The organism is Bacillus sp. NPDC094064, from assembly GCF_050279585.1.
Classification (GTDB): Bacteria; Bacillota; Bacilli; order Bacillales; family Bacillaceae_G; genus Bacillus_A.
The window spans coordinates 381,626-439,296 of record NZ_JBNNUI010000002.1; the positions used below are offsets into that span (position 1 = coordinate 381,626).

Here is a 57,671-nt window from a genome sequence, read left to right on the forward strand (position 1 = left end):
TCGTAACGTCTTTAATGACTGGCACTTTATTTGGTTGCACGCAAGATCTTCCCCCAAAACCGAATGATAATAGTTGTTCAGATTGGGATTGGGATGATGAACTTGGGGTATGGCAGTGTGATGATAGTAGTTCAGGTTATCGTGGGCATTACTTTTATGGTGGAACATACTATAAAAATAAATCCACTTTCAAAAGTTCATCAGCGTTTAAATCGTATCAATCGTCTGCGGAATTTAAAGGGGGAATTGGAAGCGGTTCAAAGGGAGGATTTGGAGGCTAAAATATGTCGCAATACATAAGGAAGCGAAAAGAGTTTTATTCGAAATATCCGAATTTTTGGTCGGATTTATATGAAAGTGAGTATAGTTTGTTTCATGTTTTTTCAATAAAAGAGAAAGCTGTGCAACAAATACAATTAGCAACGGAAAGAATGGGGAAAATATTTTTTAAGACTGCTAGAATTCTGCGGAGTTTATCTGACGAGCAGCTTCTAGAATTTGGTTTTCCACCTGCAAGCCTACCGTTTATTAGAATAAAAGGACTGTATCCTGAATCTGTTATTTCGCGATTTGATTTTGTCTTAACAGGTGATAACCAAATTAAAATGCTGGAGTTTAATAGTGATACACCAACTTTTATTATGGAATGTTTTCGAATGAATGGAAAAGTTTGTGAAAAACTAGGCTATGCTGATCCAAACTTAGGTCAAGAACGATTGCTTTCTTCTGGCGTTACAAAAGCTGTAATGGAGGCAACAAAGGGAATAGACAACCCGAATGTTGTTTTTACAGCACATCATGAACATATAGAAGATTGGAATACCACTATGTATTTGAGCCAGCTATGCCATGTTGAAAATAAAGTGGTGCCAATGTCAGAACTTAGAATTACGAAGGATGCTTTATTGGATAGGGATGGGGTGCAGATTGATGTTTTATATCGCCAAACATATCCGATAGAAGATTTGATTGAAGATCGAGATCCGGAAACAGGAGACTTGGTAGGAGTGGAACTGTTGCAACTTGTAAAAGCCGGGAAGCTTTTTATCATAAATCCTTTGTCAGCATTTTTACTTCAGCCAAAATCAATTCAGTGTCTTATTTGGGGGTTAGCAGAAGAAGAGGCCTTTTATACAAATGAGGAACAACAGTGGATTAAAGAATATATGTTACCTACATATTTAGAACCAGATTTATTTTTAGGAAAAGGTTCTTTCGTTCAAAAACCTTCATTTGGTAGAGAAGGGGACACAATTACCGTTCGCGATAAGGACGAAAATATTATGATTCAAAATGCACACCAAACGTATAAAGCGTCACTGCCGATATTTCAAAAGTATACAGAACTTCCAGTCGTATCCTTGGAAACAGAAAAAGGGATGGAGAAACTGTCATATGTGTTTGGTTCGTTTTTAATTGCTGGAAAAGCGAGTAGTATCGGTATTCGTGCAGGGGAAAAAATTACAGGGAATGAATCGTACTATTTACCGGTAGGTATGAAAAAGGAGGAAAAATATGATTAATTTTTTATTATATTTAGCAGTAACACTCGGACTTTTAGGCGTTGGTCTTTTCCTAATGGAAGTGACAACGAAAGTAAAGGAATTTAAGTTAATGGCTCAAGGAAATAAGGCGGTAAGCTATGTGCTCGGAGGAAGATTACTTGGGCTAGCAATTGTTTTATATTCGACAGCAGCTAATTCTATTTCACTTCTTGATATGGTTTCGTGGGGAGCTGTTGGGATTTTGGCTCAAATTATTGTCTTTTATTTAGCTGAGTGGCTTACACCACGCTTTAATATAAATAAAAGTCTCGAAGAAGATAATCAAGCAGTCGGTCTTTTTCTTATGTTTTTATCGCTTGCAATTGGGATTGTAATCGCTGGTTGTATAACTTATTAAAAACTTTGCGTTTAAACGTAAAGTTTTTTGTTTTATATATGTTAGTTTGTATGTGGTTTGGCTATTATCTTCCAAAAAGTTGTAGGCTACTGTTGACATCTATTTTAAATAAGAGTAACATTTTCTATGTAATGAAAATAAGTCTCTGTTAGGTGAGGCTCCTGTATAGAGAAATGCTACTGCCCAAAAATGTCGAGAGACGCCAATGGGTCAACAGGAATGATCGAATTAAGGTCTTTCTTAACGTAGCTGGTAATGTACCTATGCTATACAGTGCTAAAACTCGACGAGGGAGAGGTCTATAGGTTTCTAATGATATTAGAAATCGTTTATTTGTGTATGTAATGGCCGTTACTCTCTTAAGAGTAGGGGTCTTTTTTGTTACCAATCTATGAGTAATTTCATAGTATAAACTATAAAAATAAACGAGGAGGTGAGGAGCATGTCGAATTCTGACTCGGTTCCGTTACCCATATACTTCAAATCAAAAATATATGATGTAGGCAGGAAACGACTTGTTCCTCCCTCTATATTTATCATAATGTAGCGTTTATTTACATATTTAAGCGCTAAACACTTTCAGGGTAAAGTGGATAAATTGAGAAACAAAGCGTTTCTTCCTATGTTGTAAAGGAGGAGACGATAATATGTTATATGCAAACAAAACTGTGGGTAACACATCATATAAACTAAGTAAAAAATCAATGAAAGAACAAACAATGCTTCAAAAAAATAAAGATTTATTAATTGAAATCGCAACAAGAGATGTGAAATCTGTATTTGCGTATTTTAAAACAACAAGAGATGGCTTGTCTATGAAAGAAGCACAAAAACGTATTCAAATATACGGTCGAAATGAATTAATTTCAAAAAGAGCTCGTATTACAGACGTAATGATAAAGCTAAGTGGAATGATTCCAGGTCTTAAACGACATGTACGTGATGAATTACAATGTGAAACGACTATTGTATCTAGAATTGAATGTTCTAGTAGTATGGGACTAAGCAGTGAATTGAAAATGATGGCAATACCAGTACAAGAGCTTGTACCTGGAGATATGATTTTTTTATCAGCGGGAGATGCAGTACCAGCAGATGTACGTATCATTTATGCAAATGATTTATTAGTAAATGAGTCTATACTGACAGGAAATGATGCGAGTATAGAGAAATTTGAGAGCTGCTACCATCTTGAGCGTAAACGATTTATCCCATTAAAACGGATGAAAGATTATAATCCACTTGAACTTGAAAATGTGTGTTTTAAAGGATCGTATATTGTTAGTGGAAATGCAAAGGCTGTAGTTATTTCGACTGGGAAAAATACGTATTCAGGAATATTGCATACTTGTTGTAGCAGAACGTCTTAATGGTGCTAAATATACAAAAACAATGTATAATAGACAAAGTTGAAAAACGTAGAATGGTAATCTATTTATGTAACCTTACGTGATAACGTGGGGTTATTATTTTTTTAGTAGGAGAGGAACTATGAAAAAAGTATTATTAGTTGATGGTATGGCACTATTATTTCGTGCTTTTTATGCAACAAGTGTCTACGGACAATTTATGAAACGACAAGATGGTACCCCAACGAACGGGATTCATGGTTATATGAAGCATTTATTAACAGCTACGCAAGCAATCGAACCGACGCATATCGTAACGTGCTGGGATATGGGAAGTACAACATTCAGAACAGAATCGTTCTCGAATTACAAAGCAAATCGTGCAGCGCCGCCAGAAGAATTAATTCCGCAATTTGATTTAGTACAAGAAATGACTGCTAAATTATCTATTCCGGTCATCGGTATGAAAGGGTATGAAGCAGATGATTGTATCGGTACGCTTGCAAAACAATACTGCAATGAAGCGGAAGTTTATATTTTAACAGGTGATACAGATTTACTTCAACTTGTTGATAAGAATGTTACAGTTATGCTTCTGCGTAAAGGAATCGGAAATTACGAGTATTACACACCAGAGAAAATCATGGAAGAGAAAGGGGTGGAACCGTGGCAAATCGTTCATGCGAAAGCTTTCATGGGGGATACGAGTGATAACTATCCAGGCGTAAAAGGTATCGGTGAAAAAACAGCGTATAAGCTTATTCAAGAGCATGGAACAGTATCAGCTGTACTAGAAAACGTAGCCGCATTAACGAAAGCACAGCGTACAAAAATTGAAAGTGATTTAGAGAACTTAAATATTTCATTACAATTAGCACAAATTCACTGTGAAGTTCCAATTTCATGTTCACTAGAAGAAGGGTTACACACAATGGATGAAGAAAAACTTAGATTCGTTTGTGAAGAAATGAATTGGGGAAGACCTGAAATATTAATAAATATGTTATAAAAAGTAGAAAGGCCGATTAAATATTTTTAATCGGCCTTTCTTTTTTGTTCACAAAGTTGTCAGAAAATAAACGGAATTTTCATATGAAGTTCAAATGGAATTCACAACAATCCATTATTATAAGAACAACCAGATAATTCTTTATCTTTTATATAAACCATCCCCCAAGGAGGAAAATGAAAATGCGAAAAAAAGTGAGAAAATCCTTTAAACAATTATTAATAGAAAATAAACAATCTCTACTAACGAATAAGGAAAATATGAAAGAAATTGAAGAACGGATTGAGAAACGACATGTAGCATATAGCGATACTAGCAGTTGAGTCTTATCATTTTGTTCGTGAAAAAAGCTTGTAATTTGGAGAGTATCCAAATTACAAGCTTTTTCTTTTTTTGATTACCGCCACCAAATCCAAAAGTAATTTCGTATATTCCGAGGAGTAATTCGTATAAAGCGCTCACCGTCAAAGAAGCAATTTAAATTTGGAAGTGTTTCATCTGGATTTTCTGGAATAAAGGTGACGATGTTTTCATTACTTGTAAGGGTTACGGTAATTGGTGGATCTGTCGGAGTGGTTTGAAGTTGTAAAGAAACATTTGCACTGTTTTTAAATTCATTATTAACAGGCGGGTTTATCACTTGTACTGTGAATAACACGATAATTGTTTCATGTGGTTCCAAATGAGTAGCGATTAGGAAACCGACATTCGGATTTGCTAGTGGAGAGCGCTCACCATTAATCAAGACAGTGCCATTCATAAATTGTAAATCTGCTGGAATGGTGTCTTGTAAAGAAATGTTTAAAAGTGAAATATCGGAAATATTCGTAATCTGCACCGTGTAATCAAAATATTGATTTAAATAAGCCGAGCTGACGGAAGCATTTTTGATTACTGTTGCGGTAATAAATTGAACTGGTATGCGTATAATGTTTGAATTAACGATGAAAGTAATAATTGGATCCTGTGGTGTCAATTGGAAAGCTGCTGTAACTGTTGCGGAATTGATAATTGTATTGTTCGAAGGGAGAGAAGTGACGAGAACTTCAAATGTTATTGTTGCTACTGAATCTGCAGGTAAAGCACCGATATTCATACCAGTGTCTGGACGAACATTGGGGATTTGAGTACCGTTAATTGTTACACTGTTTTCTATAAATATTGTACCAGCTGGAATGATATCTAACACGGAAGTATTTATTGTAGGAATTGGAGAATGATTAACTATCTTTAATGTGAATGTAATACTATCTCCTATAACGACGATAGATTTGTCAGCTGTTTTTTCAATGCGAACCATGGGATCAACGATTGTCGTTGTAACGATATTTGTTTGCTTTGTAACTGTAATAGGTGGTTCGGTTGGATCAATAGTAACAGCATAAGAAATATCGGCATCGTTATTTATTGCGGATTGAAGAGTAGAAGCAGATATTGTTACTTGGAACGTAATAATAACAGCTTTATTAGGGACAAGATTGTCTAACTTAATACCGTTTTCGGGATTTGCATTAGGCTGATTGATTCCGTTAATCGTAACACTGCCAGTAACGAAGGTTGTATCTACTGGCACGATGTCTGTAGCAAGAAGATCTTCAATCGTTATATTACCGCTATTCGTAATCGTAATTGTATACGTTAAAGTTTGACCAGGTAAGGCATGCGTGACATCAACAGACTTCATAGCAATGACATTATCATTTTGGACGGTTGTTGTGACTGTATTTGTTGTAGTTGTATTTGTACTAGGTAAGTTATTTGGGTTGACTACATAGTTAAAAGTAGTAATTGCTTTGTTGTTTAGTTTATTTGGCGTTGGAATAGAAGTCACAGTTACTTGGAATGAAGCGATAGCATTGCCACCGACAAGTATAGTACCAATTGGTATGCCGCTTACTGGGTTAACTCCCGGAAGCGTTTCTTCGTTTACAATGACGCTATTTTCTATAAACGTAGTCCCTTGAGGGATGATATCTTGAATAATTACATCATTTGCTGAAACATTACCAGTTTGATGTAGTGTAATCGTATACGTTAACGTATCACCGACTGTTGCGAATGCAAGGTTAACAGTTTTATTACTACTCAAATTCGCATGATTAATCTCTGTTACAGCAGCTGATGAAAGAATAGTCTTGGTAATTGGTGGCCGGTCCGGTACCGTGTATTCATATTCAATTGTACTTGTGTTAGAGATTGGATTTGTTTGCGGAATGGCAGTAACTCGTACTTGGAATAGAATAGTTGCTGTTGTATTAGGGGGAATGTTATCAAGTTGTATCCCGCTAAGTGGATTGTCATTTGGACGAGCGTTGCCATTCACAATAACACTATTCTCTATAAAGCTCGTATTTGCTGGAATGATATCTGTAACAAGAATGTTTTCCACTTGTATATTCCCGTTATTTATGATGGAAATGGTGTAGGGGATGATAGTTTGTAGGTCAGCATATTGGATAGGCGTAGTTTTTGTCGCAATTACATTGGCAGAAATGACTTCAGTGAAGGTAATATTACTAGTCGATATTTGTTCTTCACTATTAATTGTATAACGAGAAGTTGATTGGTTTTGAATGCGACCACTAGCTGGAAGAGCTACGACGGTAACAGAAAATGTAACTGAGATAGAAATGTTAGGAGCAATTGTTCCTACAAGTATACCGGCACTTGGATTGGCGTTAAGCTGAGGAATATGATTTACTAAAACGCTATCGTCTATAAAGGTTGTTCCGTCTGGAATATTGTCTGTAAATACAACAGCAGTAGCATCTGTATTTCCTATATTCGTTAAAGTTGTTGTATAAGTTAAAATGTCACCAATTATTACAGAAGTCACATCAACAGTTTTAAGTGAAACGATATCAGCGTCGTTAATTTGAACGAAAGTAGTATTGGAAGTAGTAGATTTTTGAATGGGTGCAAAGTCAGGATTGAAAATAAAGTCGTAGGCGATGTTTGTAGTGTTAGGTGTTGGATTTACATCTGGTAAATTCGTAACGGAAACTTGGAATGTTATTGTAGTCGATTGACCTGACGCGATATTAGGAATGGAAAAGCCGATATTCGGATCTGCTGCAGGGAGTACAGTGTTGTTAACTATTACACTTCCCGGAATAAATACTGTTCCATCTTCTATAGTATCTGTAAAAAAGATGGAGTTAGTTGTAGTGGATCCGTTATTTTTAATGAAAACTGTATATACAATGGTTTCATCGATAGTAGCTAATACTTTATTAGCGGATTTTGTAGCGATAAGGATAGCATCAATAAATTGTATATTTGTAGTATTGGAAGAGCTCGTTTCTGAAATTGGTGGCGCGCTTGGGTCCGGTTGATATTCATAGTGAATGACAGCGGTATTATTAATATTATTTTGTGAAGGTATAGAGACTACATTTACTTGGAACGTAACGATAATTGTATGATTTGGAAGAATAATACCAAGATTGATACCGGTAATTGGATTTTCATCAGGTCTTGGTATGCCATCTACAAGGATGCTATTGGGAATGAATGTGGTCCCAGCTGCAATTGCGTCAATTAGGGTCGTATTTGTAATAGGTATTGTGCCAGAGTTTGTAACTGCGACTGTATATGTGGTAATTTGCCCGATGCGTGTAATGGATCTATTAGCAGATTTACTCGTACTAACATTTGCCGTCCGCACTTCGGTATTTACTGCATTTGATAACGATCTACGCTGAATAATAGGGGAACTAGGGCCAATTTGGTATTCATACGAGGTGTCTGAAATGTTACTGACTGTATTGCCAGAAGGTATATTTGTAAGTTGTACTTGGAATGAAATAGTGACTGTTTCTTCTGGTTGTATCGTGCCAAGAGTTACTCCATTTTCAGGGTTCGCGCCAGGATGAGTCACGTTATTTATTAGTAAGCTATCTTCAATGAATATAGTACCTTCTGGAATGTTATCAATGAATACAATATTGTTAGCTGGAACGTTTCCTATATTTTGCAGTGTATTTGTGTAGGTGATATTTTGTCCGATGGATACGAAAGTTACATTCGCCCCTTTAACAGAAATAATATTTGCATTTTGAAGTGATGTTGTAACAATATTAGAATTTGCAGAGCGATTCACTGGTGGAGCTGAAGGGATACTTACATATTGGTAAGTTGCAGATGATTGATTTATAATTTCGGTTTCAGTAGTTGGATTATTTGTTTGCACTTGAAATAGTATCGTTTTTGAACTGCTAGCTGGAATCGTTCCAATCGATATGCCGTTTTCTGGATTGATACCTGGCTGCAAGACACCGTTAATTGTGACGCTGTCTGGAACGAATGTAGTCCCAGCTGGAATAGAATCTGTGAAAATAGTATTTATTGCATCAACATTGCCGATATTTTTTACTTCAGAAATATAAAGTATAGTTCCACCAATATCTACAGTTATTGGATTGGATGTTTTTGTAATTGTCAATTGTGCTTGCACGAAATTTGTGATGACGATATTACTTGTTGATATTTCAGTAATAGGCGGTTGCCCCGGGTCTGGTTGAATTGTATAGGTTGTGTTCGATTGATTTGTAATAGATTCTTGCGAGAATGGGGCGTTAATAAGAATTTGGAACGAAATAAGGTGAGTAGTGTTTGCTGCTAAGTTAGGCAAAGCGACACCTACATTTGGATTGGCACCCAGTATAGCTGTTCCATTAAGTGTAAAACTATTTTCTACGAATGTAGTTCCATCTGAAGTAGAATCTAAAAATGAAAGATTAGTTACTGGGATATTTCCGTTATTGTCTAATGTTATCGTGTAGATCAAAATATCACCTGTTGTTGCTTGTTGTACATTGACTGCTTTTAAAGAAAGAATAGTCGCATCCGAAATTTGTGTAGATGCTGGATTAGACGTAATTGTTCGAGAGACGATAGGAGCGTTCGGATCAGCGGTAAAAGTATAGTCAATATCGGCTGTATTAGAAATTGGATTCACGCTTGGAAGGGACAGAACGAGAACTTGGAATATGACGGTGACAAGTTCTGAAGGCGCGATGGCGTTTAATGGTATCCCTACGTTTGGATCGGCACCTGGAACTGAAACGCTATTAATAGTAATGCTATTAGGAATAAATGCAGTTCCTTCTGGGACTAAATCTGTTAAAGTTACTGTATTTGCAGTTGTATTTCCGTTATTTTGAACGACTACTGTGTAAGTGATTGTACCGTTAGTAGATTGTACGAGAGAATCTGTACTTTTAATTACGGATAACGATGCATCAACGACAGTTGTACTAACCGTATTAGATGAGGATGTTGCTGTAACTGGAGGTTGACTTGGGTCGACAATATACGTGTAACTTGTAATGGCTTGATTTATAATTGCTCCTTGCGTTGGAATAGAATTAGCAAGAAATTGGAACGTAATAGTAGCAAAATCACCTGGTGCGATAATACCAACTGGAATACCGAGAGTTGGACTTGCATCTGGAAGTGAAATCCCGTTGAGCGTAACACTATTTGGAACAAATAATGCCCCTTCAGGAACGCTGTTAATGAGTAATACAGAGTTTGCTGGGAAGTTTCCAGTGTTCGTTAATGTTGCTGTATACGTAATTACATCGCCGATAGATACGATTGTTCGATTTGCTTCTAAAACAGTTGTAACAGTAGCGTTATTAATTTGTGTTGAAGCACTATTAGAATTTATTGTGCCTGTAACAGGAGGAGCAGTCGGATCAACAAGGAATACGTATTGAATAGATGCAACGTTTGTAATTGGGTTTGAAGGTGGGGTCGTTGTTACAATAACTTGGAAAGTAACGGTTACTGGACTGTCTGCACTAACGGTTCCGATATTCACTCCGTTATTCGGATTTGCCCCTGGAACAGTACTTCCATTTACAGAAAAACTATTTTCAACAAAGGCTGTTCCAGCTGGAATAATGTCTGAGAAATTTAGATTTGTAGCGGTTGTATTACCGCTATTTTGAATGGAAACTGTATAAGTGATTATGTCTCCGATATTTGCGAAGGCTGTATTAGCCGTTTTTAAAGCGGAAAGTATTGCTGAATTAATAGAAGTAACGAAGACGTTCGTTTCTACATTGCCAGGTTGAGCCTGTAATGCATTTCCTACGTTATATTGGAAGTTAACAAATCCTAAGTTTTGGAGTTCGGGTGTGAACGTTGTTGGATTGCTTACAATTTGAACTTGGAACATAATTGTGACGAGTTGATTTGGATTAATTGTATTTATGACAACACCGTCAATGATAGAAGCAGATGGCAATGAAGTGCCATCAACAACAACTGATCCTGCGACAAATTGTGTCCACATCGGTATAGGGTCTGAGAAAACAACATTGTTAGCTGGGATATTTCCTGTATTCGTAATAGTAGTTGTATACGTAATCGTATCACCAATTGTTGCAAATGTTTTATCTCCTATTTTCTTCGTATTTAAAATAGCACTTTCAATCGTTGTTGCAATGCTATTAGAAGCAATATTTTTTGAAATAGGTGGATTATCTGGATTAACGATATGTTGAAAACTAACGTTAGCTTGATTGGTAATTGGATTTATAGGCGGAATTTCATTTGCAGTAATATGAAATGCTACGATGACAGATTGATTTGGCGCGATATCACCAATTGGAACACCTGTAATTATATTTGCATTTTGGATGATAGTTCCGTTAAGTGTAAAACTATTCGGTTCAAAGGAAGTTCCGTCTGGGATAATATCGGTAAAAATAACATTCGTTGCACTAACATTTCCGCTATTTGTAATTGTAACGGTGTAGATAATATCTTGCCCAATGTCTACCGTTGCCATATTTGAATTTTTTTGTGCAGTAAGGATAGCGCTATTAATTTGTGTCGTCGTTGTATTAGATTGATTAGAAGTTGAAATGAACGGCTGATCTGGGTCAACAATATAACGGTAAGTGGTAAGAGCCGAATTAGAAATGGGATTGTTGATTGGGAGGGTTGAAACGGTGGCTTGGAATGTGACAATTGTTGTGTTTCCACCATTAATTGAACCGATATTTACACCAGTAGATAAATCAGCGTTAGGAATGGTTTGCCCATTAACTATGAAACTGTTTGGAACGAAACTTAAATTGTTATCAAGAATATCGATAATAGTTACATCAGTTGCAGCCACATTCCCGGTATTAGAAAGGGTAAGCGTAAATGTTATTATATTACCAACATCCGCAAAAGTAAGATCTGCTGTTTTTGTGCTAATAATATTTGCGTTGTTTATTTGAAGAAGTGTAGTGTTAGAGCTAGTTGTATTCGATACTGGCGGATTTCCTGGATCAACAGTAAATTCATACGTCGTGGATGCTGTATTTTGTGCAGGATTACTAGGTGGAATGCTGTTCACCGTAACTTGAAATACGATACTATATATTTCATTTGGTGGAAGTGTTGCCAGTAATACACCTGTATTTGGATTCGCATTCGGTTGTAAAACGCTATCGACCGTTAATGTGTTAGGAACAAATGTGAGTCCGCTTGGTAATACATCTGTGAATACTATATTAGTTGCATCCGTATTTCCTATATTCGAAATAGAAGTAGTGTAAAAAACAGTTTGCCCGATATTTGCAAAGGATATATTTTCATTTTTCGTCATGGATAATATTGCTTCTTTAATTTGCGTTGAAACAGGATTACTAATTGAAGTTTCTGCCTCAGGCGGTGAGACTAATTGATACGATGTCGATGAGAAATTTACAATTGGATTTTCAGTTGGTAAGGAGATTACGTTTACTTGAAAGGAAACTTTTACTGTATTCCCAGCTGTTATAGGCCCAATATTTACACCATTCACTGGATTCGCGCCACTTTGAGGAATTCCATTAATAGAAAATGAGTTTGCAATAAATGTAGTTCCGCTCGGCATGGTATCTGAGAATATAACAGTTTGTGCGGATGAATTTCCGTTGTTTGTTAAAGTGACAGTATAGGTGAGTGTATCCCCGATGTAGCTATAGGCTTTGTCTACTTGCTTTGATGAAAGAATTGTAGCTGTATTAATTGTAGTAAACACTGTGTTTGAAGTAGCAGTCCTTGTAACAATCGGTGCAGTTGGATCAGCGATAAATGTGTAAGAAGCAGTAGCAGAGTTGGCAATCGGATTTTGAATTGGTGTTGAAGTAGCTGTAACTTGGAATGCTATAGATATTGAGCTGTTAGGAGCAATTGATCCAATCGTTATACCTGTATTAGGGGTGAGTCCGATTTGTGTGATGCCATTTATTGTAACGCTATTAGTAATAAACGTTGTACCATCTGGTATAAGATCAGTGAAAGTAATATTCGTTGCATTTGTATTCCCGTTATTTGTCAAAATTGTCGTATAGGTAATGGTATCACTTAGTGTTACAAGTGTTTGATCGACTGATTTTATCATCGTTATCATAGCATCTTGCACAGGGTTTGTAACAATGTTACTTGTAATAGAAGTTGTAATAGGTGTTCCGTTCGGATCGATAGTATAAGAATACAAGATTGTATCATTATCCATGATGGAATTGGAAGGAGGAACAGACAGAACTTTTACTTGGAAAGTAACAGTTACTGTTTCACCAGAAGCGATGTTGGGTATGTTTACTCCAAGGGCTGGCTGCGCACCAGGCTGCTGAAATCCATTTATTGTGACTGAATTGGGTATGAATGTAGTGCTAGCTGGAATAGCGCTCGTAAATGTAATATTTGTAGCTGTTGTATTTCCTGTATTTGTAATAGTAGTTGTATACGTAATCGTATCTCCAACAGAAATGATAGATTTATCAGCACTTTTTGTTGTATTTAATATTGCACTATTAATTGTTGTCGAAACAGCATTAGATACATTCGTTTGTAATACGGCAGGTTGGCTAGGATCGACCACATGTGCAAATTGTACAGAACTAAAATTAGTAATTGGATTTATACTTGGAATGTTTGTAACAAGTACGTTGAGAGTAATAACGGCCGTTCCACTTGGATTTATATTTCCAATCTGAATGCCGCTAGCTGGACTTCCGATTTGCTGTGTACCAGAATCATTTGTCAAAGTTCCGGAAATAAATGTTGTTCCTTCAGGTAAAATATCTGTGAAAATTATATTTTGTGAATTGACATTTCCAGGGTTACTTAATGTAATTGTATAAGAAATTGTATCGCCAATCGTTGCGAAAGTTTTATCTACAGATTTGATTGCCACAATTTCCCCGGAATTTATTTGTGTCGAAACAGAATTAGATGTTGTATTTCGTGAAACAAGTGGTAAATTAGGTCCTGTCATAAATTGATAATCAATGGAAGCGCCGTTTACAACCGGTGAGTTTGGGCCACCAGGTCCAATTGTGAAAATCGGATTTGGAATGCTAACTACTTGCACACGGAAGGTAACGTTTATAAAATCCCCTGCAATAATATCCCCAATTTGTATCCCGCTCGCTGGATTTACCCCAGGTAATAAAACCCCACCTACTCGAACGCTATCCTCTATAAATACTGTATTATTTGGAATCGGATCTGTAAAAATGATATTAGTAGCAGTTGTGTTCCCTATATTTTCTAATAAAGCAGTATACGTTAAAAATGAATTTCCAGGTGCGACGTCAGAAAAGATACGGTCCACACTTTTCGTTGCTTGAATGATTGCTTCGTTAATTTGAACTAAAGTTGGATTACTTGTAGCTGTTTCTGTCACCGGTGGCTGGGTAGGATCAACAATGATAGAGTATGTTGTACTAGATTGGTTCAATGTTGGATTTGTAGCTGGTATTGAGCCAACGACAGCTTGAAAGCTAATTGTTGTCGTTCCCCCAACTGGAATCGGGTCTAAAGAAACCCCGCTATCTGGTCTAAATCCGAGTTGTGGGATGGTATTAATTTGTATGCTATCAGGCACGAATGAAAGTTCAGGTGGTAATATATCAATAAAAACAGGTGTGTTTGCAGAAGTATTTCCACCATTAGTGAGAGTAGTTGTATACGTAATTGTATCTCCAACAGCAGCAAATGCATTGCTCGCAGTTTTTGTTGCGATAACGGAAGCCGTATTTACTTGTGTAAAAGTTTTATTGGATTGAACTGTTCGTGAAACAGGTGGTTCATTTATATCTACAATAAAGCTATATTGTAGCGATGATTTGTTCGGAATTGGATTAGGATTTGGAATCGTTGTAATGTTTACTTGAAAACTAAGTGTAATCGATGCATTTGCATTCAAGTTACCAACATTGATACCGGTTTGTGGATTTGCATTCGGGACGGTTACACCATTTATTTTAAAGCTATTTGGGACAAAGGTAGTACCATTTGGCATTGTATCTGTAAAAACAATGTTGTTCGCAGTAGTATTCCCTGTGTTTGTAACAGATGAAGTGAATGTAATCGTATCACCAAGCGTGGCGAAATTTGTACTCGCATTTTTATTTAAGACTAAAGTAGCGTCAATAATCGGAGTAGTGGTTGTGTTTGTTACAGTGCTACCGGTAGCAGGAGATTGGCTTGGATTCACCGTATACTCATAATTTACTAGTGCATTATTTGTTAATGTTCCATTAGGCGGTATTGCTAATATTTTTGCTTGAAAAGTAATAAATACAGTATCGCTAGGTGAAATATCTGCTAAGTGAATACCAAGTGATGGATCTAATCCTGGCTGCGGAACATTATTGATAGTTACGGAGTTTTGGACAAAGGAAGCGCCTGCACCAAGTCCATCTGTTAAAACTGTAGCACTGGCAGGGATATTCCCTGTGTTCGTAACTGCAATCGTATAGGTAACGATATCTCCAATTGCAGCTGTCGGCGTATTCACTGACTTCGTAGCGACAATGGTGGCGTTATTAATTTGAGTCGTTATTAGATTGCTTAACGCATTGGCGGAAGTTGGAGGCAAGTTAGGATTTACGACATATTGGTATGTTGTATTACTTTGATTCGGGATTGGGTTCGGACTAGGTATGGAATTTATTTTTACCTGAAATGAAATTGTTGTATTTGTAGTAGGGTTTATTGGATCGATTGTGACGCCGTTTGCAGGATTTACATTTGGAAGTGTATTGCCGTTTACAGTCACACTATTAGGAATAAATGAAGTCCCGTTCGGAATTATATCTGTAAAAATCACATTTGATGCAAGGGTGTTTCCGGTATTTGTTAAAGTAGCCGTATACGTAATAATATCATTTACATTAGCAAACTGTTTATCTGCAGATTTTACAGCGGTAATAGAGGCGTTATTAATAGTTGTCTGTACAGTGTTAGAAGCAACCATCTGCATTACAGCTGGTTTGGATGGATCGTACGTGTATTGGAATGTAGTGCCTGATTGATTCGTAATCGGATTTATAGCAGGGATATTTGGTACAGAAACTTGGAATGCAACAGTACGTGATGAATTCGGTCCTATCGTACCAATCAAGATGCCGTTAGCAGGATTTGCATTGGCTATAGGGACATTATTAATCGTTACACTATCAGGAACGAAGGTGGTGCCGGCTGGAATGATATCAGTAAATATTATATTAGAAGCAGAAATATTTCCGTTGTTCGTTAAAGTAGTTGTATATGTTACGGAATCACCAACATCAGCAAAATTTGTACTCGTTAGCTTCGTAGCAACAATCGTAGCAGTATTAATTTGTGTAGTTACTATATTACTAGTATCGCTTTTAATGACAGCAGGTAAATTTGGATCAGTGATAAAGCTATATTGAAGTGAAGCGCTGTTTTGAATTGGGTTTGGTGAAGGTAGCCCATTTGTACTTATTTGAAAAATAATCGTTGTAAAACCACCGGCAGGAATGGAGCCGACTTGAAGACCGGTACTTGGGTCTGCACCTAGCTGTAAAGTACCACCTATAAAAATACTATTTGGTACGAGAGTCGTTCCCGGAGGCAGTATGTCAGTAACAGCAACATTATTTGCTGGAGTATTTCCAAGGTTAGCTAAAGAGATTGTATATGTGATTGGTTGCCCGACATCAGCGATAGTTAAATCTACCTCTTTGACAATAGTTACATTTGCTAAGTTGATTTGTGTACTTACAATATTACTTATCGATGTTTCTGTAATTGTTGGACCGCCTGGATTTAGAATGAAGCTATACTGTGTACTAGATGAATTTATGGTTGGGTTTTGGACTGGTAAAGAAGCGACGGTTACTTGATAAGAAACCGTAATTGCATCGCTAGCAGGAATGGAAGATAAAGGAACGCCAACATTTGGATCTGCGTTATTTTGTAGTGTACCGTTAATGCGGAAAGTGTTTGGAATAAAGGTAGTACCATCTGGGTTTATGTCTATAAAAGTAGGATTATCAGCAGAGACACTTCCTGCATTCGTTAAAGTAACGGTATAAGTTAATATATCTCCAACGGTAGCGAAAGCTCGATCCACTGTTTTTGCTGAAATCACATTTGCGTCATTTACTTGAGTAAATGTAGTGGTGGAAGTTATGCTTGCACTTACAGGTGAAGAGTTTGGATCAACGATAAAGTTATAGGATATAGAAGCGCTGTTTTGAATTGGATTTGGATTTGGGATACTTGTTATAGTAACTTGAAATGAGGCTGAAATTGTACTCCCAGCATTTATACTCCCTACAGTTATGTTCGAGGGTGTTATACCAGGCTGTGGAACACCGTTCACGATGATACTATTCGTTACAAAAGAAGTGCCGTTTGCGATGGTGTCGCTTATTATGATGTTATTTGCTGCCACGTTTCCGCTATTTGAGAGGGAGAATGTATAGGTTAACGTATCGCCGACTTCAGCAAAGGTTTTATCCACAAATTTTATAACGGAAAGGTTTGCATTTCTAATTGCTGTTGTAACAGAATTAGAGTTTGCTGTTTTTGAAGTTGCTGGCAATGCTGGATTTACGGTATAAAGATAAGAGGCAAAGGCATTATTGATAATTGGGTTTTGTACGGGGATATTAATCACTGTTACTTGGAAAGAAAGAGTAAATGTAGCCCCTGCTGGTACTGTTCCAAGAGAGAATGCTACAAGTGAATTTACATTTTGTAATGAACCGTTTAGGAATACACTCCCTAGAGTCAATATTGTACCAGTAGGAAGAGGATCTGTAATCTGAACATTTGTTGCAGGGGTATTTCCGCTATTAGTAATAAGAATCGTATAGCCTATTGTATCTCCTATATTGGCAAATTGTTTATTTGTAGACTTTGTTAATGTTAAATTGGCATTGTTAATTTGAGTGGAAACGAGATTAGAAGAAATGTTTTTTGTAACGGGTAATTGACTAGGGTTGACGGTGTACTGATAAGAAGCGCTTGATCCATTAGATACGACGTTTGATGGAGGAATTGTATTTACTACTACTTGAAATGAAACATTTTTGGTCGTGCCAGTTGGGATAGATCCTATATTCACACCATTAGCCGGATTTGCGCCAACTTGTGTTGTGCCATCTATTGTTAAACTGTTTAGAATAAAAGTTGTTCCAGTAGGAATGACATCTGTAAAAATAACATTGGTCGCATTCATATTACCTGTACCTGTAAAGGCAACAGTGTACGTTAGTGTATCGCCAATATCTGCATAGTTTTTATCTACTGCTTTCGTCATTGTTACAGTAGCATTATTCACTTGAGTGGAGACAATATTTGTCGTATCAGTCCCACTTACTGCCGGTTGATTTGGTACAGGAACGTATTGATATGTCGTTGTACCACTATTTAATATTGGATTTGTTTGGGGAATAGAAGGAACGAATACTTGAAATGAAATAGTAGTAGTAGAATTTGCGGCAATAGATCCAATTGATATACCAGTAGCGGGATTTGCGCCAGCTTGGGTAACTCCGTTAACAGTTACACTATTAGGAATAAAAGTAGTCCCGCTAGGAATCGGATCTGTATATATAACGTTAGTTGCTGGGATATTACCTATATTAGCTAAGGCAATACTGTAAGTTAACGTTTCACCAATATCGGTAAATAGTTTGTTAACTGATTTTGTGCCATTAATATCTGCGAGGTTAATTTGTGTTCCTGCAGAGTTGCTTGTTGCAAGGCCGTTAAAAGTGGTTCCTCCGGCAATTGGTGTATATTGAAATGTAATATTAGCAGTGTTAGCGATAGGGTTTTGAGTTGGAAGAGAAACGACAGTCGCTTGAAAAGTTACTGTACGAGAAGCGCTATTATTAATTGTTCCAAGAGATATACCAGCGGCAGGATTTGCATTTGTTTGTGGTACGTTATCTACCGTTACAGTGCCAGGTATAAAGGAAGTACCGGTAGGAAGATTATCTATAAAAATAACGTTATTGGCGGGAAGAAGACCGGTATTAGGGATAGTAACGGTATAAGTGAGAACATCTCCAATTGCAGCAACACTTTTATTCACACTTTTCGTTGCTTGTATGTTAGGTGAATTGATATTAATTTGTAAACCGACTGTATTTAACATGTACGCATCTCCGTTAGTTGTTAAACGGATTGCGGCGGAAACTTGAGAATTTGTTAAATAAGGAGAAATATCAATAGAAGTAATGTCCCAACCTTGCCTACCGGCAGAGATATTTGTACTTGTAGAAGCGCTTTGGTTTCGCGTTCCAAATGTCCCAGTTGTATCTAAATTTCCAGCAGCGTTATTCACTTGAGAACCAAAGAAATTACTTATAGCATTATTTGGCCCAGATAAAGCGTTTAATGAACTGAAATTTGGTCCAAATAAAGCTTGATCCCCAGTTAAATCAGCATCTCCTTCAGTAGAACTTAAAAATAATCGTCCGCTTACTGGTCCTCCCGCAGGTGTTAAAAACCCTGATACAGATACATCTGCACTACCAGTTTCTACAGAAACCCGGTTACCAGCTACGTAAATTGTTAAATTTCTTGCGGGTAAGGAACCATTTTGATAAGCGACAATGAGCGTCCATCCAGAAGAATTGATAGCCCCATTAGAAGCGTCTAAAGGATCAACCAGTCCAGGGACAGATCCAGTTGTATAAGAGCCAGATCCAGCGGCTTGAATGAGGGATGTTACATCTGCGGATCTTGTATAGAATCCAAATGTGACAGATCCAGAAACGAATGTTTGATTAGAAGCTGTAACAGCTGAAGGAGTAATTGAGTATGTTGACACAGGTGTTGTAAAAGAAACAGGATTCCCCAATATGCTTGTAATGTTTTGATCACGAGATAAGTAGTTTCCGCCCCAAACAAGTTCTGCGTAAAGAATAGTACTACCAGCAGGAATAGTTAAAATAGCGGTAGAACTATTTTGTGTATAGTTTAATGTTGTACCAGCAGGAAAACTCGGTACTTGTAAAGCAGTATTCGTAGTTACGAATGCACCAATTGCCCCGATTGTACCAGCACGATTTAGATTGCTAATCTTACTTAAACCGAGTGTGTTTCCTGTAATAGCGAGTGCGCCGTTAGTGGTGGTAGAAAATCGATTCGTAATGGGCATGTTGTCACCTCATTTACAATATAGTCTTGGTCAAAATAGGATATGTGTGTGATTAGTAAAGGGAAACATGTACAAGTTGATTCGGAAAGAATGATTCAAACGTCTAAATAAGGAGATGGAGAATGATTGAATTGGAAATGAGAGTGGAGCGTATTAGAAAAGAAAAAATAGAGGATATTGTTGCATTATCTTCTTATATTGGATGGGATTATAATACAGAAGAAATTGAGACAATCTTCAATTCAGGCATTGTATACGGTGTTTGGAATGAGAAAGAGGAACTAATTGCTAGCGCGGCAATAATATTATATGGGGAGAATTTAGCGTCTATCGGAATGGTGATTGTACATCCAGATTATAAGGGGAGAGGGATTGGAAAGATAATAACGGATGCATGTATTAAAAGCGTATCAGCTCATACTCCAATTATGTTGATTGCTACGGATGAGGGGAAGCCTTTATATGAAAAATTAGGATTTAGAGCTGTTAGTTATGTTTCAAAATACATATGTAACTCGTACAATACGAATCATAAATGTGCAGGAAATGAAGAATATATGATGGATTATAAAGAGGGGGATTTAGAAGAAATTATAAAAATAGATGAATGTGCGTTTGGAACAAATAGAAAAGAGTTTTTAAAGAAAAGAATTATGCAAAGTGAACAGTGCACTGTTGTGAAGGATAAGGAACAAAAGGTACTAGGATATGGTTTGAGTGTACAAACGCCAGAAAATAAAATAATAGGACCGGTAGTTGCAAAAAATGATGAGATGGCAATGGATATTGTTCATTATTTAGCCAAATGGCATAAAGGTAAATTAAGAATAGATGTACCAGAAGGAAAAGCGAATTTCATGAAAAGTTTAGAGGATTTTGGTTTTCAAAAGGTGAATATGCCGCCAATTATGATGAAAAATAGCAATCAATTATTAAAAAGGAATAATGAGTTATATAGCATTGCAGCGCAAATTTTTGGATAAAAAAAGAATCCTTTTCGCGTAAGGATTCTTTTTTATCGTTTATTTAATCACGATATTGGTCATGGGATGGTTGAAAGAGATCTTCCTCTATATCTCTCACCATAGAAAAATGATCAACATTATAATGACCATGTAAAATTTTATTATGATGACCAATAATTTGCTCTGCAGATAACACGTTAGAGTCAGTTGTGGAATGACCGTTTTTAATTAATGTAACGTCAAAGCCTTGTACAGTCGCTGTTCTAACGGCGGTGTCGATGCAATGTTCTGTTTTACAGCCACCTATAACAATATGATTGATTTTTTCTTCTTTCAAAAGTTCAAGTAACGAAGTACCGTAGAATGAATTTGTTGCCGCTTTATTAATAAGGATTGCAGACTGAGGTACTTTAATTTGATTATGTACTTCAAAGCCTACGCCACTACCAGAAGCAACATCGATATCTCTTACGAAAACAATAAGAGCATTTGCATCTATTGCTTTCTGCAGGGCTGTATTTAGTGTAGATAATAGCTCGGTTTTACGAAAAACTTCACTTTCTTTTTCATTTCCATCAATTAATTCTTGCTGAGCATCGATAATTAATAGCGCTTGTTTCATCGTGTCTCCCCTTTAATATGAAATAAGTTCCACTATACATATTCCTTCATATTGTTAGGAAATCCTCCATTGCAAGCGAAGTAGATGATTGATTTACAAAGTTGTCAAAGAAATTTCATTCTCACAGCGTGTAAAAACATGTATGATAGGAGATGGAGAATTTTTGAGTAGGTGGGAATAACATGCAAACAGTAGAAGATTATCTTTCATTCTTACATACGAAAGGATTTAAATTATCAGAGGAAGCACAAGGATTTATTATGTTCGGACAAGGGTATACGGGTGCGTCTGATGGAATTGTGAACGCAGCAATAGAAGCGACAATTAAACATCAATTGCAGTTTGATGGCAGTTATTTTGTTGCGTTATTAGAACGATTGAAAGAAGAAGAAATTACAGATAAAAAAAGCGCTAAGGCTTTTATGCGGAAGTTACAAGCGTAACTTCACGCAGCCCGCGCTTCTTTTTTTGTTTTGGAAGGTAATTCAACGAAAATCATTCCTAAGAAAATACAAAGACACCCAACGATAGCAGAGACGGAAAGCTGCTCGTTTGCAACGAGAACACCAGTTAATGCAGCAAAAACGGGTTCCATTGCGAAAATAATTGCTACTCTCGTTGGAGACGTATGTTTTTGTGCTGATGTTTGGATGAAAAAGGCAATGGATGTTGCAAACAGGGAAGTTAGAAAGAGAGCGAATAAGAAGGACTGATTCGTCCATAGTGATACTGAAAATAATTTTTCCCAATCTTCAAACAAAAAAGCGCAAATAGAAGAAAACATACCAACAGCTAATACTTGTGATGTGCTTAATAATAAAGGTGATATTTTCTTAGAAAAGAAGCCGTTAACAAGAATATGGGCAGCGAATGCGACAGCACAACCGAGAACGAGTATATCTCCAATGTTTAATTGAAAAGAATCACCGGCCGTTAATAAGTATAAACCTGCTGTTGCCACAGCAATACCAAGTACGATGAAAATTGTAGCCCTTTGTTTTAAAAAGATAAAAGACAGAATTGGAACCATGACGATACTAAGTCCAGTTAAGAAACCAGCTTTTGAAGACGTTGTATAAAGTAAGCCGAATGTTTGTAATAAATAGCCGACAAATAAGAAGAACCCAACCATTAATCCAGCTAAACTACTATGTGTTAATTCTTGTTTTGAAATTTTCGGTGAGAAAATCATTTGAACGAATAATAAAATAATTCCAGCGAATAAAAAGCGAATACCATTGAAAGTAAATGGCCCGACAAAAGACATAGCATTTTGAACGACAACAAACGTAGCTCCCCAAATAAAAGAGACAAATAATAAAGCAAGAGGAGCAATCCACTCTTTTTTCACACTCATACCCCCATTAATTTTGTAATATAGCTTTTCTAGCTAATTCATCAGCTACTTTATTTTGACTGCTTGGAATCCATTTAATAAAAAAGAGATCGAAACTTTTTATGTACTGCAATGCTTCATCTAAAAGTGGTGCAAACATTTTATTTTTTGCGTATTCCTTTTCAACAGCTCGCTCAACCAGCTGAGAATCTGTACGAAAAGATACAATGCTATAATTATGCTCCGTGCAATACTTTAATGCTGCAAGTAAAGCATGGTATTCTGCTTCATGATTGGACATTGTCCCAAGTGGTAATGATAATTGTACAGGCGGTTGTACGCCTTTAATGAACACTCCAGCACCAGAAGGGCCAGGATTTCCTTTTGTTGCACCATCAATATATACTTCAATCAAAATGAGAAACCTCCAAATTATGAGATTATCCCCTACCTAAAAGTGCTCTTAAAGTAGGGGATAGAGTACTTATCCAATTGTAATGCTATAACGACATGTAAATGTTTCATTCGCTTGTAAAGACTGAATTCCTTTTTTTTCTTTGAAATCTTTTGCTGGCTTCACTTCATCAGCAATTCCATACCAAGGTTCAATGCATAAGAAAGGTGCATTATTTCCTGGTGTCCATACGCCGACAAATGGGAATCCGTCAAATTCTACTTTTACAAATTTATTATGTTTATGAGAACGGATCGAAATTTCATTCGTATTCATATTTTCAAAAATAAGTGCATCATTTTTGAATAAATCGTATGTAAGTGGCAATTCATTCGTGTTTTCAGCGATTAATTGCTTGTTATTTGAAAGATAAGGTCCTTCTAGTACACTTGTTTCTAAGCGTTCTGAACCATTAAAAGATAGATGATAATCTGTAAATGATTCGCCATCTACTAATGGGAAATTGAATCCAGGGTGTGCTCCAATTGAGAAGAACATCTCTTTTGAAGAAGGATTATTTACTTCATATGTAACATGTATATTTTGTTCTTCTAACTCATAAGAAACAAGTAATTCAAATTCGTATGGATACTTTTGTAGTGTCTCTTCATTACTCGTAACGATATAAGTGATTTTTGTTTCACTTTGCTCTTTTACAGAGAATGTAAGATCACGAGCAAAGCCGTGTTGTGTTAAAGAATAAGGTTTTCCATCTACATAGTATGTATTATCTACTAATCGGCCGACAATTGGGAATAAAATTGGTGCGCGGCGCCCCCAATAAGTAGAATCACCTTGCCATAAATATTCTGTGTTGTCTTCTTTTAAGCGAACGCTTTGTAATTCTGCACCTTTTTCAGAGATGGAAACGATCACTTTTTCGTTTTGAATTGTTGCAGTCATGAAGTGAAACCTCCTAAATATTTCATATGTTTCATTATACGTTGTCTAAAAGAAAAAAGGTAGTTTATGATAGGAATCTATTGACGAAAGGTGGGCCACCTCGTACAATGTAATCTTGTTGCTTAAAAAACGAATAACGTGGTTCGAAACCATCCCACGTAAAAAAACTAAGGAGATTTTGTCATGAATATAAGAACATTAGTCGGTAACGGTATTTTAGCGGCATTATATATTGCTGTTTCTATGCTTATTCAGCCATTTGGCTTTACGAATGTACAGTTTCGTATTTCAGAGATGTTTAATCATCTCATTGTATTTAATAAGAAAGCAATTTACGGGATTGTATTAGGTGTATTTTTAACGAATCTCTTTTTCTCACCAATGATCGCTTACGATTTAGTATTTGGAGTAGGGCAATCTATTCTTGCATTAGTTGCAACGATTATTTCGATGCGATTTATTAAAGGTGTTTGGGCTCGTATGATTTTTAATACAGTGATCTTTACGATTACAATGTTTATGATTGCAATCGAACTTCATCTTGCATTTGATTTACCATTTATGTTGACTTGGTTAACATGTGCAGCGGGTGAATTCGTAGTAATGGCAATTGGTATGCCTGTAATGTACTGGATTAATAAGCGAGTACAATTTGAAAGATTTATGTAATAGATGAAAGGGCTGTTCCTATAGGGGATAGCTCTTTTTGTATGTGATTATAGTGAATATATTGCAGTGACTCTTGATAAAATATAATAAAATATATAAGAAGTCTTACATAAGGGGAATCTAGTATGAAATATAAAATTCAATGGCTGTATAAAACGAAGCGTGGTTTGCAAACGGAATTAACAACAGATTATATGAACATAGAGGAAGCACTTCAATTTGCGGAGGACTTCGAGAAAACAGGAAGAGTGAAAGAACTTTCATTTTACGATGAAATGGATGCAGAATGGTCATTAAAGGAAATGAAAAAGCTGAGTAAACAAGTGGAGGAAGAGCTTCAAGAAATATATGTTTATTTTGATGGTGGGTATGATTTGCAGACGAAAGAAGCTGGAGTCGGTATATGTGTGTACTATAAAAAAGGAAATACAAACTACCGAATTCGCCGCAATGCATATATGGAAGGTATATATGATAATAATGAAGCGGAATATGCATCATTGTTATACGGTATGAATATACTCGAGGAATTAGGGATTAAGTATGAAGCAGTTACACTTCGCGGAGATTCTCAAGTGGTGCTGCAGCAATTGTCCGGAGAATGGCCTTGCTATGATGAGCATTTAAATCATTATTTAGACCAAATTGAACAAAAGGCGAAGCAAATGAAATTAAAACTTGTATGTGAGCCAATATCTAGAAAACAAAATAAAGAAGCACATCAATTAGCGACGCAAGCATTAGAAGGGACGGTCATTGATAGTCATAAAGAAATAACCGAATAGAGAGGTGCAAAGGTGGATAAAAAGCAACTCATTACGGAGGTAAATGACTTATTAGAAACATATTGTGAAGGATGTTTTTTGCGAGAACATAATCGAAAGACAAATAGTAAATATTACGCCCATTCATTTTGTATTAGGCAATGTACAGTTGGAGAAACATTGAAAAAGTATGGAGAACAGTTGTCATAAAAAAACATCCAGAGAAAATTCTCTGGATGTTTTTTTAGTGCTTTGCTTCGTTTAATTGATGCTCGCACTTGCTTAATTTCTTTTCCTCATTCATTAGAAATGGCTCATCTAAATCTGTCGCCACGGATTTCATAATTTCAAGCTGAGAGCGAGCTGCTTCTACAGCAGTAGTGGCATGCTCTAATGTATCTGGATCCATTGAAATTGTCGCTGACCCTACCATTTTTTGTGCTGTTTCTACACGGAATTTCACTTCTTCAAAATCATTTACTTCTGATCCCATTAATAATTCCTCCTTTGTATAGTGCGCATTTCACATAGTTTTTGCTCTGTAAAACGGAAATATACAAAGGAATAAACAAAGGAGATTACCAAGTAAGGTAATCTCCTATCATATGTTGAATTAAAGTTTTACTACGTTAGCAGCTTGAGGTCCACGGTTTCCTTCAGTGATGTCGAAAGATACTTCTTGACCTTCTTCTAAAGCTTTGTAGCCGTCGCCTTGGATAGCAGAGAAATGTACGAATACATCGTCAGCGCCTTCCATTTCAATAAATCCAAAACCTTTTTCGTTGTTAAACCATTTTACTTTTCCTTGCATGTTACAATTCCTCCTAAAAGCGTTTACTATTTTCATTTAGTGAAATTCATTTAAACGATAATATAAACTAAAAGTGCTATAATCTTGAATATTCTGCTAAATGATTAATTTAAATATACACGAATTGGTAGAATTTAGTCAAGTAAACGCTTTTAACTTTTTGTATTTTTAAATAATTTTTCAACTGAATTTTTAAAAGGTATAGGACAAGCCGAATATGTAATATTCTTAAGTGAATGCTGTACATAGTGAGGTGAAAAAATGGGTGAGTCTTATTTATTAGATAATGAAGGAATGAGAAATAGAGCCGACATACCAAAATGGGTTGCAGAAGAATTTCATAATTTTTCGAGTGTTGTATTAGAACCAACTTTTCCATGTTATTTCGGTTTAACAGCTTTGAAAAAGAATGAGCTTCGTTATTCATTTCTTTCTCATGATGATTGGAGTCATTTGCCAAATACAATGTTATCTTTCCTGGAGTTAATGAAAGAACGACCGCTTGTAAGAAGAGGATTTTTTCTATTTATAGAACCTGAACGTGAAGAGCAATCACTCGAATATTATCGAGATTATTTTTGGAAAGTACTACAGTATTTACATGAAAACGATGATCAAACATGGCCGCAGCAAATTCCAAAAAATCCAGACCACTATTTATGGGAATTTTCATTTGGTGGTGAACCGATATTTGCGTTTGGAAATGCACCGGCCTATAAACAACGAAAAACGAGACATCTAGGAAATTCTCTCGTTATTGGTTTTCAGCCTCGCACCATTTTTGATGGATTAGAAGGGGATCGTCCTAAAGGGGCATATTCGAGACAAATGGTCCGTGAGCGAGTTGAAAAGTGGGATCAGTTGCCAAAACATCCTAACATTAGTCATTATGGAGATCCAGATCATCGTGAATGGAAGCAATACTTTATCGGGGATGATGTAGAGCCAATAAAAGGGAGATGTCCTTTTCTTCATAGAGTGGAAAAATAAGAGCCATCATCTGGATGGCTCTTTTGTATATTTTGGATAAAAAAGGGTATTTTAGTAGTGAATATTTCTTATGAAAGCTAGTCTGTTTTTTAAAATCACATCATTACTTAATAGTAAAAGAAGTAGAAAGGATAGAGCGATGTTTGGAGCAATTATACAGCAAATTGTGTTAGGTATTTCATTAGCTGCGCCGGTAGGTCCGATTAATATTGAAATGTTAAAAAGAGGAATTGAAAGAGGGTTTTGGCATGCGTGGGTCGTTGGAATTGGTGGAATGACTGCAGATATTTTGTTCATGCTTCTCATTTACTTCGGTTTATCTTCTGTGTTTATGTATACATATGTACAAGCGTTTATGTATTGCATTGGTTTTTTCTTGTTATTTTATTTAGGATTTCAAAGTGTAAAACAAGGAATTTTCCACTCGAATATGGAATATAACAAAGAAGAGGTGGGTGGCCTTACACAATCTTTTATGGCAGGTTTTTTAATTGCGATATCCAACCCATTAAATCTTGTTTTTTGGTTTGGTATATACGGAAGTACACTTAGCTCGTTACTTACAAAGGTAACGAAACAAGAAGCTTTTTTGTACAGTCTTTGTATTATTGTTGGTATTATTTTGTGGAACTTAAATATTGCTTTTTCTGTCCATTTTGGAAGGGCTTTATTAAAGCAAAAAGCACTTGGCTATATAACAGCCGGAGCAGGTATTATTTTAGTAGGATATTCTATCCATTTTGCATACAAGGCTTTACAGTTGTTCACATAAGATTGAAGGGGAGATTTTTATGTATCGAACCACTATTGACGGAAAAGAAATTATTATTACGTTAGCACCAAAAATCCGAAAAGAAATTACTGATAGGAATCCATTATATGAGGCAGTCTTTCAGAATGCAGCAAGATTGCTGCAAACGAAGCAACCGACGTTTGCGGTAAATCATGAATTATTTGGGCTCATTATTGGAGAAGTACAAAGGGGCGAAGTAACAGTATTTGCAGTGGAACATATTATTCCAAAGCAAAATATATTTGGGCCGAACAATTTTTTCTCGACAATAGAGCAGCAGGCAAATTTGTAAAGTGAATAGAATAAGAATAGAATAAGAGTAGAAAAGAAATAGTCGTAACGATATGTTGCGGCTGTTTTTTGGGGAAAAGGGGGAAGAAAGATGAAGAGAGTGGGGAAAGAGTTCTTTTTGCAACATGATATCGTTATTATGTATAGTATTCTATTTGTTTTCATCATTATTTTAAAAATGCAATTTTTTACATGGACCGGTATGTTAGCGTGCCTGTTTGGAATTATTTTTTATACGTTTAATGAATATATGACACATCGTTTTTTATTCCATTTAAAGCCGCCTAAAAATGCATTTTTATTAAAAATGTTAAGAAGATTACATTATGATCATCACGTATATCCAGATGATTTAAAACTTTTATTTTTGCCTGTATGGTTTAGTATACCTAGCTTTACTATATATTTACTTATATCCTACGGTATTGCGAAAAGTGTTACTGTTACACTTTCATTTGGAATCGGAATGATTATCATGCTCCTCGTTTACGAATGGAAACATTATATTGCACATAGACCGATTCGTCCTTTCACTAAGTTTGGAAGATGGCTAAAAAAACAGCACATACTACACCATTATAAAAATGAAAAGTTTTGGTTCGGTGTTTCAAATCCAGTGTTCGATTTTATATTTGGAACGCTTAAAGATGGAAAAGACGTGGAATTAAGTGAAACAGCCCGTAATTTAGAAAAGGAGAAAAAGACGGAAGTGGTGCAATAAGCACTACTTTTTTTATTTTGTTTTAACGAGATAAAAGTTTGAGTGGTATGGATTAAAGTACGGAAATTTTATCCCGCTATTTGCTGGGTAGACTCCACCTCAAAAGTTGGTGATTGCGAGGGATTTAGGCAGGAGATAACAGCCCGTAAAAGCTTGATTGGTGAAGGGGAATAATCAGTGGGAGATGGACAACATCCTACTGATTAAAGTTTCACTTTATGTTGAAAAAATATATTAAAAACTTAGGAGAAAATGCCGAAAAATGTCTATCGAAAAATCTTTGCACAGATGTGTGGATTGTCTAAAATAAAAATAAGTTTCTGAATATTTATAAAATTTAGTCTTTTGGTATGTAAGGGGGATTTGTACTTCAAGTACAGAGAGGGGATTAGAGAATGAAACGAGATGATACGTCAGCACGTAAGTTGAAAAATGAGGTGAATTATACAGAGGTTGTTCAGTCAGAAGAATTTCAATTGCTATTAAATACGAAAAAGAAGTTTATCGTTCCGATGAGTATTTTCTTTTTTAGTTTTTTTATTGCACTTCCAATATTAACATCGTATTCAAAGGTGCTCAATACATCAGCATTTGGTGATGTTACATGGGCATGGGTATTTGCTTTTGCTCAATTTATAATGACATGGGCATTATGTATGATTTATAGCAAAAAAGCAGAATCATTTGATGAAATCTCGCGAAACATTCTACAAGACATGCAAAAGGGGAGGGGTTGAATTTGAATACGACTGCTTTTGCACTATTTTTAATTATCGTCCTCGGTACGCTCGTTATAACTTATTTTGCATCGAAAAAAACGAAAAATGCGAGTGAGTTTTATACAGCTGGAGGGGGATTAACGGGTTGGCAAAATGGCCTGGCTATTGCCGGAGATTACATGTCTGCTGCTTCATTTCTCGGTATTGCTGGAGCAATAGCGTTAACTGGATTTGACGGATTTTTTTATAGCATCGGCTTTTTAGTGGCTTATTTAGTTGTTCTATATCTCGTTGCAGAACCGCTTAGAAATTTAGGGAAGTACACATTAGCGGACATGATTGCAGCACGTTTTGATGCGAAAAAGGTACGCGGTATTGCAGCGCTAAATACGATGACAATTTCTATTTTTTATATGATTGCACAATTAGTTGGTGCGGGTGCACTTATTAAATTATTATTAGGAATCGAATATACAACATCTGTATTAATCGTTGGTACACTTATGACTGTGTATGTTATTTTTGGTGGCATGACAGCTACGAGTTGGGTGCAAATTGTTAAGGCTGTACTACTTATGGCTGGAACATTTATTATTTCTGTTATCGTTTTCTCAAAATTTAATTTTAGTGTGACTGAAATGTTCGCTCAAATGAAAACAGCTACTCCGTTAAAAGAGTCGTTTTTAAATCCAGGTGTAAAGTATAAAGATGGCCTTGATACGCTTTCTTTAAATTTAGGACTAGTTCTCGGTACAGCAGGATTACCACATATCCTTGTCCGCTTTTTTACAGTACGTGATGCAAAAACGGCACGTCAATCTGTTGTATATGCGACATGGCTAATTGGCGCATTTTATATTATGACGATTTTCTTAGGATTTGGTGCGGCGGCGTTTGTAGGGAATGAGGCAATTATTAAAGCAAATCCAGCTGGTAATATGGCAGCGCCTTTATTAGCTAAAGCGTTAGGTGGAGATTTCTTATTTGCTTTCGTATCAGCAATTGCCTTTGCAACGATTTTAGCTGTAGTAGCAGGACTTGTATTAACAGCGGCATCAGCTTTTGCACATGACTTTTATAATGAGATTATTCGCAGGGGAAAGTCAACTGAAAAAGAGCAAGTATCAATGGCTCGTTATGCATCTATTGGAGTAGCGGTATTATCTATTATACTAGCGTTATTTGCTCAAACATTGAACGTAGCATTTTTAGTTTCACTAGCATTTGCAGTTGCAGCGAGTGCAAACTTACCAGTTATATTGTTTACAATATATTGGAAGCGCTTTAATACGACCGGTGCGATCTCTGGTATGATCGTAGGTCTTGTATCAGCAATAGTTCTCGTAGCGTTAAGTCCAAATGTATGGAACCCTGTAGCTGGAAAAGCTATATTTGTTGGAGAAGCGATATTCCCATATACGACACCTGGAATTATTTCGATTCCGCTCGGTTTTCTTGCAGCCTATTTAGGAACTGTTTTATCTAGCAAGAAAGAGGACGCAGCGAAATTTGATGAAATTCTTGTAAAATCTAATACTGGTCATGGTATTAGCGATGCATCTTCACATTAAAAAGGAGGGGCTTTTCGATACAAAAGAAAAGCCCCTTTTTCTTTTGGGATTTTCTTGTAAATATTACTGTATTGTAAGTAGGATTTTGTCTTAATTTTGTGGAATGAAAATAGCAGGGAGAAATTTAAATCATCATGGCACCAGTGCAGCTTTTGTGAAAAATAAGTTGTTATGGAAGGTGGAAGAAATGATGAAAACGAAACAAACTGATGAATTATTAGCAAAAGATGAGCAATATGTTTGGCACGGAATGCGTCCTTTTAGTCCAAATAATACAATGGTAGGGGCAAAAGCAGAAGGGTGCTGGGTTGAGGATATACAAGGAAAAAGATATTTAGATGGTATGAGTGGTCTTTGGTGTGTGAATAGTGGATACGGAAGAAAAGAGCTCGCAGAGGCGGCATATAAGCAATTACAAACTTTATCATACTTTCCAATGTCACAATCACATGAGCCAGCTATAAAGCTTGCTGAAAAGTTAAATGAGTGGCTTGGTGGAGAGTATGTTATTTTCTTCTCTAATAGTGGTTCGGAAGCGAACGAAACAGCTTTTAAAATAGCAAGGCAATATTATGCTCAAAAAGGTGAACCTCATCGTTACAAATTTATGTCACGTTACCGTGGATATCACGGAAATACAATGGCAACGATGGCGGCGACGGGACAAGCACAGCGTAGATATCAATATGAGCCATTTGCTTCAGGATTTTTACATGTAACGCCGCCGGATTGCTATCGCATGCCAGAAATCGAATCACAAAATATTTATGATGTAGAATGTGTAAAAGAAGTAGATCGTGTTATGACGTGGGAATTAAGTGAAACGATTGCTGCTTTTATTATGGAACCAATTATTACGGGTGGAGGCATTTTAATGCCACCACAAGGTTATATGAAAGCTATTCATGAAACGTGTCAAAAACACGGTACACTACTCATTAGCGATGAAGTGATTTGCGGCTTTGGACGTACAGGAAAGGCATTTGGATTTATGAATTATGATGTGAAACCAGATATTATTACGATGGCAAAAGGGATTACGAGTGCATATTTACCATTATCAGCAACAGCTGTGAAAAAAGAAATATATGAAGCATTTAAAGGGAAGGGAGAATATGAATTCTTCCGCCACATTAATACATTTGGTGGAAATCCTGCAGCTTGTGCATTAGCGCTTAAAAACCTAGAAATTATGGAAAATGAAAATTTAATTGAGCGCTCTGCACAAATGGGTTCACTTTTATTAGAGCAATTAAAAGAAGAAATTGGAGAACATCCGTTAGTTGGGAATATTCGCGGAAAAGGTTTATTAGTTGGAATCGAACTAGTAAATGATAAAGAGACGAAAGAGCCAATTGATAATGACAAAATTGCAAGTGTTGTAAATGCTTGTAAAGAAAAAGGTTTAATTATAGGGCGGAACGGTATGACAACAGCGGGGTATAATAACGTATTAACATTAGCACCGCCGCTTATTATTTCAAGTGAAGAGATTGCTTTCGTTGTTGGAACGTTGAAGACGGCGATGGAACGTATTTAATTACTAAACAGAAAAAATCGAGCTACTATAGAAAGCTCGCTTTTTTCTGTCATAATTCAAGTAGGGGAAGAGGGTTTAATGGAGAAGTATGATCCTAACAAACATTATCACATTGGTTATTATGAAGATGGACATGATTTAGAAGTCACGGCATACAAAAGAATGAATGAACCAATTTGGGATGCTTATATTCCACATTATGAGGTAGACGATTTTTACAAAAAAGTGGAGAAAATGAAGTTAGGTGAATATATAGATGACTACGGTATTAAAGTATATTCATTTAGTAATGAAATCGATGATGAAGAAGCACGATCCATTTTTGAAAACTGGTTAAAAACGAATGAAATTGTTTAAAGGTAAAATAAAAAAGGAGATTGCTATCTTATAAGATAACAATCTCCTTTTCATATAGTAAACTTATTTACTTGCTTTCATTACTTTATCTTTAGCGCCAAAAGTGTATTTTAACATTGGTGGTGTAATCATCGTAGTTAAAATAACAACGATAACGATTGCTGTAAAGTAGTCTTGTGCTAATAGGCCAGAAGATAGTCCTGTTCCTGCGATGATAAGTGCAACTTCACCACGAGAAACCATACCAGCGCCAATAATTGCAGAAGACTTTGCATCAAATCCAGTCATGCGTGCACCGAATCCACAACCGATTAGTTTTGTTAAGACAGCGATTACTGTTAATGCTAAAATGAACCAAATTTGATCACCAATACCGTCAAATGTAATATTCATACCGATACTAACGAAGAAGACTGGTACGAACATAGCGTAAGCGATTGGTTCTACTTTCTTTTCTACTTCATGTTTGTAGTTCGTTTGAGAAATAGCGATACCAGCTGCGAAAGCACCGATAATACCAGCAATTCCTAATAGTTCGCCGAAATATGCGAATGAGAAACAGATGATAAGAGCCGCGCTCACGATAGACTCAGATACGCGTAGTGGTGATAACCAGCGCATAATCGCAGGAACACCTTTCCATCCGATTAAAATAATAGAAGCGAAGAATACAACTTTCTTCAAGATAACCATTGTTAAGTTAACATCGTCTGTACCTAAGAAGCTCATTGCAAATGCTAATAAAATAACGACAAGAATGTCATCAAATACAGCTGCGCCCAGCATAGTAGTACTTTCACGTGTTTTCATCTTCCCTAAATCGCGAAGTGTTTGAACAGAAATACTAACACTTGTCGCACATAGAAGTAATCCTAAGAAGACAGCATTTCCTTGTTCCATTCCCATAACAAGACCAGAAACGTAGCCACCTACGAACGGAAGAACGATACCTCCAAGTGCAACAGCTAAAGAAGAATTACGATTTGCGTTTAATTCTTCTAAGTCTGTTTCAAGTCCTGCCATAAACATTAAAAGAATAACACCGACATTACTTAATTGTGTTAGAAGCTCTGAATTTTCAATCCAACCTAATACAGCTGGACCGATAACGATACCGACAATTAATTTACCTAGTACAGAAGGTTGACCTAATCTAACACTAAGATCACCAGCAAGCTTTGTACTTAATAAAATAAGTGCAATTTGAAAGAAAAATTCGAATTCCATCGGATCCTCTCCTCATCATTTTTATTTTTATCATACGATTTCTCGGAATTTGCCTAATGAAAATATGTAAAACCCATTAAACAAAGGGTCTTATTACAAGTTCTTTTGAACCCGTAATTTGAACCTGTAATTAATATATAATAAAATTTATTAAAAATCAATGAAAAAATAGCAGATTTTCATAATAGGATTCGATTTAGGTATGGAGGTAATCACTATATAATAAGAAGAAATAAGGCTACATTTTTAACGAATTGGAGTAGGGTATATGTTATTAAATAAACGCTTTACAATTGGAGAAATGGCGAAAATGCATAATATAGCGGAATCGACTTTACGCTATTATGATGAAAAAGGAATTTTTCATCCGTCTACCGTAGATCCGCAAACGAATTATCGCTATTACACAATCGATCAATTTTCATTATTAGATACGATTAAGTTTTTGCGCCAATTAAATATTCCATTAAAGGAAATTAAGAAATATATTGATGAAAGAAATCCAGTATACGCACTCAATTTATTGGAAAAACAACAAGAACTGATGTTGAAAAAACAAAGAGAAATTGAGTATGCTTTGGCGAAAATGGAGCATAGAATTCATTTAATTAAGGAAGCAACAAAAGCAAAAGCTGAACGAATGGTAATTAAAAAGATCCCCAAGCGAAAAATTACAGCAATTGCGGTTGCCCCGAATACGACAGATGATATGTTTGAGTACTATATCCATTCGTTGCAAAAAAATATGAGGCAAATGGATGATAGCTTATTTTCTGGAGATATTGGTGTAACAGTTGCAAAAAAAGGATTAATGCAAAATGAGTTTCAAGCATATAGCAGTGTTTTTATTCTTTTGGATTACATGCCTTTTCAAGTACATAGCTCAGATGAAATTAAAGAGGGCATATTTGCCTGTGTATATCACCATGGGCCATATGAAGAAACTGATGAAACATATAAAAAGTTAATGAAATACATTGACCAAGAAGGATATGAAGTAGGCGGAGATTCGATTGAGATTGCATTAATTGATTGGTCTGTAACAGAAAATCCAGAGGAGCAAGTAACAGAAATTCAAATTCCTATAATGAAAAAAACAAAGCAGTAGGACTCGTATAGTTACAAATGGACATCAAACACAATATTACCTATTTTTTAATTCTCTATTGACCTTAAAGTTACTTGAAGGTTTAAACTAAAAAAAGAGAGTTGAAAAAAGGAGCATATTAGAATGGAAGCAACAGAAAAATTAAGAGAAAAACCAATTAAAAGTTTATTTATTTCATATTTAATACCAGCAGTTCTCGGTATGGTATTAATGTCAGTAAATGTCATGATTGATGCGATCATGATTAGTAGAGGCGTTGGAGCAAACGGTTTAGCTGGAGTAAATGTAGCTGTTCCAGCGTTTTCAATTTTCTTCTCTATTTCATTATGGATTGGAATGGGCGGGGCAACGCTATATTCCATTGCATTAGGTGAAAATAAACGAGAAAGAGCAAGGTCTATTTTTACGCAATCCATGACGGTAGCAGTTATTATTGTAAGTATTTTAGCGGCAATTTGCTTATGGAGAATAGAAGATTTAGCATACTTATTCGGTGCAAATGAAGTGATTTTACCATATGCGTTAGACTATTTACACGTGATATTGACATTTGGAATGATTTACGTGTTAGAAAATATTTTAAGTACATTTATACGTAACGATGGAAATCCTAATTTAGCAATGGCAGGTCTTGTCGTAACGGCTGTATTGAACATTATTTTTGACTATGTTTTTATTTTTATCTTTGGATGGGGCGTAACAGGAGCTGCGTCAGCAACTATTCTATCGGCAGCAATCGGTTTCCTTGTATTATTAACTCATTTCTTTAGGAAAAGTAGTGTATTAAAATGGGTGAAATTCCATTTTGAATGGGATACAGTGAAACAAATTATGGTAATTGGTTTTCCAAGTTTTACAGCAGAAAGTACAGTGGCAATCGTAACGATTGGTTTTAATATCACCTTCGTTCAATATGCAGGAGAACTAGGTGTAGCTTCTTTTGCGATGGTGAATAGCATTCATGCAATGACATTACTATTATTCTTCGGTGTAGGTGCTGCATTGCAACCAATTGCTAGCTTTCATTACGGTGCAAATTTATCAGAAAGATTGCGTGAAGGATTGCAGTTTGCTGTAAAAATTGCAGTTGTACTCGGGGGTGTTGCGATAATTGTCGGATTATTCTTCGGGAAATATATCATTGGTTTATTTGATGTCCAATCTCCAGAATTATTGGAGTTAACATTAACAGGTATTAGCTTGTTCTTTATCCAATACGTATTTTTAGGTTATAACATTGTGTATGGAGAGTACTTCCAATCCGTGCGACAAACGAAAAAATCGGTACTTATTATAATGAGCCGCGGGTTACTATTTATTATTCCGTTGTTATGGATTATGCCGAAATTATTTGGTATAAATGGAATTTGGCTTGTTATGCCAGTTGCAGAAGTAATGACAGCGATTATCGTATTTACGATGAATCGTATGAAACATCCTGTTCCATTAAACATGGCAGGAGAGAAAGAAGCAATATGATGAAGAAATCCCCTTAAGTAATTAAGGGGATTTCTTATTTTTTAAACTAATAGCGAATGATCCATCCGTTTCTTGAACAGATGCAAAAGCAACGTTTTTAATAGTTGTAATTCCTTTTTCTTTTAATTCTTTATATAACCACTTTTCGTCTTTATGAATTAACTTTAAGTTATCGTATTGAATTTGTGAATCAACGATAAGGGCGATTGGTAACCCAGCATATGTAACATCAATATTTAAATCTTTCGGAGTTAATGGTACAAGCTCTCTCTTTGGTAAAATACTAATCGCTCCATTCGCTTCTAAAATTGCATATTCAATTTCATGAACACTTGGATATCCCGCAACGCGAAGGTTAGAAAGTAATTCAGCGATCGGATATCTACTTTTTTGTAAATTCTCAAAAATAATATCACCATGTTTAATTAAAATAATGGGGTGTCCGAGAATGAAACGATTTAGTTTATTGAGTAAGCTTAATTTTGTAAGAAGCAAATGTAAACATGTAATAACAACCATACCGAGAAAGGCTTGCAAAGTACCAGAGACTGGTATGGCTTGAAAAGCTAAATAAGATAAAAAGATAATAGCCCCAAAATCATGAGGAGTTAGTTGTGCTAATGCGGATTTACCGAGTAGCTTAAGCGATAGTAAAAATAAAATAAAAAAGAATGATACGTTACATAAAAAGAGAAGCAATAGGGACACTCCTTCGTGCGAAGTTGTACTTACTATTCCCGAAAGTAATAGAAATATTACCTTTAGGAGGATAAATTAGGGTTAATTGGAATTTGTCTGTATACAAACAAATAAATGGATATTATCATGAAGAAAGTAAAGAAAATAGGAGTATATGAATATGAGAAAGAAGAAAATAATTAAGTACATTTTAGTTGTTATAATGATTTGCGCCGTGTATGCGGGGTTTTTACAATATAACATTTATAAGCATGGGCATATGAATGCGACCTACGATGCTGATTATATAATTGTACTCGGATCGAAAGTAAATGGAACGAAACCGTCTTATTCATTGCAATATCGTATCGATAAGGCAGCTGAATATTTAAAATCACATGAGAAAACAATCGCTATCGTATCTGGCGGACAAGGAAAAGGTGAAGATATTTCAGAAGCATTAGCGATGAAACAAGGATTAATGAAACAAAATATTGCAGAAGACCGTATTATAATGGAGGATAAATCAACGAGTACAGATGAGAATATTACATTTTCAAAAACATTAATTCCAGCCAATATGAAAAAGGGTATGATCGTAACGAACGATTTTCATATGTTCCGAGCGAAAAAGATTGCAGAAAAACAAGGATTGACATTAGAAGGTCTTCCAGCGAAAACACCAAAGCCAATTATTATCCAATCGAACGTTCGAGAGTATTTAGCAATTACTCAATATTGGTTTATGAATCGAATATAGTTAAAAAAGGAATCCCGCCTGACATTTCAGGCGGGATTCCTTTTAATGAGGAAAATCTTACAAAACTGTCATCTTAATGAAAGGTAAAGCGATAGTTTCTGAAGTAGATTCCTGACATAATGAAGATAACAAAAACTATTTAGAGGTGAATCGGATGAAAGGAAATAATATATTATCTTCACTATGTTACTTTAGTATATTTTTCGCACCATTTTTACTGCCAATTATCGTGTACTTCGTTGCGGAGGATGAAGTGAAATATCACGCGAAAAAAGCATTTTGGTCACATATTTTCCCATATGCAATCTTATTTGGTGGATTAGCAGTATCAGGCGTATACGGTTTAGGCTTCGATCAATCTGCTGGTGCGGGAATTGGAATGATGATCACATATGCAGTATTCATTCTTGTAGGAATTTACTACTTCATTTGGAATATCGTCAAAGGTATTAAAGTTTTGAAAGCGGCGTAATAAGAAAAGAATAATTTGCTTTGAGTTTGTCGTTATTTGTCGGTAAGTCGATATCCCGTTTCGAATCGTCGATATAATTTTATTTACCGCACTAATAAACGTTTTAAAAAAGAGCAATTCAAAAAGAATTGCTCTTTTTGTGCTTATAAGTTGTGAATATGAAAAAAGATATGTTAATTTTTCATTATGAAGAGAAAAAAAGGAGTGTTTTTCATGAATGAAATCATACATAAAATGGAGCAACACGTTTCAGTTCGTAAATATAAAGAAGAATCAATTCCGAAAGATGTAGTAGAAAGAATGGTGCAAGCTGCGCAGCATGCCGCTTCCTCGCATTTTGTACAGGCCTATTCTGTTTTATATGTGACAGACCAAGACTTAAAGGCTAAACTAGCAGAGTTATCTGGAAATCGTCACGTGAAAGACTGTGCAGCATTCTTTGTTTGTTGTGCAGATTTAAAACGTCTTGAAATGGCATGTGCTAAACATGGTACAGAGATAAAACATGAAGGAGTAGAAGACTTTATCGTTGCGACGGTAGATACTTCACTTTTTGCACAAAACTTAGCACTAGCAGCAGAATCGTTAGGATACGGCATTTGTTATATTGGTGGAATTCGTAATAACCCGAGGGAAGTGAGCGAATTGCTGCATTTGCCGGATAAAGTATATCCTGTATTCGGAATGACAGTTGGTGTACCAAATGAAGAACATGGAGTGAAACCACGTTTACCAGTAGCAGCAATCCTTCATGAAAATGGGTATGATGAAAAGAAATACGATGAATTATTAAACGAATACGATGAAACGATGAGCGCGTATTACAAAGAAAGATCATCAAACAAGAAAAACGTAACATGGACGGAATCAATGAGTTCGTTTATGGCTAAAGAGAAGAGAATGCATATGAAAGAGTTTTTAAGTGAGAAAGGGTTAAATAAGAAATAAGTAAAAGGACAAACCTGAGAGATAGGTTTGTCCTTTTTTAAGAGGATAAATGTTATTTTCCTCTTAATTCTTCCCACATATTCTGAAGGGCTTCCAATATAATGGCTACATCCCTTTTTGAATATTAGTAATACTTACTTACAAATTAAAATCTTTAATTTTATTTAATTATTATTTATAAGTATACTTAACGTAATAATATTTTGAATATTCTTAAAAATTATTGTTCAACCACTTCCATATGAATAAAGGGGGGAATCATTTAATGAGTTATAATTTAGACGGAAATCTGAAAAGAAGTGCAAGTAAATTCCCAGACAGTATCGCTTATATCTATAGAGATAAAAGTGTTACTTATAGAGAACTAAATCAGCAGGTAGATCAATTGGCTGCTGGTTTGTCTGCCCGAGGAATTGGGAAGGGAGATGGGGTGGCTCTTTTATTAGGAAATAGTCCTGAATTTCTCATTACGTATTACGGCATTTTACGATTAGGTGCATTTGTTGTTCCGATGAATCCTTTGTATACGAAAGAGGAGATGAACTACATTTTAGATGATAGCCAAGTTAAAGCGGTTATTGCTCATGTATCTGTAGAACCGAAATTATCAGAAGTAAAGGAACAATTGAAAAATCTAATGCTAGTTATTTATACAGATGCCGAGGATCAGGAATGTACATGGGAGCATCTGATGGAAACAAACAATAATGTTTGGCTAAGCCCTTTCATTGATCAGGAAGACCTTGCAGTCATTTTATACACATCAGGAACAACAGGGAAACCAAAGGGTGCGATGTTATCACATCGGAATTTGGCTTCGAATGCAGATGCCATTTCAGAATTAATTGAGCTTCATGGTAAAGATTGTGTAGTAGCTGTTCTACCAATGTTTCATGTTTTTTGTATGACTATTTGTCTGAATGCACCAATTGCTTGCGGGGCAACTGTCCTGATCCTACCTAAATTCAGCCCTCTTGATGTAATCAATACCATTCGAGAAAAAAAGGCAACAGTGTTTGCTGGAGTTCCTACGATGTATAATTTTATCTTGCAATTGCCTGAATCCAAGGAGGAAGATTTCTTATCCGTTCGCTTGTGTATCTCAGGAGGTGCCTCGATTCCGGTCGAGCTGCTACAAAAATTTGAAAAAAAATATAATGTTTTTATCTTGGAAGGGTATGGTCTTTCAGAAACTGCTCCTCTTGTCGCTATTAATCCTTTAAAGGGAACCCGCAAACCAGGCTCTATCGGCCTAAATATACCAGGCCTCAAGAGCAAAATTGTCAATGAGGACGGAAAAGAATTGCCTAGAGGAGAAGTCGGAGAATTAGTAGTTCAAGGGCCAAACGTAATGAATGGATACTTGAGGATGCCGGAAGCTACATCAGCGGTCTTAATAGATGGATGGTTTTACACTGATGATCTAGCGACAATGGATGAAGAAGGATACATCTACATCGTGGATCGCAAGAAGGACATGATTATTGTTGGTGGATACAATGTATATCCTCGTGAAGTGGAGGAAGTTCTGTATCAACATCCTGCTGTTATAGAGGCGGCCGTAATCGGAGTTTCAGATGGAGAATACGAAGAAAAAGTAAAAGCTTATGTCGTAGTCAATGATGAACGAATCACCGTGAATGACATTATCCGATTTTGTCAGGATAAGCTGGTTAAGTACAAGCTTCCTAGCCAAGTGGAATTTTCTAAAGGGTTACCTAAGAACTCAACAGGGAAAATTTTGCGCAGAGAGTTAAGACAATTGATTGAAGTTAAGTAAGAAACTAACCATATTATTGAAGGAGGAATATGTATGTCGCTCATTTTAAAGGAAAAGGTTCAAGGACCAGTAGCGTGGAAAGGTATTGATTTAGCTAAAGATGATTCATGGGTTTATTATTTATCTGAGAAAACAATAGCATCTCTTGAAAGCGCTTTATTTCTTGTTAAACAAAAGGGTTTAAAAGCACCTAATTTTAACAAGGAAGACTTCCTGATTCCGGATCTCTCTGACGAAATTGCATACTTTGTGGAAGAGTTAGAGAATGGGAGGGGGTTTCTATTAATTCGTGGATTGCCAATGGAAAGGTATACGGATGAAGAAGTGAGCACTATTTATTGGGGGCTCGGACTTCACATGGGCATTCCGGTATCGCAAAACGCAAACGGTGATCTCTTAGGGCACGTCATTGATCAAGGTCTGAGTTTAGAAAATTCAAATGTACGCGGTTACCAAACGAAATTGCATCTGCCTTTTCACGCGGATGGATCTGATGTCGTCGGATTATTAAGTCTTCGAAAAGGGAAATCCGGGGGTTTCAGTAGTATCATAAGTTCAATGGCTGTTTATAATGAAATTCTTGAGAAGTACCCAGAGTATCTGGGAATTCTCTGTCGTCCATTCAACTTTGATCGACGTGGGGAGGAGTCACCAGGTGAATCACCAGTATTTACATCACCGATTTTTAGTTACTATGATGGTAAATTGAGCTGCAGATATGTCCGTACATTTATTGAATCAGCACAAGCGAAAACGGGTATCCATTTGTCAAAAGTTGAAATTGAAGCTTTAGACATACTGGATTCCATCCTTCATGATGAAAATATGCATTATAATATGATGCTGGAAGAAGGTGATATGCAATTCGTTAATAATTATACAGTTCTTCACTCACGTACTCAATATGAAGACTATGAAGAACAGGAACGAAAACGCCATTTATTAAGATTATGGCTCACGATGCCAAATGGCCGAGAAATTGCAAATGATTTCGCGATGTTTATTGATGAGAAAACAGGTAAAGCCGGTCGCGGTGGTATTCCAGTCCGTGGAAAAACATCTGGTGGTATTGTAGAAAACTTAAAGTAATTGAGTTTAAATCCGAAAGACTGACCTTTATAAACCAATTTATTACAACACCAATTGATTCATGTAATGGGGAACGCCTTTTCAGATGGTAGGAAAAGGTTTTCCCTTGATGGTAAAAATAGGGGGGATTTATACGTTGAGCACTCCAAAGTATTCTTGGATTATATTATTATTTCTAGTTGCTTCAGGTATGATCAATCAAGTTGATAAAATTGTTATTGGTTTGGTTTCCGTTCCCCTTATGAAAGAATTACATTTAAGCCCTTCACAATGGGGATTGGTAGGAAGTTCTTTCTTTTGGTTCTTTACTTTTTCTTCTATCATTCTTGGTGGTATGGCCGATTCCAAAAATACGAAAAAAATGTTAACTTGGATGTCACTTACATGGTTGATTGTTCAATTTCTTACACCTTTTGTTTCCACTCTGTCTCTATTAGTCTTTACAAGAATGATCTTGGGAGCAGGCGAGGGTCCAGCACCTGCCCTATCAACGGCAATAATGGGGAAATGGTTTCCGAAACACAGACATGGTATAGGTTTTGGGGCCGTTCTGTTAGGAACAACAGGCGGAGCAGCTATTGCTTCACCATTATTAATCTCTTTAATCGATCAATATGGATGGAGATCTGCTTTTATAGCTATGGGGATTGTTGGATTTGTTGTGCTAGTTTTATGGGTCATTTTCGGCAAAGAAAGTCCACAAGAAATTGGATTGCCTTCATTTCATCAAGAGGAGCAGCATTCATCAACCCTTTCTAAGGTTTCTTGGCGTCAGTTTCTTCCGCATCTTTTATCTAAAAATTTTGTGTTTACTGTTTTATGTGGAGGTTGTGCTTATTGGTTATTGTCCGTTCAAGCAATATGGTTTCCAGCGTATTTTACTAAAGTTCAACATTTTAATGGTCAAACATTAAAGTTAGCCGTGTCATTACCTTTTCTTTTCGCCGCCATTAGCCAAATCGGATTTTCCTTGCTATCAGACCGGATTTATCGCAAAACTGGGGATATTCGTAAAGCGCGAATAAATCTTGCCGGTTCCATGATGGTGCTATCTGCTCTTTGTGTATATCTAGCAAATGTTGTGAATTCTTCTGCTGTATCCATCCTGTTCTTCACCCTTGCTCCAGGTTTTGCGTATGTCATTCTTTCACTCGCGCCCGCAATATTTATGGATTTTTTTTCTCCTAAGAACATCGGAAAAGCCCAAGGGACGTTCATTGCTCTTGCAAGCTCAACAAGTATTATTGCTCCACTCGTATTCGGGTATTTCATCCAATATGCAGCGACTGAGGCAATGGGATATCGTTATGGATTTCAAGTAACTGCTTTTGGGATGTTCATAATCGGATTATTGTTTTGGATCGTTGTACGTCCCGCAAAGCAAGACAGCATAAAAATAAAAGCAGAGGAGCAAGTGAGTATTTAAAAGATATACAGCAAGTAAGGGCACAGTAATAACTTCAAAGAAGAATCGCCGTAGTTAGTGAATATATCAAATTGAGGTAAGGGGACCATAACTATGTTGATGGATAATGTAGCCAATGAATCTATTACTTAGTTTTTTGAAAGGGGTGTTTGTGTGATTGGATGCCGGTATATATTCATGCAACTTACTTGTGACATAAAAACTGAATATTCAATCTATTTTCCGGTGTAAGTGTTATCGATGTTTCGGGAGATAGCGAGAGGTCAGGGGCAAGGAGCGATTAAGGAACTTCTCTTTTCTGCATTGTTAATGATAAAAAAATTCAGTCATCTTAAGTGGGAAAATAACCAAATTAATAAAGGAGGATTATTTATGTCGATCATTTTAAAGAGGGAAATTCAAGGGCGTTCAGTGTGGAAGGGTATTGAACTAGCTAAAGATGATTCATGGATTTATTATTTGTCCGAAAAAATGATTGCTGCACTTGAGAAGGCTGTATTACATGTTCAGCGTAAGGGATTAAAAGCACCTGAGTTTGGAAAAGAAGATTTTCAGATTCCGGATCTTGCTGACGAGATCACTTACTTTGTTGACGAGCTGGAAAATGGTAGAGGATTCCTATTGATTCGTGGATTGCCAATGGAACGTTATACTGATGAAGAAGCAAGTATCATTTACTGGGGGCTCGGACTTTACCTAGGTATTCCAATCATTCAAAGTAAAAAAGGTGACCTTTTAGGGCATATCAAAGACGTAGGTCTCGACTTTAAAAATACTAGTGTACGTGGTTACCAAACGAATGTACACCTTCCTTATCACACAGACCTCGCTGATGTAGTTGGCTTACTATGCCTTCGCAAAGCAAAATCTGGTGGTCTAAGTAGTATCGCAAGTTCTATGGCTATTTATAATGAAATTCTTGAGAAGTATCCAGAATATCTTGGAATTCTTTATCGCCCATTCTTCCATGATCTTCGCGGGGAAGAAGTACAAGGTTCATCTCCAGTAGTTTCATCACCAATCTTTAGTTATTACAATGGTAAATTAAGCTGCAGATGGATACGAAATTATATCGAATCTGCACAAACGAAAACAGATGTTTCTTTGACGAAATTAGAAATCGAAGCATTTGATTTACTAGATTCCCTTACTCATGATAAGAACATGCATATTGATATGATGATGGAACCAGGTGATATGCAATTTGTTAATAATTATACAGTTATGCATTCACGCACAGTATTTGAAGATTATGAAGAAGATGACCGCAAACGTCATTTATTAAGATTGTGGCTTATGATGCCAAATGGTAGAAAAATTGCCCCAGATTTCGAGTTTTATATCGGAGGAGTACCTGTAAATAGATAAAGTGAAGCTTCTTATCAGTAGGGGCTTCATCCCCTGCTGATGGAAAGCTCATTACTGCCAGTTAATGCGGAATAAACAGCTAGTGAGAAGTAAAATCGTCATTTTTTCTTATATTAAGTTGTATGGTGATTTTATTCATCGAAATAAGGTGAATAAAATCACCATTGTATGTTTTTCAATGATGAAGTGAATGTGAAGGTTTCAGGACAGGAAGAAAGATTTAGGAAATATTCGGGTTAGTTTGAAAATAAATTGAAGTGAGGATGATGTTTCTTGGTAAATTTAGATCCGCAAGCAGAAAAGTTTTTACAAGCATGTAATCAGATGCCACCTATTCATACGATGGATCCTAAAGCAGTAAGAGATATGCTTTCCAACGCACCACGCCCTGCTGTAAAATTAGATCTGGTTTCAAAGGTAGAAAATTTAATGATACCGGTAAGTCAAGAGGAAGAAATCAAATGTAGGGTATACATACCGGAGGGGCAAGGTCCCTTCCCAATATTTATTTATTACCATGGTGGAGGATGGGTTCTAGGAGACATTGACGTGGTGGATGCAAGTTGCCGAATGATCGCAAATAGAACGGCTAGTATTGTCGTATCTGTTAACTATCGTCTCGCTCCAGAGTATAAGTTCCCTACTCCAGTTGAAGACGCATATGCGGCATTGGAATGGTTTTATGAAAATGGTTCCTCTTTTAACGGAGATGTTACTAGATTGGCAGTAGGGGGGGATAGCGTGGGTGGAAATCTAGCAACAGTAGTTACTATGATGGCGAGAGACAGAAAAGGCCCTAACATCACTGCACAAGTTTTAATTTATCCTGTGACCAATCTTGAGTTTAATACGGAATCCCACCAAACATTTGCAAAAGGATTTGGGCTAGATCGTGAACAGCTGGTTTGGTTCCGTGATCATTATTTAAGGAATGATGAGGACAAGAATAATGAATACGCTTCTCCTTTGGTTGCTGAAGATTTAAGTGGTCTCCCGCCCGCAATTGTAATCACCGCAGAAAACGATGTACTTCGGGATGAAGGAATGGCTTATGCGGAACGTCTGAAAAAATTTGGTGTGCAAGTTGAATATTCATGTGAACCTGGTATGATCCACGGCTTTTTTGCAAACATGGCTATTTTTTCTAAGAACATTGAATCAACGATTTCTAAGATTGATAAGTTCCTGAATACTGCTAAATATACAATAGGGATAGATTGAAATCGAAAAAGTTATAAAAAACGAGCCCCAGATTTTAGCGAGGCTCGTTTTTAAATACACTATTATTGGTAATCTAAGATACAATTACAATATCTAACCTAGCTTTTTAGTAAAAAACGGTATCTCCAATTCCACCGGTTACCGAAATGACATCACCAGTAATAGATGCTGCCAAAGGTGAAGCCAAGAAGGTAATGACATTAGCAATTTCTTCTACTGTAATCAGGCGGCCGATTGCATTGAGTGAGGCCATCTGACGCACAGCTTCTTCGTTAGTGACTCGATTTCTAAACATTTCAGTATCGACAATCCCTGGATAAACAGCATTGACGTTAATTCCATGCTTTCCTAACTCCAATGATGCAGATTTTGTTAAATGGACAACAGATGCATTACGTGGACCAGAACTAAAATAATTACCGCCAATTCTAGCAGCCAGACCACTTATACTTATAATGCGTCCCCAATTATTTTCAATCATATAGGGAGCTACAGCTCGGATACAACGAAAATAGCCCATATACTTTTCTTCAAAATCTTTCAAAATAAGTTCATCTTTAATACTATTAAAATCTTCTGGCTCAAAGCCCCCAACACGTGCGCCACTGTTGACTAAAATATCGATGCCTCCCATTGCCGCTGCTGATTTTTCAACTAAATTTAGAATGGAGTCAGGATCAGTGGTATCTGCCACAATCGGATAGATATTTCTTTTTGTTTCTTGGGCTAATTCCTCTGCCGTAATTTTTAGTGAGGACTCGTTTCTTGAACAAATCGTACAATCTACACCTTCCAGAGCCAATTGACGGGCAGTAGCTTTACCAATTCCGCGGCTTCCTCCAACAATAAGTGCTTTTTTTCCGGATAACTTTAAGTCCATATTTTAACCCCCTGTTTTGATTTAACCGTAAAAGATCAAACTTTGGAATAATCCCCTGAATATTGAATCATTTCTATTATTAATTTTACACATAAATTATAATTAAATAAAATTAAAGATTTTAATTTGTAAGTAAGTATTACTAATATAAAAAGTTATTTTGTAATTAATGAAAATAGGACCGATACCTTACTCTGTAAAATGTATCGGTCTTGTGCGATTGAATAGGCTCTTCAAGGGGAGGAGCATACCCCTATTCTCGTTTATCCCGCTATTTGTGTCTATCTCAAGGATGAGAGAAGCGAAGAAGATAGGTGGAGAGTTGTGTTTTGTGATTTCAACAATATATTGTAATTGTTTACTGCATATAACTGTATTCCTTTTGAATATTAGCGATATTTACTTACATATTAAAACTTTTAATTTTATTTATCTGAAAATTATGAATATAATCTAAATAACAATCCATGCGGTTGTATCGGTTGTTATTTAAAGCACTCTTGCATAGGCGGAGAAGGAGGACAGCACTTAAGAAGCTATAATTTATTTGACAAAGAATTTGAGAAGGGAGATGGAGTTGAAGTTGATCTTTTATTAGGAAACAATCTACAAAAATATGATAACGCTTTCACGTTTAGGGAGGCTTGCAGTAATTTTATACACATTATGAAGAACAAGAACGTAAACGTCATTTATTAAGATCATGGCTCACGATGCCAAACGGCCGAGAAGTTGCACGTGATTTAGCGATGTTTATAGATGAGAAGGCAGGTAAAGAAGGTCGCGGTGGTATTGTAGAAAACTTAAGGTAAGGGGAGATTGTTATATTGAACACCCCAAAATATTCTTGGATTATATTATTATTCCTAATTGCTTCAGGTATGATCAACCAAGTTGATAAAATTATCATTGGTTTGGTTTCCATCCCAGTAATGAAAGAGTTACATTTAAGTCCTTCGCAATGGGGGTTGGTGGGAAGTTCTTTCTTTTGGTTCTTCACTTTTTCCTCTATCATTCTTGGGGGCATGGCCGATTCCAAAAACACGAAAAAAATGTTAACTTGGATGTCGCTGGTATGGTTGATTGTTCAATTTATTACACCTTTTGTTTCTAGTCTATCTCTGCTAGTCTTTACAAGAATGATCTTAGGAGCAGGCGAAGGTGCAGCCCCTGCTCTATCAACGGCTATAGTTGGAAAATGGTTCCCAAAACATAGACATGGTATAGGCTTTGGTGCTGTTCTTTGTGGAGCCACAATTGGGCCTGCAATTGCTACACCATTATTAATCTCCTTGATCAATCAATATGGATGGAGATCTGCTTTTCTAGTCATGGGGATTGTTGGACTGATTGTATTAGTTTTATGGATCATTTTCGGTAAAGACAGTCCACAAGAAATCGGGTTGCCTTCATTTCATCAAGAGGAGCAGCATTCATCAACCCTCTCCAAGGTTTCTTGGCGTCAGTTTCTTCCGCATCTTTTATCTAAAAATTTTGTTTTTATTATTTTGTGTGGAGGTTGTGCCTATTGGCTATTGTCCGTTCAAGCTATATGGTTTCCGGCATACTTTACCAAAGTTCAACATTTTGATAATCAAACATTAAAAGTAGCTGTGTCGTTACCTTTTCTTTTCGCTGCCATTAGTCAAATTGGCTTTTCTATCCTATCAGACCGGATTTATCGCAAAACTGGGGATATTCGTAAAGCACGAATAAATGTTGCCGGTTCCACCATGGTGCTATCTGCTCTTTGTGTATATATAGCAAATGCCGTGAATTCAAGTGCTATATCCATTTTGTTTTTCACCCTTGCTCCAGGTTTTGCGTATGTCATTCTTTCACTTGCACCTGCAATATTGATGGATTTTTTTTCTCCAAAAAACATTGGAAAAGCACAAGGGGTTTACGTTGCTCTTGCAAGCTCAACAAGTATTATTGCTCCGCTCGTATTCGGGTATTTCATCCAGTATGCAGCGACTGAGGAAATAGGATATCGTTATGGATTTCAAGTAACTGCTTTGTGTATGTTCGTTATTGGATTACTGTTTTTGATTGTTGTACGTCCCGCGAATCAAAGTCATACAACAATAAAAGCAGAGGAGCAAGTAAGTATTTAAAAATTAATGATGGATCGGGGAAAGAAAGGAGTAAATATGAAAAGGAGGTTGCTAAATGGATCGTTGTGTACATTGTCATGAAGTATTAGTCATTATGGAACGGAATCGCAGCGAGTGTTGGAATTGTCAAGAGAAGATGTCCGAGACTTACTCGGATGATTATATTGAAGTAGAAGATGAAGTAAAAGAGGTTGTAAGACAGAATTTGGAGCTTCGCAGGTAGCAAAAAAAGCAAGTTATCTTCTGATCGAACCAACCTAAAAGAAATATTTAAGTACTTATGAATCACCAAATCAATTGGAATGATATCACCTTTTATGACAGGGTGATAATTTTTTATTACGAAATCAGGAGAACATGTAATGGCAAACTTCCAAAGGTGAATTAGAAAAAAATTCCATATTTATGGTCGTTGTTCAATATTGATACTGTACTCCTTTTTGAATATTAATAATATTTATTTGCACATTAAAATCTTTAATTTTATTTAATTATAACTTATGAGTATAATCCATAATATAGTAAGTTTTAAAAATTTCGAATATTAAAAATTTTAAAGGGGGTCTAGAATGTCATCTACACAATTGTTTGATTTAACAGGACAGACAGCAATGGTTACCGGAGGTGGTAGCGGGTTAGGGCGTGTAATGGCACTGGCGTTAGCTGAGGCCGGTGCAAATGTGATAGTTTGCTCACGTCGTATAGAAGTTTGCGAAGAAGTTGTGAAAGAAATCGAGGCGTTAGGAGGACAAGCACTTGCCTTATCATTGGATATAACAGTTCCTGAATCTATCGCTCAAGGTGTGGAGATAGCGGTTTCTCATTTTGGGAAAATCGAAATTTTAGTCAACAGTAGCGGCACGGTTTTTGAAACGCCTGCTACGGACATGCCTTTAACAGAATGGCAAGCTATGCTCGATACAAATGTGACAGGAACATTTTTAATGTGTCAGGCTGTAGGAAGACATATGATAGACAACGAATACGGAAAAATCATTAATATTTCTTCTTCAATCGGCTTTAAAGGTACTGACCCAGAAGCAGTAGATTCTGTAGGATATACAACAAGTAAGGGTGCAGTTATGACTTTAACGAAGGATCTTGCAGTTAAGTGGGGCCGCCATGGTGTACATGTGAATTCTATTGCTCCTGGAGTTTTCACTACTGGAATGAATAACCCAGAAATACCTGGAACACTTGTGCATAAGGCCGGTCCTATTATTGCCTCCCAAGTTCCAGTAAGGAGATTAGGTAGAGACAAAGATTTAGTAGGAGCAGTCCTTTATTTTGCTTCAGCAGCTTCTGATTATTGTACAGGACAAATATTGACTCTTGATGGGGGACTTGGTGCTAAGTAGGTCCCAAAAAAAATAATTAAACTTAATTCGTGAATATATCAAATTGAGGGTGTGAATTAGTAGAAGTTAATTATAAGTTAAAAATAATCACTTCACTTAATTTTTAATTATGAACACACTGAAAATGATAGATTCGCAGTAGTTAATCAACCGATTAATGTAAGCGTTATCAGCGTGCTGATTTTAAAAAATAGAAAGAGGCGATATAAATGGGAAACGTAAAAAATGTAAAAGAGGTAGTGGCATTTCATGCTAATAATATTTGTCCAGATGATTTACCTTGGATTCCTTATTTTGGAGATGCGAAGTTTAAATTACTTAAGGCCAACCCAGTAACCGGACAGACGGTTACGCTATTAAAAGTCCCTGCGGCTATGCAACTTCCTGCTCATTTTCATCCTGGTACGGTCATTGTTTATACTGTCCAAGGCACTTGGAGATATCTTGAGGATCCTTGGGTTTCTAAAGCTGGTGATGTCGTTTATGAGCCAGCTGGCTCTTCACATACACCTCAAGCTGTAGGAGATGAAGAAGTTATTACGCTTAATATTGTTGAAGGAACATTAGATTATTTAGGTGAGAATGGGGAAATTATTGCCAGAGATAATTGGGAGTCATTTTTGAAAAAATACCATGAGCATTGCGCAGCTGAAGGAATTGAACCGGTCGATGTGACTAAGTTTTAAAAGATAGATTTGTAAAAAGAGAAGCTCGATGTTCACATGCGACGAGCTTCTCTTTTTGCTCTCTTAACTTTGAATAATTTTGGATTTAAGATGATGAATATATTTGTTGGCAAAAGTGGATAGATGTTTATTCTCTGATCGAACCATTCCTAAAGAAATATTTACAGTTCTATGATTCATCAAATCAACGGGAATGATATCACCATTGTTGACAGGGGGATAATTTTTCATTACGAAATCAGGAGCGAATGTAATAGCTAAACTTTCGATGATGGCTTGGAGAACTCCATCCATATTGTTTGATGTAAATAGAATTTTTAAGGGTTTATATTTATTAAAGAAATCTTGAACAAAATACTGCATAAATTCACCTTTATATGTAACGAGAGTTTGATCAAGTATATCATGAGGAGTTATGGTACCAAGAAACGCTAAGGGAGAATGCTTAGAAACATATACTTTCTGTTTCCCTTCAAATAGTGTTTCAAAAGCTATTCCTTCCATATTTACATTTAAATCGGGCGAATACGTAATCAGTCCGATGTCGGTCTTATGCTGTCGAATATCTTCAATTACAGCATGTCCACTTTTTTCGGTAACCTCCACATTTACATGTGGATATTCATGTCTAAAAGCAGCTATAGCTTTTACTAGAAACGTCGTCAATCCGGGTAAAGAAGATAACCTTAGTTCTCCCGCTTCCATGGAGTTGAATGAGCTGGCTGTCTCCTTTATTTCTTCAATTTTTCTCAGTACTCCGTAGGCAAGTTTTAGAATGATTCTACCTTCATCGGTTGGTACAGCACCGTGTCCTCGTGAGCGATTAAGGATCTTAACCCCTAACTCCTTTTCTAAGCTGGAAATGGATTGGCTAATCGTAGATTGGGTCACATGAAGATTCTGTGCTGCTTTAGTCAGAGAACTGTGTTTTGAGACCTCAATAATATATACTAATTGCTCAATGTTCATGACCGCTCCCCTTTTCGAATATTAGTATTACTTATTTACAGATTAAATTCTTTAATTTTATTTAATTATAATTTATAAGTATAATTGATAACAATAATAATTTTTATAAAATTTTGAAGATTCTAAAATAATTAAAACGATTGCTTGGTTTAACGGGACAAATATAGTTACTGAAGATAGTAGCAGGTTAACGGATCCTGAAAGCGTCTGTGTTAGTCAAGGAAGATGGCGAACGTTTTAGTATGTTCACGTCGTATAGGGGCTTACGAGAAAGGTGTGAAAGAAATCGAAGTATTAGGGAAACGAGCCCTTGTCCTGGCAATGGATGTAACAGATTCAAGTTAGAATAAAGCAATTTCTCATTGTTCAACTGGATAAATAAAACATGTGGAGGAGACGGATGACAACAGAAACTATTTTAATTACAGGTGCTACAAAAGGAATCGGTTTGGAATTCGCTAAAATTTTCGCAGGTCACAGCTATAACTTAGTGTTAGTTGCCAGAGACGCAACGTTGTTAGAGCAACAATCCGAGAATTTAAAAAAGGATTATGGTATACAAGTAAATACTTTTGCCGGCGATTTAGGCCACTATACAACGGTAGAGGGCCTGCATCGATACTTGAAAACTGAGGGAATTGACATTGATATATTGATTAATAATGCCGGAGCTGGCGGATTTGGATTCATGACGGAAGTGGATATTCAGAAGGAAATGGAATATTTGCAGCTAAATATGATTTCACTTACGTATTTAACCAGACTTTTTGCGGATGACATGGTGAAACGAAAGCAAGGTAAAATTTTAAACGTGGCTTCACTAGCAGCCTTTCAGCCAGTTCCACGAATGTCGATGTATGGAGCGAGTAAATCGTACGTCTTATCCTTTTCGGAAGCGATTGCTGAAGAACTGAAAGGAACTGGGGTTCAAGTTTCAGTATTATGTCCAAGCTTTACTAAAACAACACTCACGCAGCAATTCGCCGGAGCAGGAACGAAAGTGTTCAATAAGAACATGTTGGATCCGCAAATGGTTGCCAAGTGCGGCTTTGAAGGATTAATGAAGAATAAAAGGGTAATCATTCCGGGCTTTAAAAATAAACTCATGGCTAAATCTGTGGGCCTGCTGCCAAGGAAATGGGTAACCATCTATACCAGAAAACTTCTTGAGCAAAAAGTGTAAATAAACATAAAATTCCTATCTTTGAAAGAATGAGAGTTTTTACACGTATCACCCTTATATAATTTCTGTGGAAAATTGCACAATCGTGCTTAATTTAGTTGAATAGCAAAGCAGGGGCCATTCAATCGTTAAAGAGCGCTATCAAACCTTATACAATTTACGGAAAATAGTATGCTTACATTATGATTGGAGGCAGCTTCATGAAGCTGAAAAAAAATTTAAATGAATACAATCAATTCAAACGCGAAATGGAATATCAGCGCAGAAATATGGATTAACTAACCAAAAAACCGTTGAATTCAGCCAAAAGTTAGATTTGGTGGTCAATGAATTTATGATGATAAAATATTCCGCAGTAAACAAACAGGAGTAACTTGGGTAGTAGCTTATGTCTAATAGTTGTTTCTAGAAATTATCTTTATTATATAAAACTGATAAAAATTGTTTCGAAAGAAAGTACAATAATTGTAGGCAGGCAGAAAAGATTAGTTAAAAGCCCTATAAAAAAATTGAAAAATATTTCAATCTATTGGAATTAGATAATTGCAGAACAATTGAAGAAATGAAAGCCAGATAAACTTAAGAGGAAAGTGACTCCACAGAGTAAAGATTACTGTGAAATATTAATGAAGGGGTGACGTTATGTGGGTCTGTACCTCACACATGAAAGAAACATTACTATTGTTAGACACTCCCCATGTTAGCAAAGCTTCTTATCAAATTAAGTGTTCTATTTGTAATAATCTTGCTACTGCAAAAGTTTATTATACTCACAGAACTTACCATTATATTAAAAAACAATGCATGGATTCTTTATCAAAATCTTCTCCTATAAAATCTGGTTGATTAATTTTTGGAATACAATGTATATCAACTTATGAATAGACAGTCTACGACTATCTTAAAATGGACAATCCAAACATTCTGTATAAAGATAGGCTCTTTTGTTCGTTTTATATCCAGTACTCGTTTTGGGTTTTTCCTGCAAATAAAAAAGAGGTTAGCCCAAGTAGCTATTCAGCTACTTTTGGGTTTACCTCATTAAGTGATAGTAGATTCTTCACTAAGTTCCCCACGATAAAATAAGAAAATCCATATAAAACTAACGAAAATACAGCATATAGCTAACGGGCTACCAATAACTTGCGGAGAAAGAATCTCTAAAAGCCATCCCGTAAAACATCGGTGAAAATTAGAATCTTTTTTTGAAAAACAATCTACAATTCCACCTATGAAAGGACTAAGAAGAAGCTGAGGCAATCCTTTACTTATAAAAGTGAGCGCTATCATAAACGGAGATTCCGTTACGCTATAGACGAATGTTAATAAAGCTACCGTATGAAACCAATCTCCAAGTACACTTAATGTTTGACCATAAAATAGTTTTTTGAAGTTTGTATTTGTTTTAAGAAGTGTGGAATAAGAAACTGATATAAAAGGTTAATCCTTATGTAATAATGATGCTTGAACTTGTTTTTTCCATTCGCTTAAATACACTTTCTCCTTTGCAGGAAGTCCAACAGGTAATTGTGCAATCAATTCTAAACTGTTTCCATCAGGATCGTTAAAGTATACGGAGGCATGTGCTAATTCTGGAAAACAATGGGTTAAATTGGTTCCATTCCAAAGTCTTTTCGTGCTGAAATTCCTTTTTGATTTAGCCAATGTATCGCATTTTCTAAATCGTGTAAGCTTACTTGGAAGGCGATATGTCGTAAAGATGAGTGATAATTAACTTTGTATTCTGTTCCTTCCCAAAGGCCGAGCCAACCTTCATTTTCTTTAATCCAAAAGAAAGCAATATCTTCTCCTCTTTTATATAATTTGAGCCCTAGTGATTCATAAAAAGATATAGATACTTCTAAGTTACGGACGGGTAAATGTGCTTCATAAAGACCTTTAATCATTGTAATCCTCCTCAGTAAAAATATTTCTTATTCTATAGTAAACGATATTTTGTTAGGTGAAATCGCAAATAAGGGGTACATTCACCCATACGAAAGTATGAAAAAACAGCTCAAATATGAGCTGTTTTCATATAGTTTTTAGTTTTCTTACTGCATTCCTTTAGAGTTAGCGCAAAGGATATGATATGTTAATATCCGAATCCGCCGCCACCCCAACAGCTACATCCGATAATGATTAGAAGGATGAATAGTACGATAAGCAAAGCAAATCCACCGCCGAAACCAGCGCAACTACCACCAAAGCTCATGTTTTTTCCTCCTCTTTAATAAATTAATCTATATAGTTCATGGACTACTATATACAGTATGTTTTTGTATAGAAAAGGAGCCAGTCTCATTTGTAATTAGACAAACGCCTGTAAGCTCATTTGGATTATATGTTTAGTTTGTTTATATAGTTATATACAAATGAAATGTTATATAATTTACAATTTGTTTATGAAAAATTGTAAAAAAAACCATTTTTATATTTTTTTATGTGGGAATTTGTACTATAATTTTACAAGTAATATTATGGGAAAAGGGAGTTTTTGTATAGAGATGGAGATGGGACAATTACAAAATAAAATAGAAAACAAAAAGAAAGAGTTAATTCAACTTGTTGCTAGACATGGATTGGATCATGATAAAGTTTTGTTATTTAGCCGAGATTTAGATATACTTATTAATAAGTTTATGAATGTAAAAGATAAGATGTATAAATGAAAATTTATAGTTTTTTATATTAAGATGTTTTATAAGTAAGGAGAGAACAGTAATTGGAACATTTACAAGAAGAGTTGTATAAACAAATAAAAGAAGAAAAGGGTACTGTTACAATTTTCTTAAAGAGTGGCGTTAGAATAGTAGGAGAAGTTGTTGGGATAGATAAATTTACAATTTTAATGTTAGTCGATGGAAAGCAACAACTTATTTACAAGCAAGCTGTATCAACAATAATGAAATAAGACACTCAACATGAGTGTCTTATTTCATTATTGTTTGCAAGCTTCAACGTCAATGCCGGCAGCTATTAATTTTTTTTCGCCATCTTGCTCGATAATTTTTTGTAATTTAGATAGGAAAGAATCAAAGTTTGTATGTTTTGCTACTTGGAATGTCATTTTATGCTCAATTGGTAGCCACGTATCAATATCGGCTTCGTTATGCTGAATTTTCACCTCAAGTTTATCAAGTGCGTTAGCAACTTGTGCTTCGTACGTTTCTTTCGCTTCAAATTCCATCCATAAATCATATAATTCCTCGCCGAGAGAACCTGTTAATGTTTGTTTAATATTTAAAATTGCTTCTAGTTCATTTTTTTGTTTTTGTAATTGTAATTCGTGACTATTCATTGTATCAAAAGCTGGAATATCACCAGCTTCCGCTTCGACTAAATCGTGAATGATAACCATTTTAAGTAATTTTTCAATATTTACTTTTTGATCTAAATAAGGCTCAACTAAGATGGCCATTAGAGACATGCGCCACGTATGTTCAGCAACGCTTTCTTGACGTCCGTTAGAAAGCCAGCTATGTCGCATTTCGTATTTTAGTTTTTCTGCTAATGCAATGACTTGTAAAATGTTATGTTCCATCGTGATCCTCCTCATATTTCCATACCATAATTTTAATATGGAAATGAAATGTGTCAATTTTATGAGTATATTGCGATAAATAGATTATAAACGTATAATACATACTGTATGTAAAAACGTATTATTAAAATAAAAAAATGTTTTATGAAAATGAAAAGGAAAGGGCGAGAATATGGGAGACGAAAATC

At 36.0% G+C, this 57,671-nt stretch carries 51 protein-coding genes, 2 pseudogenes and 2 riboswitches (2 of these 55 running past the window's edge); of the genes and pseudogenes, 38 read left to right on the forward strand and 15 right to left on the reverse strand.

Annotation, left to right across the window (positions count from 1 at the left end):
- The 6 genes from ACQKNI_RS06620 to ACQKNI_RS06645 all read left to right on the forward strand — a co-directional run.
- On the forward strand, nucleotides 1-281 hold the 3' portion of the coding sequence (locus ACQKNI_RS06620; RefSeq protein WP_088231535.1) for a hypothetical protein. The gene continues 31 nt to the left of window position 1, outside the view; 281 of the gene's 312 nt are visible here — the last part of the coding sequence; its start codon lies off the left edge, out of view; the stop codon is at nucleotides 279-281.
- A gap of 3 nt (nucleotides 282-284) precedes the next feature.
- Nucleotides 285-1,523, forward strand: coding sequence for a glutathionylspermidine synthase family protein (locus ACQKNI_RS06625; protein WP_098252642.1), 1,239 nt, complete (start codon nucleotides 285-287; stop codon nucleotides 1,521-1,523).
- Nucleotides 1,516-1,902, forward strand: a complete 387-nt coding sequence (locus ACQKNI_RS06630; RefSeq protein ID WP_088231533.1) for a DUF350 domain-containing protein — start codon at nucleotides 1,516-1,518, stop codon at nucleotides 1,900-1,902. The genes ACQKNI_RS06625 and ACQKNI_RS06630 overlap by 8 nt, the downstream gene beginning before the upstream one ends.
- Before the next feature lie 137 nt (nucleotides 1,903-2,039).
- A riboswitch (M-box (ykoK) riboswitch) is annotated at nucleotides 2,040-2,205 on the forward strand.
- 344 nt (nucleotides 2,206-2,549) lie between these two features.
- Nucleotides 2,550-3,272 (forward strand): cation-transporting P-type ATPase, encoded by a 723-nt coding sequence (locus ACQKNI_RS06635; RefSeq protein ID WP_088231532.1) that lies wholly within the window; start codon nucleotides 2,550-2,552, stop codon nucleotides 3,270-3,272.
- A gap of 121 nt (nucleotides 3,273-3,393) precedes the next feature.
- On the forward strand, nucleotides 3,394-4,260 hold the full coding sequence (locus ACQKNI_RS06640) for a 5'-3' exonuclease (protein ID WP_098252643.1): 867 nt from the start codon (nucleotides 3,394-3,396) through the stop codon (nucleotides 4,258-4,260).
- Nucleotides 4,261-4,442: 182 nt separating this feature from the next.
- Nucleotides 4,443-4,583 carry an FbpB family small basic protein gene (locus ACQKNI_RS06645; RefSeq protein WP_427282276.1) on the forward strand — a complete coding sequence of 47 codons (141 nt, stop codon included), beginning with the start codon at nucleotides 4,443-4,445 and terminating at the stop codon, nucleotides 4,581-4,583.
- Nucleotides 4,584-4,657: 74 nt separating this feature from the next.
- Here the strand turns inward: ACQKNI_RS06645 and ACQKNI_RS06650 are convergent, their stop codons facing one another.
- Entirely contained in the window at nucleotides 4,658-19,684 is a 15,027-nt protein-coding gene (locus ACQKNI_RS06650) for a DUF7507 domain-containing protein (RefSeq protein WP_427282277.1), read from the reverse strand.
- A 122-nt stretch (nucleotides 19,685-19,806) separates the two neighbouring features.
- Here ACQKNI_RS06650 and ACQKNI_RS06655 point away from each other — a divergent pair, with 122 nt between their 5' ends.
- Entirely contained in the window at nucleotides 19,807-20,667 is an 861-nt protein-coding gene (locus ACQKNI_RS06655; RefSeq protein WP_427282278.1) for a GNAT family N-acetyltransferase, read from the forward strand.
- 43 nt (nucleotides 20,668-20,710) lie between these two features.
- Here ACQKNI_RS06655 and ACQKNI_RS06660 read toward each other — a convergent pair whose 3' ends face one another.
- Nucleotides 20,711-21,271 carry a cysteine hydrolase family protein gene (locus ACQKNI_RS06660; protein ID WP_088231526.1) on the reverse strand — a complete coding sequence of 187 codons (561 nt, stop codon included), beginning with the start codon at nucleotides 21,269-21,271 and terminating at the stop codon, nucleotides 20,711-20,713.
- 182 nt (nucleotides 21,272-21,453) lie between these two features.
- Between ACQKNI_RS06660 and ACQKNI_RS06665 the strand changes: the two genes are divergently transcribed.
- Nucleotides 21,454-21,714: a DUF6123 family protein gene (locus ACQKNI_RS06665; RefSeq protein WP_001195212.1), complete on the forward strand. Its 261-nt coding sequence runs from the start codon at nucleotides 21,454-21,456 to the stop codon at nucleotides 21,712-21,714.
- A gap of 2 nt (nucleotides 21,715-21,716) precedes the next feature.
- Here ACQKNI_RS06665 and ACQKNI_RS06670 read toward each other — a convergent pair whose 3' ends face one another.
- From ACQKNI_RS06670 to ACQKNI_RS06680, 3 genes are all read right to left on the reverse strand, one after another.
- Nucleotides 21,717-22,622 (reverse strand): DMT family transporter, encoded by a 906-nt coding sequence (locus tag ACQKNI_RS06670; RefSeq protein WP_140417411.1) that lies wholly within the window; start codon nucleotides 22,620-22,622, stop codon nucleotides 21,717-21,719.
- Between the two features lie 13 nt (nucleotides 22,623-22,635).
- Nucleotides 22,636-23,022, reverse strand: coding sequence for a reverse transcriptase-like protein (locus ACQKNI_RS06675; RefSeq protein WP_088231524.1), 387 nt, complete (start codon nucleotides 23,020-23,022; stop codon nucleotides 22,636-22,638).
- A 69-nt stretch (nucleotides 23,023-23,091) separates the two neighbouring features.
- Entirely contained in the window at nucleotides 23,092-23,964 is an 873-nt protein-coding gene (locus ACQKNI_RS06680) for an aldose 1-epimerase family protein (RefSeq protein ID WP_088231523.1), read from the reverse strand.
- Nucleotides 23,965-24,096: 132 nt separating this feature from the next.
- Nucleotides 24,097-24,141: riboswitch (PreQ1 riboswitch) on the forward strand.
- A gap of 6 nt (nucleotides 24,142-24,147) precedes the next feature.
- Here ACQKNI_RS06680 and ACQKNI_RS06685 point away from each other — a divergent pair.
- From ACQKNI_RS06685 to ACQKNI_RS06695, 3 genes are all read left to right on the forward strand, one after another.
- A complete protein-coding gene (locus ACQKNI_RS06685) occupies nucleotides 24,148-24,633 on the forward strand; it encodes a QueT transporter family protein (protein WP_088231522.1) in 486 nt (161 codons plus the stop codon).
- A gap of 125 nt (nucleotides 24,634-24,758) precedes the next feature.
- A complete protein-coding gene (locus tag ACQKNI_RS06690; RefSeq protein ID WP_088231521.1) occupies nucleotides 24,759-25,418 on the forward strand; it encodes a ribonuclease H family protein in 660 nt (219 codons plus the stop codon).
- 12 nt (nucleotides 25,419-25,430) lie between these two features.
- Nucleotides 25,431-25,607, forward strand: a complete 177-nt coding sequence (locus ACQKNI_RS06695) for a zinc-finger domain-containing protein (RefSeq protein ID WP_000358801.1) — start codon at nucleotides 25,431-25,433, stop codon at nucleotides 25,605-25,607.
- Between the two features lie 34 nt (nucleotides 25,608-25,641).
- On the opposite strand, the gene ACQKNI_RS06700 is transcribed toward ACQKNI_RS06695, so the two are convergent.
- Both ACQKNI_RS06700 and cspB read right to left on the reverse strand, forming a co-directional pair.
- Complete coding sequence (locus ACQKNI_RS06700; RefSeq protein WP_000534394.1) at nucleotides 25,642-25,890, reverse strand: DUF2564 family protein; 249 nt, start codon at nucleotides 25,888-25,890, stop codon at nucleotides 25,642-25,644.
- Between the two features lie 120 nt (nucleotides 25,891-26,010).
- On the reverse strand, nucleotides 26,011-26,208 hold the full coding sequence (cspB, locus tag ACQKNI_RS06705) for a cold shock-like protein CspB (protein WP_001161731.1): 198 nt from the start codon (nucleotides 26,206-26,208) through the stop codon (nucleotides 26,011-26,013).
- Between the two features lie 261 nt (nucleotides 26,209-26,469).
- On the opposite strand from cspB, the gene ACQKNI_RS06710 reads away from it, so the two are divergent.
- The 8 genes from ACQKNI_RS06710 to ACQKNI_RS06745 all read left to right on the forward strand — a co-directional run bounded on the left by ACQKNI_RS06710 (nucleotide 26,470) and on the right by ACQKNI_RS06745 (nucleotide 33,190).
- Nucleotides 26,470-27,198 (forward strand): YqcI/YcgG family protein, encoded by a 729-nt coding sequence (locus ACQKNI_RS06710; RefSeq protein WP_088231520.1) that lies wholly within the window; start codon nucleotides 26,470-26,472, stop codon nucleotides 27,196-27,198.
- Between the two features lie 139 nt (nucleotides 27,199-27,337).
- Complete coding sequence (locus ACQKNI_RS06715; protein ID WP_088231519.1) at nucleotides 27,338-27,970, forward strand: LysE family transporter; 633 nt, start codon at nucleotides 27,338-27,340, stop codon at nucleotides 27,968-27,970.
- 19 nt (nucleotides 27,971-27,989) lie between these two features.
- Nucleotides 27,990-28,283, forward strand: a complete 294-nt coding sequence (locus tag ACQKNI_RS06720; protein ID WP_088231518.1) for a cytoplasmic protein — start codon at nucleotides 27,990-27,992, stop codon at nucleotides 28,281-28,283.
- Between the two features lie 90 nt (nucleotides 28,284-28,373).
- Nucleotides 28,374-29,003, forward strand: a complete 630-nt coding sequence (locus ACQKNI_RS06725; RefSeq protein WP_088231517.1) for a sterol desaturase family protein — start codon at nucleotides 28,374-28,376, stop codon at nucleotides 29,001-29,003.
- Between the two features lie 395 nt (nucleotides 29,004-29,398).
- On the forward strand, nucleotides 29,399-29,740 hold the full coding sequence (locus ACQKNI_RS06730) for a DUF485 domain-containing protein (protein WP_098841494.1): 342 nt from the start codon (nucleotides 29,399-29,401) through the stop codon (nucleotides 29,738-29,740).
- Nucleotides 29,741-29,742: 2 nt separating this feature from the next.
- Entirely contained in the window at nucleotides 29,743-31,293 is a 1,551-nt protein-coding gene (locus ACQKNI_RS06735) for a solute symporter family protein (RefSeq protein WP_212590128.1), read from the forward strand.
- Between the two features lie 190 nt (nucleotides 31,294-31,483).
- The gene (locus tag ACQKNI_RS06740; RefSeq protein ID WP_140417410.1) at nucleotides 31,484-32,833 is read left to right on the forward strand and encodes an aspartate aminotransferase family protein; all 1,350 of its coding nucleotides are present in this window, start codon (nucleotides 31,484-31,486) and stop codon (nucleotides 32,831-32,833) included.
- 78 nt (nucleotides 32,834-32,911) lie between these two features.
- Nucleotides 32,912-33,190, forward strand: coding sequence for a DUF3986 family protein (locus ACQKNI_RS06745; protein ID WP_088231513.1), 279 nt, complete (start codon nucleotides 32,912-32,914; stop codon nucleotides 33,188-33,190).
- 63 nt (nucleotides 33,191-33,253) lie between these two features.
- Here the strand turns inward: ACQKNI_RS06745 and ACQKNI_RS06750 are convergent, their stop codons facing one another.
- Nucleotides 33,254-34,417: a cation:proton antiporter gene (locus ACQKNI_RS06750; RefSeq protein ID WP_088231512.1), complete on the reverse strand. Its 1,164-nt coding sequence runs from the start codon at nucleotides 34,415-34,417 to the stop codon at nucleotides 33,254-33,256.
- 268 nt (nucleotides 34,418-34,685) lie between these two features.
- Between ACQKNI_RS06750 and ACQKNI_RS06755 the strand changes: the two genes are divergently transcribed.
- Together ACQKNI_RS06755 and ACQKNI_RS06760 are read left to right on the forward strand one after the other, a co-directional pair.
- Nucleotides 34,686-35,525, forward strand: a complete 840-nt coding sequence (locus ACQKNI_RS06755) for a MerR family transcriptional regulator (protein ID WP_088231511.1) — start codon at nucleotides 34,686-34,688, stop codon at nucleotides 35,523-35,525.
- 123 nt (nucleotides 35,526-35,648) lie between these two features.
- On the forward strand, nucleotides 35,649-37,004 hold the full coding sequence (locus ACQKNI_RS06760) for an MATE family efflux transporter (RefSeq protein WP_088231510.1): 1,356 nt from the start codon (nucleotides 35,649-35,651) through the stop codon (nucleotides 37,002-37,004).
- A 21-nt stretch (nucleotides 37,005-37,025) separates the two neighbouring features.
- On the opposite strand, the gene ACQKNI_RS06765 is transcribed toward ACQKNI_RS06760, so the two are convergent.
- The gene (locus tag ACQKNI_RS06765; RefSeq protein WP_088231090.1) at nucleotides 37,026-37,703 is read right to left on the reverse strand and encodes a DUF421 domain-containing protein; all 678 of its coding nucleotides are present in this window, start codon (nucleotides 37,701-37,703) and stop codon (nucleotides 37,026-37,028) included.
- A 160-nt stretch (nucleotides 37,704-37,863) separates the two neighbouring features.
- Here ACQKNI_RS06765 and ACQKNI_RS06770 point away from each other — a divergent pair, with 160 nt between their 5' ends.
- The 8 genes from ACQKNI_RS06770 (at nucleotide 37,864) to ACQKNI_RS06805 (ending at nucleotide 46,746) form a co-directional block, all read left to right on the forward strand.
- A complete protein-coding gene (locus ACQKNI_RS06770; RefSeq protein WP_088231091.1) occupies nucleotides 37,864-38,442 on the forward strand; it encodes a YdcF family protein in 579 nt (192 codons plus the stop codon).
- Nucleotides 38,443-38,596: 154 nt separating this feature from the next.
- Entirely contained in the window at nucleotides 38,597-38,914 is a 318-nt protein-coding gene (locus ACQKNI_RS06775) for a DUF4870 domain-containing protein (RefSeq protein ID WP_088231092.1), read from the forward strand.
- 213 nt (nucleotides 38,915-39,127) lie between these two features.
- The gene (nfsA, locus tag ACQKNI_RS06780) at nucleotides 39,128-39,862 is read left to right on the forward strand and encodes an oxygen-insensitive NADPH nitroreductase (protein ID WP_088231289.1); all 735 of its coding nucleotides are present in this window, start codon (nucleotides 39,128-39,130) and stop codon (nucleotides 39,860-39,862) included.
- Between the two features lie 265 nt (nucleotides 39,863-40,127).
- Entirely contained in the window at nucleotides 40,128-41,642 is a 1,515-nt protein-coding gene (locus ACQKNI_RS06785; RefSeq protein WP_098252647.1) for a long-chain-fatty-acid--CoA ligase, read from the forward strand.
- A gap of 33 nt (nucleotides 41,643-41,675) precedes the next feature.
- Nucleotides 41,676-42,731, forward strand: a complete 1,056-nt coding sequence (locus ACQKNI_RS06790) for a TauD/TfdA family dioxygenase (RefSeq protein WP_088231094.1) — start codon at nucleotides 41,676-41,678, stop codon at nucleotides 42,729-42,731.
- A 136-nt stretch (nucleotides 42,732-42,867) separates the two neighbouring features.
- Entirely contained in the window at nucleotides 42,868-44,157 is a 1,290-nt protein-coding gene (locus tag ACQKNI_RS06795) for an MFS transporter (RefSeq protein ID WP_240522834.1), read from the forward strand.
- A 372-nt stretch (nucleotides 44,158-44,529) separates the two neighbouring features.
- The gene (locus ACQKNI_RS06800; protein WP_088231096.1) at nucleotides 44,530-45,525 is read left to right on the forward strand and encodes a TauD/TfdA family dioxygenase; all 996 of its coding nucleotides are present in this window, start codon (nucleotides 44,530-44,532) and stop codon (nucleotides 45,523-45,525) included.
- Nucleotides 45,526-45,798: 273 nt separating this feature from the next.
- Nucleotides 45,799-46,746, forward strand: a complete 948-nt coding sequence (locus ACQKNI_RS06805; RefSeq protein WP_098357154.1) for an alpha/beta hydrolase — start codon at nucleotides 45,799-45,801, stop codon at nucleotides 46,744-46,746.
- A gap of 106 nt (nucleotides 46,747-46,852) precedes the next feature.
- Here the strand turns inward: ACQKNI_RS06805 and ACQKNI_RS06810 are convergent, their stop codons facing one another.
- Nucleotides 46,853-47,626, reverse strand: coding sequence for an SDR family NAD(P)-dependent oxidoreductase (locus tag ACQKNI_RS06810; RefSeq protein WP_088231098.1), 774 nt, complete (start codon nucleotides 47,624-47,626; stop codon nucleotides 46,853-46,855).
- An 827-nt stretch (nucleotides 47,627-48,453) separates the two neighbouring features.
- Between ACQKNI_RS06810 and ACQKNI_RS06815 the strand changes: the two genes are divergently transcribed.
- From ACQKNI_RS06815 to ACQKNI_RS06830, 4 genes are all read left to right on the forward strand, one after another.
- Complete coding sequence (locus ACQKNI_RS06815; protein WP_088231099.1) at nucleotides 48,454-49,743, forward strand: MFS transporter; 1,290 nt, start codon at nucleotides 48,454-48,456, stop codon at nucleotides 49,741-49,743.
- A 55-nt stretch (nucleotides 49,744-49,798) separates the two neighbouring features.
- Nucleotides 49,799-49,966, forward strand: a complete 168-nt coding sequence (locus ACQKNI_RS06820) for a hypothetical protein (RefSeq protein ID WP_427282280.1) — start codon at nucleotides 49,799-49,801, stop codon at nucleotides 49,964-49,966.
- A gap of 346 nt (nucleotides 49,967-50,312) precedes the next feature.
- Nucleotides 50,313-51,101, forward strand: a complete 789-nt coding sequence (locus tag ACQKNI_RS06825; protein WP_088231100.1) for an SDR family NAD(P)-dependent oxidoreductase — start codon at nucleotides 50,313-50,315, stop codon at nucleotides 51,099-51,101.
- Nucleotides 51,102-51,310: 209 nt separating this feature from the next.
- Nucleotides 51,311-51,787, forward strand: a complete 477-nt coding sequence (locus ACQKNI_RS06830; protein ID WP_000528732.1) for a 2,4'-dihydroxyacetophenone dioxygenase family protein — start codon at nucleotides 51,311-51,313, stop codon at nucleotides 51,785-51,787.
- A 63-nt stretch (nucleotides 51,788-51,850) separates the two neighbouring features.
- On the opposite strand, the gene ACQKNI_RS06835 is transcribed toward ACQKNI_RS06830, so the two are convergent.
- Complete coding sequence (locus ACQKNI_RS06835) at nucleotides 51,851-52,756, reverse strand: LysR family transcriptional regulator (RefSeq protein WP_001019663.1); 906 nt, start codon at nucleotides 52,754-52,756, stop codon at nucleotides 51,851-51,853.
- A gap of 400 nt (nucleotides 52,757-53,156) precedes the next feature.
- On the opposite strand from ACQKNI_RS06835, the gene ACQKNI_RS06840 reads away from it, so the two are divergent.
- A complete protein-coding gene (locus ACQKNI_RS06840) occupies nucleotides 53,157-53,939 on the forward strand; it encodes an SDR family NAD(P)-dependent oxidoreductase (RefSeq protein ID WP_088231101.1) in 783 nt (260 codons plus the stop codon).
- Between the two features lie 253 nt (nucleotides 53,940-54,192).
- Entirely contained in the window at nucleotides 54,193-54,312 is a 120-nt protein-coding gene (locus ACQKNI_RS06845; RefSeq protein WP_280147177.1) for an aspartyl-phosphate phosphatase Spo0E family protein, read from the forward strand.
- A gap of 799 nt (nucleotides 54,313-55,111) precedes the next feature.
- Here ACQKNI_RS06845 and ACQKNI_RS06850 read toward each other — a convergent pair.
- From ACQKNI_RS06850 to ACQKNI_RS06860, 3 genes and pseudogenes are all read right to left on the reverse strand, one after another.
- Nucleotides 55,112-55,373, reverse strand: a pseudogene (locus tag ACQKNI_RS06850) (MFS transporter); the annotation flags it as partial.
- A 6-nt stretch (nucleotides 55,374-55,379) separates the two neighbouring features.
- Nucleotides 55,380-55,846, reverse strand: a pseudogene (locus tag ACQKNI_RS06855) (VOC family protein).
- A gap of 188 nt (nucleotides 55,847-56,034) precedes the next feature.
- Entirely contained in the window at nucleotides 56,035-56,154 is a 120-nt protein-coding gene (locus tag ACQKNI_RS06860) for a YjcZ family sporulation protein (protein WP_000007804.1), read from the reverse strand.
- Nucleotides 56,155-56,392: 238 nt separating this feature from the next.
- Here ACQKNI_RS06860 and ACQKNI_RS06865 point away from each other — a divergent pair, with 238 nt between their 5' ends.
- Together ACQKNI_RS06865 and hfq are read left to right on the forward strand one after the other, a co-directional pair.
- On the forward strand, nucleotides 56,393-56,611 hold the full coding sequence (locus ACQKNI_RS06865; RefSeq protein WP_098252650.1) for an aspartyl-phosphate phosphatase Spo0E family protein: 219 nt from the start codon (nucleotides 56,393-56,395) through the stop codon (nucleotides 56,609-56,611).
- A 53-nt stretch (nucleotides 56,612-56,664) separates the two neighbouring features.
- On the forward strand, nucleotides 56,665-56,853 hold the full coding sequence (gene hfq / locus ACQKNI_RS06870) for an RNA chaperone Hfq (RefSeq protein WP_088231104.1): 189 nt from the start codon (nucleotides 56,665-56,667) through the stop codon (nucleotides 56,851-56,853).
- Nucleotides 56,854-56,880: 27 nt separating this feature from the next.
- On the opposite strand, the gene ACQKNI_RS06875 is transcribed toward hfq, so the two are convergent.
- Nucleotides 56,881-57,483 (reverse strand): HD domain-containing protein, encoded by a 603-nt coding sequence (locus ACQKNI_RS06875; RefSeq protein WP_025688340.1) that lies wholly within the window; start codon nucleotides 57,481-57,483, stop codon nucleotides 56,881-56,883.
- Nucleotides 57,484-57,655: 172 nt separating this feature from the next.
- On the opposite strand from ACQKNI_RS06875, the gene ACQKNI_RS06880 reads away from it, so the two are divergent.
- Nucleotides 57,656-57,671 carry the start of a flagellar motor protein MotP gene (locus ACQKNI_RS06880; RefSeq protein ID WP_098357151.1) on the forward strand. The gene runs 818 nt beyond the window's last position, so only the first 16 of its 834 coding nucleotides appear in the window; the start codon lies at nucleotides 57,656-57,658; its stop codon lies beyond the right edge, outside the window.

Bases quoted from the DNA above. Each gene is read 5' to 3' on its own strand.
- ACQKNI_RS06680 (WP_088231523.1), bottom strand. From the start codon at position 23,964: ATGACTGCAACAATTCAAAACGAAAAAGTGATCGTTTCCATCTCTGAA.
- ACQKNI_RS06840 (WP_088231101.1), top strand. From the start codon at position 53,157: ATGACAACAGAAACTATTTTAATTACAGGTGCTACAAAAGGAATCGGT.
- ACQKNI_RS06730 (WP_098841494.1), top strand. From the start codon at position 29,399: ATGAAACGAGATGATACGTCAGCACGTAAGTTGAAAAATGAGGTGAAT.
- ACQKNI_RS06835 (WP_001019663.1), bottom strand. From the start codon at position 52,756: ATGAACATTGAGCAATTAGTATATATTATTGAGGTCTCAAAACACAGT.
- ACQKNI_RS06655 (WP_427282278.1), top strand. From the start codon at position 19,807: ATGATTGAATTGGAAATGAGAGTGGAGCGTATTAGAAAAGAAAAAATA.
- ACQKNI_RS06860 (WP_000007804.1), bottom strand. From the start codon at position 56,154: ATGAGCTTTGGTGGTAGTTGCGCTGGTTTCGGCGGTGGATTTGCTTTG.
- ACQKNI_RS06685 (WP_088231522.1), top strand. From the start codon at position 24,148: ATGAATATAAGAACATTAGTCGGTAACGGTATTTTAGCGGCATTATAT.
- ACQKNI_RS06650 (WP_427282277.1), bottom strand. From the start codon at position 19,684: ATGCCCATTACGAATCGATTTTCTACCACCACTAACGGCGCACTCGCT.
- ACQKNI_RS06785 (WP_098252647.1), top strand. From the start codon at position 40,128: ATGAGTTATAATTTAGACGGAAATCTGAAAAGAAGTGCAAGTAAATTC.
- ACQKNI_RS06660 (WP_088231526.1), bottom strand. From the start codon at position 21,271: ATGAAACAAGCGCTATTAATTATCGATGCTCAGCAAGAATTAATTGAT.
- ACQKNI_RS06630 (WP_088231533.1), top strand. From the start codon at position 1,516: ATGATTAATTTTTTATTATATTTAGCAGTAACACTCGGACTTTTAGGC.
- ACQKNI_RS06755 (WP_088231511.1), top strand. From the start codon at position 34,686: ATGTTATTAAATAAACGCTTTACAATTGGAGAAATGGCGAAAATGCAT.
- ACQKNI_RS06775 (WP_088231092.1), top strand. From the start codon at position 38,597: ATGAAAGGAAATAATATATTATCTTCACTATGTTACTTTAGTATATTT.
- ACQKNI_RS06750 (WP_088231512.1), bottom strand. From the start codon at position 34,417: ATGGAATTCGAATTTTTCTTTCAAATTGCACTTATTTTATTAAGTACA.
- ACQKNI_RS06645 (WP_427282276.1), top strand. From the start codon at position 4,443: ATGCGAAAAAAAGTGAGAAAATCCTTTAAACAATTATTAATAGAAAAT.
- ACQKNI_RS06770 (WP_088231091.1), top strand. From the start codon at position 37,864: ATGAGAAAGAAGAAAATAATTAAGTACATTTTAGTTGTTATAATGATT.
- ACQKNI_RS06745 (WP_088231513.1), top strand. From the start codon at position 32,912: ATGGAGAAGTATGATCCTAACAAACATTATCACATTGGTTATTATGAA.
- ACQKNI_RS06715 (WP_088231519.1), top strand. From the start codon at position 27,338: ATGTTTGGAGCAATTATACAGCAAATTGTGTTAGGTATTTCATTAGCT.
- ACQKNI_RS06725 (WP_088231517.1), top strand. From the start codon at position 28,374: ATGAAGAGAGTGGGGAAAGAGTTCTTTTTGCAACATGATATCGTTATT.
- ACQKNI_RS06810 (WP_088231098.1), bottom strand. From the start codon at position 47,626: ATGGACTTAAAGTTATCCGGAAAAAAAGCACTTATTGTTGGAGGAAGC.
- ACQKNI_RS06625 (WP_098252642.1), top strand. From the start codon at position 285: ATGTCGCAATACATAAGGAAGCGAAAAGAGTTTTATTCGAAATATCCG.
- ACQKNI_RS06760 (WP_088231510.1), top strand. From the start codon at position 35,649: ATGGAAGCAACAGAAAAATTAAGAGAAAAACCAATTAAAAGTTTATTT.
- ACQKNI_RS06875 (WP_025688340.1), bottom strand. From the start codon at position 57,483: ATGGAACATAACATTTTACAAGTCATTGCATTAGCAGAAAAACTAAAA.
- ACQKNI_RS06790 (WP_088231094.1), top strand. From the start codon at position 41,676: ATGTCGCTCATTTTAAAGGAAAAGGTTCAAGGACCAGTAGCGTGGAAA.
- nfsA (WP_088231289.1), top strand. From the start codon at position 39,128: ATGAATGAAATCATACATAAAATGGAGCAACACGTTTCAGTTCGTAAA.
- ACQKNI_RS06820 (WP_427282280.1), top strand. From the start codon at position 49,799: ATGGATCGTTGTGTACATTGTCATGAAGTATTAGTCATTATGGAACGG.
- ACQKNI_RS06635 (WP_088231532.1), top strand. From the start codon at position 2,550: ATGTTATATGCAAACAAAACTGTGGGTAACACATCATATAAACTAAGT.
- ACQKNI_RS06690 (WP_088231521.1), top strand. From the start codon at position 24,759: ATGAAATATAAAATTCAATGGCTGTATAAAACGAAGCGTGGTTTGCAA.
- ACQKNI_RS06710 (WP_088231520.1), top strand. From the start codon at position 26,470: ATGGGTGAGTCTTATTTATTAGATAATGAAGGAATGAGAAATAGAGCC.
- cspB (WP_001161731.1), bottom strand. From the start codon at position 26,208: ATGCAAGGAAAAGTAAAATGGTTTAACAACGAAAAAGGTTTTGGATTT.
- ACQKNI_RS06800 (WP_088231096.1), top strand. From the start codon at position 44,530: ATGTCGATCATTTTAAAGAGGGAAATTCAAGGGCGTTCAGTGTGGAAG.
- ACQKNI_RS06830 (WP_000528732.1), top strand. From the start codon at position 51,311: ATGGGAAACGTAAAAAATGTAAAAGAGGTAGTGGCATTTCATGCTAAT.
- ACQKNI_RS06665 (WP_001195212.1), top strand. From the start codon at position 21,454: ATGCAAACAGTAGAAGATTATCTTTCATTCTTACATACGAAAGGATTT.
- ACQKNI_RS06640 (WP_098252643.1), top strand. From the start codon at position 3,394: ATGAAAAAAGTATTATTAGTTGATGGTATGGCACTATTATTTCGTGCT.
- ACQKNI_RS06720 (WP_088231518.1), top strand. From the start codon at position 27,990: ATGTATCGAACCACTATTGACGGAAAAGAAATTATTATTACGTTAGCA.
- ACQKNI_RS06740 (WP_140417410.1), top strand. From the start codon at position 31,484: ATGAAAACGAAACAAACTGATGAATTATTAGCAAAAGATGAGCAATAT.
- ACQKNI_RS06825 (WP_088231100.1), top strand. From the start codon at position 50,313: ATGTCATCTACACAATTGTTTGATTTAACAGGACAGACAGCAATGGTT.
- ACQKNI_RS06700 (WP_000534394.1), bottom strand. From the start codon at position 25,890: ATGGGATCAGAAGTAAATGATTTTGAAGAAGTGAAATTCCGTGTAGAA.